The sequence below is a fragment of the Shewanella sp. K8 genome (assembly GCF_028823715.1).
Classification (GTDB): domain Bacteria; phylum Pseudomonadota; class Gammaproteobacteria; order Enterobacterales; family Shewanellaceae; genus Shewanella; species Shewanella algae.
Map to the genome: position 1 here is coordinate 1 of NZ_JAPEHY010000031.1, position 57,671 is coordinate 57,671.

A 57,671-nucleotide genomic window follows, 5' to 3' on the forward strand; every position below is an offset into this window, starting at 1 on the left:
TGCGAACCACGCCTTGCATCCAAGCCCGTAAGCCGACGCAGAGCACACATGGGACCTGCTCGCACCTTCCCTAACTTAGGTTGGTATTTTATTTGCATAGCTTTACCCCAGTGAAAGGAACTTGGCGCTAATCGAGTTAGCCGTGGTGCTTATGACAACCTCGGAGAAAGCGCGGCATAAGTCAGGTAGGCCAAGGTTCATGCCAGGTCCCAAGAGTCGCCAGGTTCCTCAATAAAGCAAGTGCCCGCCAGGGTACCAGTGGGATGGATATTATGTATAAAGCCCTGTGTATATTGCCTTTACTCTTGCTGCCTGCTTGCAGTATGACTTCGCCGCAACAGCAGACCGAGGTTAAGTCGCAAGCGGCGCCAGTCAATCTATTGGCGCAGCAATTGGTTGATGAGTTGGTAACTCATAATGACGCTCTCAAGCCGACCCAGCCGCTATTGGTGATGACACCTGTGATGGTGGAAGACATGCAGAGCAGCAATGCGCTCGCTTCACAACTGCAGCAGGGGCTGATGACGGCCTTTCATCAGCGCGGTTTCAACCTGGTGGATTTGAACCTGGCCGATGCGGTGCGGGTAACGCCCCAGGGGGATTTCATCCTTACCCGTGATTGGCTGCAACTGCCGACCGATATTGCGGTGGAGCATGTACTGGTCACCAGCATGAGTCAGGCGAAAGGTGAAATGCTGTTCAACAGCCGAATTGTCAACGTCAACAACAACCGGGTGCTTTCGGCAGCCGGTGTGCGGGTACAGGAGCAAGAGCTGCCCGGCTACCTGGCGCCTTCCAATAAGGTGGTGTCAAAAGAAGGGCTGCTTTATCGCTACGAAAGCCGTGGTGAGGATAAGGGCCGGATAGTGGGAGACAAGTAATGAAGCATTGGAACAAAACACTGTCATTGGCCACGCTGGCGCTGGCGTTAATTCTGGGTGGCTGCGCCGATAAGGACAGATATGTACAGTGGGAGACTGAGGCGCCGAGCAGTTTTCCCAAGCTGACGGCAATAGGCTATGCCCCGCTGGCCAGCCAACCGGCCAAGGAACAGTCGCAAAAGGTGCTGATGGCGATGCAGGCATCCAAGATTGCCGCTTATCGTGAATTGGCCGAACAAGTCTATGGTCAGCGGTTGTCGGCCGACAGCAAAGTCAGTGACTGGATGCTGAAAGGCGATAATGTCCAGGCCTCGGTTTCCGGGGTGATCCGCGGTGCCAAGGTGGTGCGCAGTTATCCGGCCGGAGATCATTATGTGACCGAACTGGAGCTGGATTTCGCCCGGGTGTGGGATCTGTATCAGCAGCAAAATCGCCCCCAGCGAGTCAAAGAGATCACTTATTTTTAGGAAGGTGAGAATAAGTCCCCGCGGCGTTCACTTTTGTAAATTTTGTAGAGAGTGGCTCGCACCTTCAATAGGTATAAGCAAAAAGCAGCCTTGTTTGGCTGCTTTTTTGTGGCCTTTTATGGCTTAAGATGCGTTGCTGAATTGAGGACTGAGTTTTGCGTTCTGGGCTGAGCTTTGCGTTCCGGGTCGCGTACCCTGAGTAACCACCTTGAGTTCAGACTAGGGCAGGGGGCACAGGCAGTGATTCTCACTAAAGAGTTGAGCTTACGCAATAAGCTATAAGCAACAGCAGCTAAGGTTTAATCAAGCCTTGAGATCGTTGCCCAGGGTGGCGATGGTTGAGGTTTTGCCCTTGCCGTCATAGGTCAGGCTGGAGGCGTTACGGCTGACCTGCAGCGCTTGCGCTAGGCGATTGATACTGGCCATGCTCAGCTCTATCAGGCCGGCATTTTCCTGATTGCGCAGTTGGCAAGCGGCCAATAGTTCGCGAGCTTCACTGACCTGTTCGGCCAATGGTGGCTGACTGAGTTTGGCTTGTTCAGGATGAGAGGAGAGCGCCTCATCCACCGCCTTGACCTCATTGAGCAGGTCGCCCTTGTCTTTGGCCAGTTGCAGCAGATTATCGGCATTGCGATCCAGCAGGGCGTTTTTTTCCTGCTCGATCAAGTTCAGCAGACGCTCGAGTTGAGTCGTCTGCTGTGCTATCAGGCTGGTGATATCCGGGGTATCAGGCATCAGGACCCTTTATTGAGTTCGTTCAGTTCTGATTCGAATTGAGATATGTTGGCTGCCAGTTTTTCCGGGTCAACCTTATATCTGCCTTCGGCGATCGCCAATTTAATTTCGGTGATCTTCTTTTGATCTATTTCCGGCAGGGAGGCCATTTTACTCTGTACTCCTTGCAGTTGCTGCGCCTGTTGTGACACCACAACAGAGTCAGCTTTCTGCGGAGCAGCACCTTGCTGAGCTGTTTGGCTGCTCTGAGCTGTGTTCTTGGGGACTGAACCTGTGTTCACCCTGGGTTGATTTTGCAGTTGTTTAATATCCATAGCCATCTCGGCTCCAGCCTTTTCTCTGATTACCTTGCTGTCTTATCGGCACCGCCAAGGGGAACTTTAGCATTTTTTACATTCGAACTTCCACTTCGCCCACATTGGTGACAGTAGCCTCCAACACTTTGTCTGAGCGAGTGTTTTTTACCCGAATCTGTTCCCCAAGGTTACCATCATGCAGGGCTTCACCAACAGTTTTTATTTGAAACTTCTCGTTACGGGCATAGATGGAGACTCTGTCACCTTTGCAGACAAAGCAGAGATTGGCGGCAAATACCGGATAGTCTTTGGCTATGCGCCGCTTGAGGCGGGTGCCTGTGACTGTGGCGATATCGTCAAATTGCGCGCCGCGCAAACTGGTTTCATCTATGTAACGCAGCGCCAGATTTTCCGGCCCAAGCACAGTGCCCGGGGCCAGTGTCTGGGTAGCCACTACTACGGGGTAACTGATATCCACCCGCACCGAGACATAGATTTGCCATGGGTAGCTGAGCTCCGGACTGTTACAACCTATGCGTACCGTATTGTTGCGGCTTATCTCTCTGTCGCTGGCAAGTTCGGCCGTCAAAGGCGAATTGCATCTGGGGGGCGTGAGCCTCGAATCCAGTCGTTGCGGCGTGATGGTAATTTGAGCATTCTCGGCCGCCAGCACTTTTTTGGCAACTGCCTCTTTAGCCAGGCTTTCTACGGCCGATATACTGGGAACAAAGCTATTCTCTGCCGCCACCGCTGGGATGGGCATTAAAATTGTAGCCAAAATGTACGCAAAATTTACTTTCATAATGAACGGGCTAGCTTGTCTCGCCAGATTACACCTATACTTTCAATGATTCGCGGATCCCAGTGCTGGCTTCACCACAGGTTTAGTCAGAAATTTGACTGAGACCCAGTGTCTTGGACAAAGCAAATAGTATGCCTGTCTGCGTGACAGCAGGTATTTATCAATACAAAGACAACAAGGCAGCCTTATGTCGAGCATTCTTGAATCAGTCAACAAGCGCACTCAACTGGTCGGACAAAACCGTCTCGAACTTCTGTTGTTTAAACTCAACGGCAGGCAAAGGTTCGGGATCAACGTGTTCAAGGTTAAAGAGGTTCTACAGTGCCCACCGCTGACGGCACTGCCCAAGTTGAACTCCTTCGTTAAGGGCGTGGCCCATATTCGCGGCACCACAGTGTCGGTTATCGACCTCAGTGCGGCGACCGGCGGCAAACCCATAGATGATGTCAAGGATTGCTTCATCATTATTTCCGAGTACAACCGCAGCGTGCAGGGCTTTCTGGTGAAGTCTGTCGAGCGGATCATCAATATGAACTGGGAGTCCATCATGCCGCCACCGGAAGGGGCAGGGCGATACTCCTACCTGACCGCGGTGACCGAAATCGAAGGTGAGTTGGTTGAAATTCTCGATGTTGAGAAAATTCTCGATGAAATTTCGCCGGTTAAGACAGACATCAGTCAGGAAATCGATGAATCTCTCACAATCGACAGAGAGCAGCACTATCATATTATGGTGATTGACGACTCTTCGGTGGCCCGTAAGCAGATCATTCGGGCGCTGTCTTCGTTGAACCTGCAGATAGATACCGCCAAAGATGGTCGGGAAGCGCTGGATAAGTTGAAAAGTATCGCGTCGGAGATGGACAATGTCGCCGATGAGATCCCGCTGATTATTTCAGATATTGAGATGCCGGAAATGGATGGCTACACCCTGACCGCCGAGATCCGTGATGATCCCAAGCTGAAACATATCAAGGTGGTGTTGCATACCTCGTTGAGTGGGGTGTTCAACCAGGCCATGGTGCAAAAAGTGGGCGCCAACGATTTTATTGCCAAGTTCAACCCCGATGAATTGGCATCGGCAGTTAACAAGCATCTGAGTTTATAGTCGCTGTCTGCTGTGGATTTTTATGACTATAGTGAGTTTGATGTCTTGTGTTGCAAATGGGGCTGGGGTATAACGCTGACCCAGTTTTTAAATGGCGCTGCATTGAGTTGCAGCGACGTTTTCACGGATAGTTAGGACACTAAGGTGCCAGATAAATCTCTCGCAGAAACTGAGTACAATCAATTCAGGCTGTTTCTTGAACAGCACAGTGGCATTGTATTGGGTGAGAACAAACAGTATTTGGTTCGCAGCCGTTTGGCGCCTTTGATGGGGAAATATGGCTTGCCATCCCTGTCGGACGTAGTTAAGCAGTCGATGCGGCCCACCGAGCGTCAGTTACGCGCTGAAGTCGTCGATGCCATGACCACCAACGAAACCCTCTGGTTTCGGGACAAGTATCCTTTTGACCTGCTCGGCAATACATTGTTGCCCGGTTATGCCAAGCTGGGGCGGCCGTTGAAGATTTGGTCGGCAGCCTGTTCATCCGGCCAGGAACCCTATTCACTGGCGATGACAGTGCTTGAATATCAGCAGCGTAAGCCGGGGGCTTTGCCGGGTGGCGCCATGATTCAGGCCACAGATTTGTCGCCGTCCATGCTGGAGCGTTGTAAAAACGCCGAGTACGATAAGCTGGCGTTGGCCCGCGGCCTGTCTGAAGAGCGCAAGCGTCAGTTTTTTGAAGCCCTGCCCAACGGCAATATGCGGGTTAAAGACAATGTGCGCCGTTTGGTGAGTTTTCGGGCCCACAACCTGCTTGAAAGCTACACCTTACTTGGCAAGTTCGACATCATCTTTTGCCGCAACGTGCTTATCTATTTTGCGCCGGAGGCAAAGGCAAAAATACTGCGGCAATTTGCTGCCGCCCTTAATCCCAAGGGGATACTGTTTTTGGGCGCCAGTGAATCGATTGCCGGGTTGACCGATGAATTCGACATGGTGCGCTGTAACCCAGGCATCTATTATCAAAAGAAAAATTAACCACCTAATCATTTGATTTTTAATTAAATAGTTTGAAAGGCTCGTCAACTTGGACGGGCCTTTTCTGTTTTACCTTTCACCCTAACGGCCATCATCTTCGTATCTGTTATCCTCCACTCTACATCTGGCACAAAGCTTGCTTTGTTTTTGTCGAGTCATTGGAGGAGGCGGTTTTATGGCGATCAGTTTCGATAAGGCCCTTGGCATACATCAATACACTCTGGGCATTCGCGCCCAGCGTGCCGAAGTGCTTGCCAGCAATATAGCCAATGCCGATACCCCACATTATAAGGCTCGGGATGTTGATTTTTCCTCGGCGTTGCAGGCGGCAAAAGGGCGGCAACAGGGGATGAGCATGGCGGCAACTTCTGAAAAGCATTTCGACCTCAAGGCGCTGACAGCCCAGCATGTGCAGTATCGGGTACCGGATCAACCGGACACGGGTGACGGCAATACTGTCGATATGCAAAAAGAGCAGCAGGCCTTTATGCAAAATGCGCTTGAATATCAGATGTCGCTTGGGTTCCTCGACGGTAAGTTCGCCGGGATGAAAAAGGCATTGAAAGGAGATTAATCATGAGCTTGTACAATATCTTCAATGTTGCGGGGTCGGGAATGTCGGCGCAGTCTGTGCGCTTGAACACCACAGCCAGTAACATAGCCAACGCAGATTCCGTCTCTTCCAGTATCGATAAGACCTACAAGGCGCGGCATCCCATTTTTGAGGCCGAGCTGGCCAAGGCCAATGGTCAACAGCAGCAAGGCGCTGCGGTAAAGGTTAAGGGCATAGTGGAAAGCGATAAACCCTTGTTGAAAGAGTATTCGCCGGATCATCCCATGGCCGATGCCGATGGTTTTATCTACAAACCCAATGTCAATGTAGTGGAAGAGATGGCCGATATGATTTCCGCCTCCCGCTCCTATCAGATGAACGTCCAGGTGGCCGATGCAGCCAAGTCCATGCTGCAGCAGACCCTGAGAATGGGCAAATAAAGGGAGACATAGCCCATGAGTGTAAGTTCAGTTAACCCCTTCCTCGACAGCATAAGTGTCAAAGGGGATTCGGAGACCAAGAAGAGCAATAACCAGCAGCTGACCCAGGAAGATTTCTTCTCGCTGCTGAGTAGGCAGTTGTCGATGCAGGATCCTTTCAAGCCTGTGGACAACGACCAGATGATTGCCCAGATGGCTTCGTTTTCTACCGTGGATGGTATCTCCAAGCTCAACGAGGAGATAGTTAACCTCAACACGGTAATGACCTCGAGTCAGGCTTTGCAGGCATCTGGCCTGGTGGGGCAGAAAGTGTTGATCCCGGCGGGCACCGGCTATGTTTCCGAGGAAGACCCGACCCTCAAAGGGGTGATCACATCGCCAGAGAAAATGCCTTCCATCAAGGTGACTGTTGAGGATGAAGCCGGCCAGGTAATAAAGACCTTTGATGTGGATGGCAGTGCCGGCGGCAACATAGACGTGGAATGGGACGGCTTGGATAAGGACGGTAAACCCGTTGAGGCCGGTATCTACACCATGAAGGCCAGCGGGGTTGTCGATGGCAAGTCCCAGGATCTTATTGTCAGTGCCTATGCCCACGTGACCAGTGTATCGCTCAACTCGGCCAGTGGCGCTGTGTTGAACTTAAGAGGTATTGGCGGGATCAGACTGGCCGACGTGCTGGCTGTTTCCGAAGTTTAATTCTGTTTCTGCCCCGGCTGCGCCGGACAGTATCTGAAAATCATGAGGTGAATTATGTCTTTTAACATTGCTCTGAGTGGGATTGCTGCGGCGCAGAAAGATCTCAATACCACAGCCAACAATATTGCCAACGTCAATACCGTCGGCTTTAAAGAATCCCGGGCCGAGTTTGCCGATGTTTACGCCAGCTCGATTTTCTCCAACGGCAGAACCACAGTGGGCGGCGGTGTGACCACCACTCAGGTGGCGCAGCAGTTCCACCAGGGTAACCTGAACTCCACCAACAATGCGTTGGATTTGGCGATCAACGGTGGCGGTTTCTTCGTGACCTCTCCCAATGTGGGCAGTCAGGATTACTCTTTCACCCGCGCCGGTGCCTTCAAGCGTGATGAAAACGGTTTCCTGGTCGATGCCGCAGGTAACTTCCTGCAGAGCTTCCCTGTTGATAAAGACGGCAACTCCACCTCTGTGAGTTTGACCACTACCAAGCCGGTGCAGATCCCGGATACTGCCGGTAGCCCGCAGAAGACCAATAATGTCGGCATCAGCATGAACCTGGATTCCACCCAGGCCACCAAAGATCCGGCGCTGTTTGACCCATCCAAGTCAGACACTTTCAACAACTCAACCGCAGTGACCATTTATGACTCCCTGGGTAACTCCCACACCTTGACCACCTATTTTGTGCGTCCGGACAATGGTGCCTACACGGGCGAGAGTAACTGGGTAGCTTATTATGCTATCGACGACAAGCCGGTCAATCTGGGCGGCGGCGCTGGCAGCTACCAGACAGATACTGACGGTGACGGTAACCCGGATGGTACAGGCACAGCGCAAACTGCTGGTGGCTGGACTGGCGCCGTGCTCAAGTTCAACGATGTCGGCGGTTACATAGGTTCAGATCCTGCGGTGATCACCACAGAGCAGTTGGGTGTTGGCGGTGCCAATGTTCTCGGCCCTGCGGCGGACGGAACCCAGACAATAACCATAGACTTCAACAACCCGACCCAGTTCTCGGAAAAGTTCAACGCCACTGAATTGACGCAGGATGGGGTGACTGTGGGTCGTCTGACCAATGTGGAAGTGGGTACAGACGGGTTGATCTCAGCCAAGTACAGCAATGGCTCGACCGTGCCTTTGGCGCGGGTGGCACTGGCGCGTTTCTCCAATGAACAGGGTCTGAGCCAGGTAGGTAACACCTCCTGGAAAGCGAGCCTGGACTCAGGTGCAGCGCTGGCCGGTGAGGCCAACAGTGGCGTGTTCGGCAGTATCCGTTCCTCAACGCTGGAACAGGCCAACGTCGACCTGACCACTGAGCTGGTGGACCTGATTTCGGCTCAGCGTAACTTCCAGGCCAACTCCCGTACTCTGGAAGTGAACAATACACTGCAGCAGACAGTACTGCAGATCCGCTAATGCTTCCTGCGCAAGACATTGCCGCTACGGCAATGTCTTGCCGCTTCTCCCTGTACATACTCCCAAGTTACTGAAGTTCTTCTGTTGTCACTGCGCTCGATTGCTCATTTTATTGGCACGATGTTTGCTTTTACCTGAATAGGTAAAAAGATTGACGGAGCAGCAGGTGGACAAACTTCTCTATGTCGCCATGACTGGCGCCAAACAAAACATGAATGCGCTGGCGGTTCGGGGTAACAACCTGGCCAATGCCAACACAGATGGTTTCAAGTCAGACATGGCTCAGGCCCGTGCTATGCAAGCCTTCGGTGAAGGATTGCCGACCCGGGTGTTTGCCATGACAGAGTCGCCCTCGGCCAACTTTCAGTCCGGTCCTATCAAATCGACCGGGCGGGATCTGGACATAGCCATCAAAGATCAAGGCTGGATTGCGGTGCAGGCAGCCGATGGCAGCGAGGCCTACACCCGCTCCGGCAGTCTGAGTTTTGACACCACAGGTTTACTGCGTAACGACAGGGGCAACCCGGTAATGGGCGATAACGGCCCGATAGTGCTGCCGTTGCCGATAGACAAAATCCAGATTGCCACCGACGGCACCATCTCCATTCGTCCCCAGGGCGCAACCGCCGAGGTGATTGAAGAGGTGGGCCGCATCAAGCTGGTCAACCCGGGCAATCAGAACCTGATGCGCGGTGAAGATGGTTTGTTCCGCACTCTGGACGGCAATCCGGCTGCCGCCGATCCCTTTGTGAATGTGGAAAGCGGCGCTGTGGAAGGCAGCAATGTCAATGCCGTGGATGAAATGGTCAACCTGATTGAGCTGCAACGTCAGTTTGAGCTGCAGGTAAAAATGATGAAAACCGCAGAAGAGAACGACAAGTCGTCCGCTTCATTGATGCGCATTAGCTAGGAGTAATTGATATGCATCCCGCGTTATGGATAAGTAAGACTGGGCTAGATGCCCAGCAAACAGACATCTCGGTGATTTCAAATAACGTCGCTAATGCCAGCACCATAGGCTACAAAAAGGGCCGGGCGATATTTGAAGACTTGCTGTACCAGACGGTCAATCAGGCCGGTGGTATCAGTGCTTCCAACACCAAGCTGCCCAATGGCCTTAACCTGGGCGCAGGTACCAAGGTGGTAGCCACCCAGAAGATTTTCTCCCAGGGTAATCTGCAAACCACAGACAACGCGCTGGATATGATGATTGAAGGCCCGGGATTCTTTGAAATCCAACTGCCCGATGGCACCACAGCCTACACTCGCAACGGCCAGTTTACTCTGGATGATACCGGCCAGATAGTGACTTCCGGCGCCGGCTATGTGCTGCAGCCTGCCATTACCATTCCGGACGATGCCACCAGTATTACCGTTTCCGCCGAAGGTGAAGTGTCGGTTAAAACCCCGGGCGCCGCCGAAAACCAGGTGGTGGGCCAGCTGACCATCTCTGATTTCATCAATCCGTCCGGCCTGGATCCCATAGGGCAAAACCTCTATCTGGAGACGGGCGCCAGCGGTACCCCGATTCAGGGCACGGCTTCGCTCGACGGTTTGGGCTCCATTCGTCAGGGCTCGCTGGAAACCTCCAACGTTAACGTGACCGAAGAGCTGGTTAACCTGATTGAGAGTCAGCGGATCTACGAAATGAACTCCAAAGTCATTTCGGCCGTAGACCAGATGCTGGCCTACGTGAACCAGAATCTGTGATGAGGTGATGTGATGAAACCCTTGTTCCTTATCATTCCGGCTTTGTTTCTGGGGGCTTGCACTGCTACCCAGAATAAACCCATAGCCGATGATCCCTATTATGCGCCTGTGTATCCCGAAGCACCGCCAACCCGGATAGCGCCGACCGGCTCTATTTATCAGGATAGCCAGGCGTCTTCGCTTTACTCGGATCTGAGGGCGCACAGGGTAGGGGACATCATCACTGTGGTGCTGGTGGAGTCAACCCAGGCGAAGAAAAGCGTCGGTAACAAGATCAAGAAAGGCTCGGACATGTCGGTGAACCCGCTCTATATGGGCGGCAGCAATGTCACCATCAAGGGCAATCCGCTGGATTTCCGTTACGGCGACAGCATGGATACCAATCGCGAGGCCGATGCCGATCAGAGCAACAGTCTCTCCGGGCAGATCTCGGCCAATGTGATGCAGGTGCTGGGCAATGGCAACCTGGTTATTCGCGGTGAAAAGTGGATCACCATCAACAATGGCGACGAGTTTATCCGGGTCACCGGCATTATTCGGCCGCAGGATATTACTCCCGAGAACACCATAGATTCGCCCAAAGTCGCCAATGCCCGTATTCAATACAGCGGAACCGGCACCTTTGCCGATTCGCAAAAGGTGGGCTGGCTGAGCCAGTTCTTCCTCTCTGACTGGTGGCCTTTCTGAGGATAAGCTCATGAAAATCAAATTAATCATGGCACTTGCCTGTTTGCTGGTTTCCCTGCCGGGACAGGCCGAGCGCATCAAGGATATCGCCGATATCCAAGGGGTCAGGGATAACCAGTTGATAGGCTACGGTCTGGTGGTCGGTTTGCCGGGCACCGGGGAGAAGACCCGTTACACGGAGCAGACCTTCAAGACCATGTTGAAGAATTTCGGCATCAATTTGCCGGATAACTTCAGGCCCAAGATCAAGAATATTGCCGTGGTGGCAGTGCATGCCGATATGCCACCCTTTATCAAGCCGGGACAAACCCTGGATGTGACGGTATCGAGCCTGGGTGAAGCCAAGAGCCTGCGCGGCGGCACTTTGCTGCAGACTTTCCTGAAAGGGGTGGATGGCAATGTATACGCCATCGCCCAGGGCAGTCTGGTGGTTAGCGGTTTCAGCGCCGAAGGGCTTGATGGCTCCAAAGTGATCCAGAACACGCCAACCGTGGGCCGCATTCCCAACGGCGGCATAGTCGAGCGTGAAGTGGCCAGCCCCTTCGGCAATGGCGATCACCTAACTTTTAACCTGCACAGAGCCGATTTCTCCACCGCCAAGCGCACCGCCGATGCCATTAATGGCTTACTCGGCCCGGGTATGGCACGGGCGCTCGATGCTTCTTCCATTCAGGTCAGTGCCCCCAGAGATGTGTCGCAGCGGGTATCTTTCCTGGCCACCCTGGAAAATATTCAGGTTGAGCCTGCCGATGAATCGGCCAAGGTGATAGTCAACTCCCGCACCGGCACCATAGTGGTCGGCAAGGACGTAAAACTCCTGCCGGCGGCAGTGACCCATGGCGGCCTTACCGTCACCATTGCCGAAGCGACTCAGGTTTCTCAGCCCAACGCCCTGGCCGGTGGCCAGACTGCGGTGACCAGCAACAGCACCATAGATGTGGCTCAGGACAATAGACGTATGTTTATGTTCAACCCGGGCACTTCCCTCGATGAGTTGGTGCGGGCGGTGAATATGGTCGGCGCGGCGCCATCGGATGTGTTGGCCATCCTCGAAGCCTTAAAGATGGCAGGGGCTTTGCATGGTGAACTCATCATCATCTGATTAATGGCACATTGGTTTATCGACTATGAACAAAATGGCTGATGCTTCGCAATTTCTGGATCTCGGTGGGCTGGACAAGCTCAGAGCCCAGGCGCAGCAGGATCAAAAGGCGGCGCTCAAGGAAGTCGCGCAGCAGTTTGAAGGCATCTTTGTGCAGATGTTGATGAAAAGCATGCGTGATGCCAATGCGATATTTGAATCCGACAGCCCGATGAACAGCCAGTACACCAAGTTCTACGAGCAGATGCACGATCAGCAGATGTCGGTGGAGCTGTCGTCCAAAGGCATGTTGGGGCTGGCGGATCTCATGGTGCAGCAGTTGTCACCAGAAAACTCCGGTATTACCCCGGCCTCAGTGCTCCGCGGTGATGTCGATAACCGCAGTGTCGCGGCCTTAAACGGCGGCCAGACGGAGAAGATATCCGGTGTTGAAGCTGCTGCGGCCAAAGCATCCGTGCTGCCAAGCAATGACAGCCTGCAGCAGGTATTGAGCGGCAAAGTATTGCCGTCATGGCGGCAGGCGAGGCCGGCAATCGGCAGCCAGGAAGAGTTTGTCAGACAGCTTTATCCCCATGCCAAGGCCGCTGCCGATGCTTTGGGGACTCAACCCGAAGTGCTGCTGGCGCAATCGGCTCTGGAAACCGGTTGGGGCCAGAAAATGGTCCGTGGCCATAAAGGCGAGTCCAGCAACAACCTGTTCAACATCAAGGCCGACAGGCGTTGGCAGGGCGAGAAAGCGGCAGTGTCGACCCTGGAATATGAGCAGGGCACAGCTGTGCGGCAAAAGGCGGACTTCCGGGTGTATGACAGTTTTGAGCAGAGCTTTAACGACTTTGTCAGCTTTATCTCCGACAACGATCGTTATAGCCAGGCGCGCAAGATGGCCGCCAATCCCGGCGAATTTATCAAGGCACTGGCCGAGGCGGGATACGCCACGGATCCTCAATATGCCAACAAGGTGATGAAAGTGCTGGATACCATCAAGGCTGATTTTGGCCAATTGTTGCAGGAGTTCGGCTCAAAGCCGGGCCAGTAAAGGTGCAGGAGCGATAACCCATGTCTATGGATCTGTTCAGTATAGCCCGCAGCGGGATCCTGGCCGCCCAATCACAATTGGGGGTGACCAGTAACAATATTGCCAACGTCAATACCGAAGGCTATCACCGTCAGGTGGCAATTCAGGGCACCTCCACCTCAATGCGTCTTGGCAATAACTTCTATGGCACAGGTACCTATGTGCAGGAAGTTAAGCGTATTTACAACGATTATGCCGCCAGAGAGCTGCGTATCGGCCAAACAGGGCTCAGTGCCGCCGAGGCCAGTTACACCAAGCTCAGCGAGCTGGATCAGCTGTTTTCCCAGATAGGCAAGGCGGTGCCAGCCTCATTGAATGACTTTTTCTCCGGCCTCAACAGCTTGGCTGACTTGCCCTCTGATCTGGGGATCCGTGGCTCTGTGCTCAACTCGGCCTCGCAACTGGCGCAGAATCTCAATCAGATGCAGAGCCATCTGAGTGGTCAGGTGCAGCAAACCAATGATCAGATTGAAAGCATTACCACCAGGATCAATGAGATCAGTAAAGAGATGGCGCAGATCAATCTTGAACTGATGAAGACGCCGGGTAACGATGCGCAGCTGTTGGATAAGCAAGATGCCCTGATCCAGGAATTGAGCCAATATGCCGAAGTCAATGTGATCCCGCTGGAAAACGGTGCTCGCTCCATCATGCTGGGCAGCTCCTTTATGCTGGTATCCGGTGAAGTGGCCATGACCATGGGCGTGACCACAGGCGACCCCTTCCCTAATGAGCCTGAGCTGACCTATAGCCTTGGTGGCAGTGAATTGAAGGCAGACCCCGCCAAGCTTGGTGGTCAACTGGGCGCCTTATTTGATTTTCGTGACAACACCCTGATGCCCGCCAGCCATGAGCTGGGGCAGTTGGCGCTGGGGATTGCCGATGCCTTTAACGAGATGCAGTCCCAGGGCTTCGATCTCAATGGCGAGCTGGGACAACCTATTTTTACCGATATCAATGACCCTGTGATTGCCGCCGGCCGTGTCGGCGCCTATTCGGGTAATCCGGGCACAGCTTCCTTGAGCGTTAATATCGATGATGTCGGCGCCCTGTCCGGCAGCAGTTATGAGCTGAACTATACCAGCGCCGGTACTTATGAACTCAAGGATATGAAGACGGGAGCCGTGACCAACTTGACGCTCAACGGCAACACTTTGGAAGGCGCCAACGGTTTCAGTATCAATATCGACGCCGGTGCCATGGCCGCCGGTGACAGGTTTGAAATACGGCCAACGGCGAATGCGGCAGCCAACATAGGTGTAGTGATGTCAGATCCCAAGGGGATTGCCGCTGCGGCGCCGAAAATCACCGCAGGGACAGGTAATTCAGGCAGCACTTCAGTGAAGTTGGTCAGCATAGATGACAGAAGCGCGGCTAACTTCCCCGTGACTGACAGTGAGCTGACATTCACCCTGGATACCAGTGTCAATCCGCCTACCTATGAAGTTTTTGATGTCAACGGCGCTTCTTTGGCAACCGGGACGGCTGCAGGCACTCCGCCGCAGATCAGCGCCTTTGGCTTTACCTTCGAAGTCGATGGCAGCAGTGGCGGCAGTGAGAGTTTCACTTTTGATCTCAGCTTTGCGCCGGGTGACAACACCAATGCCGTGGCCATGGCCAAGCTCAGTGACAGCAAGATAATGAACAATGGCAAGTCGACCCTGGGAGATGTGTTTGAAAAGACCAAGCTGGATATTGGGAGTCAAACCAAATCCGCCCAGGTGAGGGCCGGTTCGGCGGAGGCCATTTACAACCAGGCCTATGCCAGGGTGCAGTCGGAATCCGGGGTTAATCTGGACGAAGAGGCGGCCAACTTGATGCAGTTCCAGCAGGCCTACCAGGCATCGGCACGGATCATGACCACGGCCAATACCCTGTTCGACACTTTGTTCAGTTCGGTTCGATAGGAGCTTGAGAGATGCGTATTTCAACTTCACAGATGTACCAGCAGAACTTAAACAGCATTCTGCAGAAGCAAACGGATACCAACAGGATCCTCGAGCAGCTCTCCAGCGGTAAAAAGGTTAACACTGCCGGTGACGATCCTGTGGCGGCTATCGGCATAGACAATCTCTATCAGCAAAACGCGCTGGTGCAGCAGTATCTCAAGAATGTGGACTACAGCAAGAATCATTTGTCGATGGCGGAAAGCAAGCTCGGCAGTGCCGAAACTCTGGTTACCAGCATTCGAGAGCAGATGTTGCGTGCAGTAAATGGCACCCTGGCACCGTCAGAGCGGCAAATGATTGCCGACGAGCTGCGCGGCAGTTTGGATGAACTCCTGAGTATTGCCAATACCCAGGATGAGTCAGGCAACTATCTGTTCTCCGGATACAGCACAGACAATCAGCCGTTTGCCTTTGATGGCAGCGGCAACATAGTTTACAGCGGTGACAGCGGCGTTCGTGACGCCTTGGTGGCTCAAGGGGTTGCCATGGGCACCAACATCCCGGGGGACTCGGCCTTTATGAAGGTGCCCAATGGTTTGGGTGACTATGGCGTCAATTATTTGGCCTCTCAAACCGGGGACTTCAGGGTACTCAGCGCCAAGATAGATAACCCCGCAGCTCATGTGGCCGATACCTACACCTTTAACTTTACCGACAATGGTGCCGGTGGGGTTGATTTGGAAGTGTTGGACTCGGGTGGCACTGCGGTGGCTAATGTGGCCAACTTCGATGCCAGTAATCCCGTGAGTTTCAATGGCATTGAGGTGAAGCTGGATGGCACGCCGGCTGGCGGGGATTCCTTCACCATGGAGCCCGATGCCGAGGTACCTATTTTCGATACCATTCAGCAGGCAATCGATCTGCTGGAGGATCCCAACCGGGTCAATACCCCGGAAGGAAAAGCTGAGTTGGCACAGTTATTGAATAACGTTGATAGCGGCTTGAATCAGCTCAGTGTGGCCAGAGGGGTGGCCGGGAATAATCTCAAAAGCCTCGAAAGCTACAGCTCCAATCATACAGAGGAAGAGCTGGTGAATAAGTCGGCATTGTCACTGCTGGAAGATCTCGATTACGCCTCGGCGATAACCGAGTTTCAAAAACAGCAGCTGGCGTTGAACGCCGTTTCAAATGTGTTCAGCAGAGTGGGTTCTGTTTCCCTGTTTGACTTTATTTAACAGAAAGCAAAGACCTACCCGTCTGTCAGATAAATTGTTAACAAATTTAGCCAAGCTCCGAGTCTTGGCGCTAAAACTAGGAAGAGGAACTCAACATGGCTATTACCGTTAATACTAACGTGACCTCGATGAAGGCACAGAAGAACCTGAACATATCCAGTGGTAACCTGGCGACCTCTATGGAACGCCTGTCCAGTGGTCTTAGGATCAACAGCGCCAAGGATGATGCCGCGGGTCTGGCTATCTCCAACCGTTTGAACTCTCAGGTTCGCGGCTTGGAAGTGGGCATGCGTAACGCCAACGACGCGATTTCCATCGCCCAGATTGCCGAAGGCGCGATGCAAGAGCAGACCAATATGTTGCAACGTATGCGTGACCTGGCCATCCAGTCTGAAAACGGTGCCAACAGCACCGCCGATCTGCAGGCGCTGAAAGATGAAATGGATCAGCTGCGTGATGAGATCACCGCTATCGGTAACAGCACAGCCTTTGGTAACACCAAGCTGATGACTGGTGAGTTCTCCGGTGGCAAGCTGTTCCAGGTCGGTCACCAAGACGGTGAAGACGTGACAGTGACGGTCAAAACCAATAATGCCGCATCAATGTCGGTAAATGCGCTGACGGTACTGACTTCTGCCGGTCGTGACTCTGCCATTGGCAAGATTGACGCCGCCATCAAGAACATAGATACCCAGCGCGCTGAATTGGGTGCGGTGCAAAACCGTCTGGCCCACAATATCAGCAACAGTGCCAACACTCAGGCCAACGTTGCCGATGCCAAGAGCCGTATCGTGGATGTGGACTTTGCCAAGGAAACTTCGGCCATGACCAAGAACCAGGTACTGCAGCAAACGGGTTCCGCCATGCTGGCTCAGGCCAACCAATTGCCACAGGTCGCGCTTTCTCTGCTTGGCTAAGCGAGAGGAAAGGGTAATATCGTCAGTGGTTTCATCACCACTGGCGATATTATTTTTCTCAAACAATCATTGAGTTAAGAAGAATTGATGATTTTTTGAAAAAAATGACTAAAGATCAAAACAGGGGTGCCGTTAAAGATACTGTAACCAGTAAGACCCGCCTGGCTCAAACGAAGACAGGCTAGTTTTCCAAGCCAGGTAAAGAGGAAATCATTATGGCTATTACAGTAAACACCAACGTAACATCACTGAAAGCTCAGAAAAACCTGAACATCTCCAACGGTAGCCTGGCTACTTCAATGGAGCGTCTGTCAAGTGGTCTGCGTATCAACAGTGCTAAAGATGATGCTGCAGGTCTGGCGATTTCTAACCGCCTGAATAGCCAGGTGCAAGGTCTTGAAGTCGGCATGCGTAACGCCAACGACGCTATCTCCATCGCCCAGATTTCTGAAGGTGCGATGCAGGAGCAGACCAACATGCTGCAACGTATGCGTGACCTGGCCATCCAGTCTGAAAACGGTGCCAACAGTACTGCTGACTTGCAGGCGCTGAAAGACGAAATGGATGCGCTGGCAACTGAAATCACAGCTATCGGTAACACTACCGCCTTTGGTAACACCAAGCTGATGACAGGTAGCTTCTCTGCCGGTAAAAAGTTCCAGGTAGGTCACCAGGATGGCGAAGATGTAACAGTTAAAGTGAAGACCACCAACGCTGGTACTCTCTCTGTTAACTCTCTGACTGTACTGACTTCTGCTGGTCGTGACTCAGCTATCGGTAAGATCGATGCCGCTATCAAGAACATCGACTCACAACGCGCCGAGTTGGGTGCCATCCAGAACCGTCTGGCACACAACATCAGCAACAGCGCCAACACTCAGGCCAACGTTGCCGACGCCAAGAGCCGTATCGTGGACGTGGATTTCGCCAAAGAAACCTCTGCCATGACCAAGAGCCAGGTGCTGCAACAGACAGGTTCGGCCATGCTGGCCCAAGCTAACCAGTTGCCACAGATTGCACTGTCACTGCTGTAATCTTTCAGGTTAGCTATCGCGTCAGTAAAAGGGAGGTTCGGCAACGGATCTCCCTTTGCTGCATTCATGGAAGGAAGATATTGAAGGCAGTTAGGTCAACTGAGTGGAGAATAGGCGATGGAAGTTACTACCTTATCCAATGCTGTCCCAGTGAGGACAGAAGTGAAGCCGGGACAGTTGAAAGAAGCTGCCCCCAAGAACGCGGAAACCGAGGCGACAGCCTTGCTCAAGCCGGTCGATGAGGCGGAGCAGAACAAGGAGGCGCAGCAAGATCCCGAGCAGCTGCAGCAGGTGGCGGAAGAACTCTCCAATACCATGTCTATGATGCGCAAGGGACTGGCATTCAAAGTGGACGAAACATCCGGTACTCACGTTGTCAGCGTGATGGATGTAGACTCAGGGGATGTGATAAGACAGATCCCCAGCGAGGAAGCTTTGGAGCTGGCTGCTAAACTTTCAGAAGTAGCAGGACTGCTGATGAAGACGGAAGCCTAAAAGGCTTAACGTGAGATAGAGGTTGATATGGCATTAACAGCAACAGGTTTGGGGTCGGGGCTCAATATTACCGAGATCGTCAAGGTCTTGGTTGACGCCGAGAAAGTGCCTAAAGAGGCGATTTTCAATAAGACCGAAGATACGATAGATGCCAAGGTTTCTGCCATAGGAACCCTCAAGAGCCAGCTGTCCAAGTTCCAGGATGCGCTGAAAAAGCTCCAGGATGGCGGCGCCTTGAATCAACGTACTGTCACCTTGGGCAACGAAGATTTCTTTACTGCCACTGCAGGTAAAAACTCTTTGCCCGGCTCCTACAACATCAAGATTGAGGCCTTGGCACAGCAACACAAGGTTGCCGGTGCTGCCACCGCCGATGCCAGTGCCGCGGTCGGTGAAGGAAGCCTACAATTTGCGGTCAATGGCGAGAATTTCAGCGTCGATGTGGAAGCCACAGATTCGCTTGAAGATATTGCCAAAAAAGTGAATGCCAATGCCGATAATTCGGGGGTTACCGCCACTGTCATTACCAGTGATGCCGGCAGCCGTTTGGTATTCAGCTCCGACAAAGAAGGCACGGATAACCAGATAAGCGTAACCGCAACTGATACTTCAGGTACCGGGCTTTCAGATATGTTTGGTGCCGGTAATCTTGAAGAGATCCAGGCTGCCAGCAACGCCGTACTCTATATTGACGGCCAGAAGCTGACCTCCCAATCCAATGAAGTGAAAGACGCCATCCCCGGCGTGACGCTCAACCTCACTGATGCTGATGTCAACAAGACCACCAAGCTGACCATAGCTCAGGATACCGATGCGGTTAAAGAAAACGTCAAAGGTTTTGTTGATGCCTACAATAGCCTGATCACCTCGATAGAAAAGCTCTCGGCCTATGATGTAGACAAAAAAGAGGCTGCAGCGCTGCAGGGGGACTCCATGATCCGCTCACTGGAATCTCAGTTACGCTCCGGGATCAGTGACAGGGTGGCGACGGCCGACGGTACTATTGCACTCTATGATATTGGCATTAAAACCGACAGATATGGCAAACTCTCGATTGATGATGCCAAGCTTGATGAGGCCATCAAGACCAATATGGACGGGGTCGAAGCGCTGTTTTCCACCAAGGATACCGGCCTAGCCAACGCCATGGATGAATTGGCCACGACCTACGTCAAGGCCGGTGGTGTAATAGACACCCGCAATCAGGCCTATACCGGCGATAAGCAACGTCTTGCGGATCAGCGTGAGGCCTTTGCCCTTAAAATGGAGTTGCTGGAAGCCAGATTGACCAAGCAGTTCAACGCCATGGATCTGGTGGTTGGCCAGTTGTCAGCACAGGGACAGAACGTTATCGGTGCCCTGAACTCCTTGCCGGGTGTCGTCAAGAAGAGTAGCTGATTGGGATAAAAGATGCAGGTAACTGAAGAACTGAATCAGATCAACGAATTGTTGCGCCGGGCTCTGGATTGTTTACTGACAATTCCCGCCGAGGATGAAAAAACTGACGAGTTGGTCTCTAATTTGCAAGAGCTGGTAAGCAGGCGTCAAACTTTGCTCCAGACCCTGATAGAGGAAGTGCAGAGTCCTGAGTTGCTAGAGGAGCAATTGGAGCTGACTGCCACTTTTGAGCAGCATGCCAAAGCGATACGCCAACAAAGGCAGGAGCTATTGGCGCTCAGGAGTCAGAACAAACGTCAGGTCAATGTTTACAAGTCTATAGATGCAAATAGGTAGGTATTTATGAGAGGGTCGCTACAGTCTTATCGTAAGGTGTCATTGGAGAGTGAAATCTCAGTTGCATCACCGCACAGGATCATTCAGTTGATGTTCAACGGCGCATTGGAGCGTATTGCCCAGAGTCGTTACGCCATAGAGCAAGGCGACCAGTCGTCCAAGGGAATTTTCATCAACAAGGCGATTGGTATTATCACAGGTCTCAGCAACAGCCTGAATATGGAAGCCGGTGGTGAGATAGCCAAGAATCTCAGCAACCTTTACGACTTTATGCTGCGGCGTATCTCTGAGGCCAATCTGAATAATGATGTTCAGGCGCTGGATGATGTTGCGGCCGTGCTGCGGGACATCAAAGAAGCCTGGGATGCCATTCCCGCTGATAAACATCACCTTACGGCTCACGAAGAAAACCGTTGAGTTATTAACCATTCGAGATAAAGGCGCCTTTGGCGCCTTTTTGACTTGCGCCATTTAATTGACGATATTAGCTCTTAAGTGCTGAATTTGGACTAAAATCAGGAAGGGTTAGGCAGAAAAGCCATCCTAGGCTTGCTTATATCGTGCCGATAATACAATATTCAGCATTGCTACAAATTTAGCTGAGTATGTGAAGAAAGCATTGCCAGACTTTCCAGAGCAACTAACACTAATAATTAATGCGAATCCATAATTGCCAAAGCTTAGCGGCCCACTGAATGATGCATACAGATCAACGAATTTTACTTGTCGGAAACCCCTCTGAGCGCACCAGTCGCTTATCTTGTGTTTTAGAGTTTATTGGTGAGCAAGTGGAAGTTGTGGCTCCCGAGGCTATCGACGCGCAATCTCCGGAAACTCGATGTCGGGCCATGATATTGGTCAGTGACGGCATAGAGGACGAGGCGCTGCAGTCACTGATGCTTAAACTGCCATGGCAGCCTATGTTGCTGTTGGGGCACAGCAATGCCAATCCTTCCAATCTACTCGGCAAGATTGAAGAACCTCTCAGCTATTCCCAACTGACCGAACTGTTGCATTTTTGCCAGGTCTTTGGTCAGGTCAAGCGGCCACAGGTACCAACCAGTGCCAACCAGACCAAGCTGTTCCGCAGCCTGGTAGGGCGCAGCGACGGCATTGCCAATGTGCGCCATCTGATTAACCAGGTTTCGGGATCTGATGCCACTGTGCTGGTGCTCGGGCCCTCTGGTACCGGCAAGGAAGTGGTCGCCCGTAATATTCATTATCTTTCAGAGCGTCGCGATGGCCCTTTTATTCCGGTCAACTGCGGCGCCATTCCACCTGAGCTGTTGGAAAGTGAACTGTTTGGCCATGAGAAAGGCTCCTTTACCGGTGCTATCAGTGCCCGTAAGGGACGTTTTGAGCTGGCCGAAGGCGGCACCCTGTTCCTCGATGAGATAGGTGATATGCCGCTGCAGATGCAGGTCAAGCTGCTGCGGGTGTTGCAGGAAAGAGTATTTGAACGTGTGGGTGGCAATAAGGCGATTACCGCCGATGTGCGAGTGGTAGCTGCGACCCACAGAGATCTGGAAACCATGATTGAAGGCGGTGAATTCCGCGAAGATCTCTTCTATCGCCTCAATGTGTTCCCCATCGAAATGCCACCTCTGTGTGAGCGTCGGGATGATATTCCGCTGCTGCTGCAGGAGTTGGTCAGTCGGGTATTCAACGAAGGCAAGGGACGGGTGCGCTTTACCCAACGCGCCATCGACTCTCTCAAGGAACACGCCTGGTCGGGCAATGTCCGCGAGCTGTCCAATCTGGTAGAAAGGTTGACTATCCTCTATCCGGGCGGCCTGGTCGATGTTAACGACCTGCCGGTCAAGTATCGCCATATCGATGTGCCCGAGTATTCGGTCGAGGTCAGTGAAGAGCAACTGGAACGTGATGCCTTGGCATCCATCTTCAATGACGAAGAGCCGGTCGATCTGCCAGAGACCCGTTTCCCCAGTGAGTTGCCTCCGGAAGGGGTCAATCTCAAGGATCTCTTGGCCGAATTGGAAATCGACATGATACGTCAGGCGCTGGATCAGCAGGACAACGTCGTTGCCCGCGCCGCTGAAATGCTGGGTATTCGCCGCACCACCTTGGTGGAGAAAATGCGCAAATACGGCATGAGTAAAGACTAAGCTACTGATAATTTAGATTTTTAAATTGGCATAAACTCTGCATTAACCCTGTCAGCATCGTATTTTTGACGGGGTTAATATGTCTGCAAGCCCACTGGCTCAGCTCGAAACCATCTCTCATCATGGCCGCGAATGGATCCCGATAAGGGAAGCCGCCAATATGTCCAATCGTATGGAGCATATTTTGCAGGCCATGCCTTCGGGCGTCGTTATCCTCAACGGTGACGGCTTGGTCAGTGAAGCCAACCCGGTTGCCGAATCTTTGTTGGGTGTTCCTCTGGTTGGTCAGCGCTGGCTGACTATCATCAATCGCGCCTTCGCGCCGCAAAAAGACGATGGTCATGAAGTTTCCCTGCGTAATGGCCGCCGGGTGAAGCTGGCGATTACGCCTCTGACCCCGGAGCAGGGGCAGCTGATTATGCTGACCGATCTCACCGAAACCCGACTGTTGCAGCAAAACCTTTCCCACCTTGAACGCTTGTCTGCGCTCGGGAAAATGGTCGCCACTCTGGCGCATCAAATACGCACCCCTTTGTCTGCCGCCTTACTCTATGCCGCCAACTTGGGCAGTCCAAGGCTGGATGCCGGCTCCAGAGAGCGTTTTCAGGGCAAATTACTCGACAGGCTTTCCGAGCTGGAGCAGCAGGTCAATGATATGTTGTTGATTGCCAAAGGTAAGCAAGAGGAAGCCTGCGATAGAGTGCCGTTCTCGACGGTGCTGGAAAAAGTCATGGCCAACTGTGAGCCCATCGCTGCCAGGCAAAACGTTGCATTGAGTCTGCAAATTGAAGGCGATAGCGAGATGCTGGTCAATCTTCATGGCTTGAGTTCTGCCATCAATAATCTGGTGATCAATAGCCTGGAAGCCGGTGCCACAAGAGTCATTTTGCGCCTGAGCTGCGAACAGGCACTGCGCCTCGATGTGATAGATAACGGCAAGGGCCTGGACAGCAAGATGCAAAAGCAGGTGCTGGAGCCTTTCTTCACCACCAAGCGTCAGGGTACAGGGCTTGGGCTGGCGGTGGTGCAGTCAGTGGTGCGCAGCCACGGCGGCAAATTGGACCTCAGCTGTAAGCTGGGTGCAGGTTGTACCGTCACGCTGACATTCCCGTTAACGACAGACTCTCAAGGAGGCGTGGCATGAGCGAAGCAAAAATTTTGTTGGTGGAAGACGATGCCGCGCTTCGGGAAGCACTGCTCGATACCTTGCTGCTCGCCAGTTATGAGTGCGTCGATGTCGCCAGCGCCGAAGAAGCGATAACCGCTTTGAAAGGTAATCGTTTTGATATGGTGATAAGCGATGTGCAGATGGAAGGTATCGGCGGTATGGGGCTGCTGGATTATCTGCGTCAGCAACATCCGCAGCTGCCGATCCTGTTGATGACAGCCTATGCCACCATCGACAATGCCGTCAGCGCAATCAAGCTGGGGGCCGTGGATTATCTCGCCAAGCCGTTTGCCCCTCAGGTATTGCTCAATCAGGTGAGTCGCTATTTACGTCCCAAGGTGGTTAGCGGCGGCCCAGTGGTGGCCGATGAAAAGAGCCTGGCCTTGCTGGCACTGGCGCAGCGGGTGGCCGCCTCAGAAGCCTCTGTGATGATAAGTGGCCCCAGCGGTTCGGGTAAAGAAGTGCTGGCTCGCTACATTCATCAGCACAGCCAAAGGCCTGACGGGCCTTTTGTGGCGATTAATTGCGCCGCCATCCCGGAAAATATGCTGGAAGCCACCTTGTTTGGCTACGAGAAAGGCGCCTTTACCGGGGCTTATCAGGCTTGCCCCGGTAAGTTTGAACAGGCTCATGGCGGCACTCTGTTGCTCGATGAAATTTCCGAGATGGAGCTGGCATTGCAGGCCAAGCTGCTGCGGGTGCTGCAGGAGCGCGAGGTTGAACGTTTGGGAGGCCGCAAGACCATCAAGCTCGATGTCCGGGTGCTGGCAACCTCCAACCGGGATCTGAAAGAGATGGTGGCCAAGGGCGAGTTTCGCGAAGACCTTTATTACAGGATCAATGTGTTTCCGCTTGCCTGGCCGGCACTGAACCAAAGACCGGCGGATATCATCCCGTTGGCCAAACATCTGTTGGCGCGTCACGCTGAAAACGCGGCGATTAACCCGGTGCCAGTTCTCAGCGATGCTGCGGTGCGACGTTTGTTGGCCCACCGCTGGCCGGGGAATGTCCGTGAGCTGGATAATGTGATCCAGCGGGCGTTGATCTTGAGTCAAGGGCAGATAGAAGCGGGCGATATTATTATCGATTTGCAGGATGTTGCTCTGGGAGAGACCACGGCCCCGGAAACGCCTGAAGCGCTCGGTGATGAGCTCAAGGCTCAGGAGCATGTGATTATTCTCGAGACTCTGGCCCAGTGTCAGGGCAGTCGCAAACTGGTGGCAGAGAAATTGGGGATCAGCGCCCGCACTCTCAGATACAAGATGGCGCGCATGCGCGAGATGGGCATAGAGGTGCCCGCCTGAGTCATCTCCAAAGCGGCCGTTAGGCCGCTTTCCAATTCCATTGTTTTTCTTCAGGCCCTGGGTGAATTCAGGGCGTTTACTTAGCTTAACTTTGACTATTCCATTTTTGGCAAACTAATTGCATAGAGTCTGGTAACCCAGATTTTTCGTCAATTCGCTGACGACAGGAGTGAGAAGATGCAAATAGGTGCCAATTCTTTATTGCAAGAAATGCAATCACTTAAAGGTGAAATTGCCCCAACGGGATTTCAGTCTTCGCCTGTACGCCAGGTGGGCAATACCACAGGAACTGATTTCGGCCAATTACTGGCCCAGGCCGTAGGCAATGTCAGTGAGTTGCAAAGCACATCATCCAATCTGGCCACCCGGCTGGAGATGGGCGACACCACAGTGTCTCTGTCTGACACTGTCATTGCCCGCGAGAAAGCCAGCGTCGCATTCGAGGCCACAGTGCAGGTGCGCAACAAGCTGGTCGAAGCCTACAAAGAGATTATGAGCATGCCTGTTTAAGGCATGCTTGCATCACAGATCCCGGATAACAGGAACGCACCGTGAGCACAGAATTAGTAGCAGGATCCAATGTTTCCGCCGGTGGAACAACGCTGGAAGGGGTCCAACAGGAAAACAAGTCGGGTGTATTGGGCTCCCTCGGGGGAGTGGATATGCTGCGGCAGATCACCATGATCCTGGCATTGGCTATCTGTCTGGCTCTGGCGGTATTTGTGATGATCTGGGCCCAGGAGCCAGAATATCGGCCACTGGGCAAGATGGATACCCAGGAGATGGTGCAGGTACTCGATGTGCTGGATAAGAACCGGGTACCGTACAAGATTGAAGTCGATGTGATCACTGTGCCTGAAGACAAGTATCAGGACGTGAAGATGATGCTGAGCCGCGCCGGCATAGATTCCAGTGCCGAGGCCAAGGATTATCTGAGCCAGGATTCCGGCTTTGGTGTCAGTCAGCGGATGGAACAGGCCAGGCTGAAGCAGAGTCAGGAGATGAACCTGGCGCGGGCGATTGAAGAGCTCAATAGTGTCAGCCGTGCCAAGGTGATCCTGGCGCTGCCGAAGGAAAATGTGTTCGCCCGCAATCGCGCCAAACCCAGTGCCACAGTGGTGGTCAATACCCGTAGGGGCGGTTTGGGACAGGAAGAGGTTGATGCGATAGTCGATATCGTTGCCTCAGCGGTTCATGGCATGGAACCCAGCCGGGTTACAGTGACAGACTCCAACGGCCGCTTGCTGAACTCAGGCAGTCAGGATGGGGTATCTGCCCGCGCCAGACGCGAGCTTGAGCTGGTGCAGCAAAAAGAAAACGAATACCGCACCAAGATTGACTCGATTCTGATGCCGATCCTCGGTCCGGAAAACTTCACATCCCAGGTGGATGTCAGCATGGACTTCACCGCGGTCGAGCAAACTGCCAAGCGTTTCAATCCGGATCTGCCATCACTTCGCAGTGAAATGACAGTGGAAAATAACAGCGTTGGTGGCAGCAGTGGCGGCATCCCCGGAGCCCTTTCCAATCAGCCGCCGATGGAGTCCAATATTCCTGAAAACGCTGCCGATGCTACAGAAAGCAGCAGTGTTACGTCAGGCAACAGCCATAGGGAAGCGACCCGTAACTTTGAGCTGGATACCACCATCAGCCATACCCGTCAGCAGATAGGTGTAGTACGCCGGGTCAGTGTCTCAGTGGCGGTCGACTACAAGGCAGGTGCTGCCGGTGAAAATGGTCAGGTCGCCAGAGTGCCTCGCACAGGTGAAGAGATGGCCAATATCCGTCGCTTGCTGGAAGGCGCCGTTGGCTTCAACAGCCAAAGGGGCGACATGATAGAAGTGGTGACTGTGCCCTTTATGGATCAGCTGGTTGAAGACCTGCCTGAGCCACCTCTGTGGGAGCAGCCCTGGTTCTGGCGGGCGATGAAACTCGGCATAGGTGCCTTGGTGATTTTGGTGCTTATCCTGTTCGTGGTGCGTCCCATGCTCAAACGCCTCATCTATCCCGATGGCCAGAATATGCCGGATGAACCTGCGCTGGGGCACGAGCTGGCAGATATTGAAGATCAGTACGCTGCCGACACCCTGGGTATGCTCAACCGCCCTGAAAGTGAATACAGCTATGCCGATGACGGTTCGATTCTGATACCGGATCTGCACAAAGATGATGATATGATTAAGGCCATACGTGCTCTGGTGGCCAATGAGCCTGAACTGTCCACCCAAGTGGTGAAGAACTGGTTGCAAGAAGATGCCTGAAAAAAAAGCGGATAAACCAGCCGAGAGCGGCTTCGATGTCAAGAATCTCAACGGGATTGAGAAGACCGCCATTTTGTTGCTGAGTCTCAGTGAAGCCGATGCGGCCTCTATTCTCAAACACTTGGAACCCAAACAGGTTCAAAAGGTGGGTATGGCCATGGCGGCCATGCAGGAGTTCGGCCAGGAGAAGGTGGTTGCGGTTCACAAGCTGTTTCTGGATGATATCCAGAAATACTCCTCCATAGGCTTTAACAGCGAAGAGTTTGTGCGTAAGGCACTGACTACCGCATTGGGTGAAGACAAGGCCGGTAATCTTATCGAGCAGATTGTCATGGGCAGTGGCGCCAAAGGCCTCGACTCGCTCAAGTGGATGGACGCCAGACAGGTGGCGACTATTATCCAGAACGAACACCCGCAGATCCAAACCATTGTACTGTCCTATCTTGAACCGGATCAGGCGGCGGAAATCTTTGCCCAGTTCCCGGAAAACACCCGTCTCGATTTGATGATGCGTATCGCCAACCTCGAAGAGGTGCAACCTGCAGCACTGCAGGAGCTTAACGACATCATGGAGAAACAGTTTGCCGGTCAGGGTGGCGCCCAGGCCGCCAAGATGGGTGGCTTGAAGGCTGCTGCCAACATTATGAACTACCTGGATACCGGGGTGGAGAGCCAACTGATGGAAACTCTGCGCGAGTCCGACGAAGAGATGGCGCAGCAGATCCAGGACTTGATGTTCGTGTTCGAAAACCTGATCGATGTCGACGACCGTGGCATTCAGACGCTGCTGCGGGAAGTGCAGCAGGATGTACTGATGAAGGCGCTCAAGGGCGCTGACGAGCCATTGAAGGAGAAGATCCTCGGCAATATGTCCAAACGTGCCGCCGAATTGCTGCGTGACGATCTCGAGGCCATGGGGCCAATTCGTATCAGCGAAGTGGAAGTGGCCCAGAAAGAGATATTGTCCATCGCCCGTCGCTTGTCCGATGCCGGAGAGATTATGCTCGGTGGCGGCGGCAGTGAAGAATTCCTCTGACAGGCGAGTTTGAATGACAGACAAAAAGGTGTCCCACAACATTTTACCGCCGGATGAAGCGGACGAGTTTGTTAATTGGCAGTTGCCCGATGTGGGTGACGCCATGCCGCTTAAGCCGAGTAATCTGTTTGGCTATAAGCCTGGACGCATAGAGCCCAAGGCCGCCGAAGAGGCTGTATCACCACCGACTTTGGCTGAAATCGAATCTATCCGCGAGCAAGCCGAGCAGGAAGGTTTTGCCGAAGGCAAGGAACAAGGGCTGGCCAAAGGCCTGGAGGAAGGCCGTCTTCAGGGCTTGGAACAGGGGCACAGTGAAGGTTTTGCCCAGGGGCTTGAGCAAGGCCGGGAAGAAGGCTTGCAACAGGCCGCCGCCATGATAGAGCGTTTCGATGCCTTGCTTGCTCAGTTCGAGGCGCCGCTGGCGCTGCTGGATACCCAGATAGAAGAATCGCTACTGACCTTGGTCGGCACTTTGGCGCGCAACCTCATAGCCCATGAGCTGAAGACCCACCCGGAACATATACTGGCGGCGCTCAGGCAAGGGATAGATGCCCTGCCACTCAAAGAGCAGAAAGTGAATCTGCGTTTGCACCCGGAAGATATGGCTTTGGTCAGCGAGCTCTACGGTGAAGAGCAACTGACACGTAACCGCTGGACACTGGAAGCCGATCCCGGCCTCAATCGTGGCGATTGTGTGGTGGACAGCCAACGCTCGCAAGTGGATATGCGCTTGGAAACCCGTTTGGAAGGGGTGTTTGCCAATCTTGAAGCCGAACAATCCATGTTGGCGAAAAAGGCCGCCCAGCAGCAGGCCGCAATAGACGATAGGCCAAGCCCGCCGCCACAGGACAGCGAGCAGGAGCAAACGCTTGCCGATGAACAAACAGCCGCTATGAGCGACAAGGCCGAGACCGCAAGCCAAGAGGGCGAACAGCCCAGCGAAGGAGACACTCATGATGCAGCAGCGCCGAAGCCAACTGCTGAGTGAACTCAAACACTTGGCCGAAAAGCAGGCGCCGTTTCAAGCGGTTGCCAGCGGCCAGTTGGTGCGGGTGGTTGGTCTGACGCTGGAAGCCAGTGGTTGCCGGGCGCCGGTCGGCAGTCTCTGCGCCATAGATACCATGGCGGGTAAGCTTATTGCCGAGGTGATAGGTTTTGACGATGAGCTATTGTATCTGATGCCGGTGGAAGAACTCAGGGGCGTGCTCCCCGGAGCCAAAGTGATGCCGCTCGGTGAGCAAACCGGGCTCAGTGTCGGTTTGAGTCTTCTTGGTCGGGTGCTGGACGGTAACGGCCAGCCGCTCGATGGTATGGGCGCCATGCACACAGACGAACAAGCCTCGCGCCATAGCCCGGCAATCAATCCCTTGGCCAGACGGGCGATTACCGAACCGCTCGATGTAGGCGTCAGAGCCATCAACGCCATGCTTACCGTGGGCAAGGGCCAACGTATGGGGCTCTTTGCCGGCTCCGGCGTGGGTAAGAGTGTGCTCCTTGGCATGATGACCCGCGGCACCACGGCCGACATTATTGTGGTTGGCCTGGTGGGGGAGCGTGGCCGGGAGGTGAAAGAGTTTATCGAAGAGATCCTGGGCGCAGAGGGGCGGGCCCGCTCTGTGGTCATAGCCGCCCCGGCCGATACCTCCCCCTTGATGCGCCTTCGTGCCTGCGAAACCTCGACTCGGATAGCCGAGTATTTTCGCGATCTCGGCTATGACGTCCTGCTGTTGATGGATAGCCTGACCCGTTACGCCCAGGCGCAGCGGGAAATCGCCCTGGCGGTCGGTGAGCCGCCGGCAACCAAAGGGTATCCGCCTTCAGTATTTGCCAAGTTGCCCCGTTTGGTGGAGCGCGCCGGTAATGGTGGTGAAGGTCAGGGCTCGATCACTGCCTTCTATACTGTGCTTACCGAAGGGGACGATCAGCAAGATCCCATTGCCGATGCCTCGCGGGCCATTTTGGACGGTCACATAGTGTTGTCACGGGCCTTGGCCGACTCAGGGCATTATCCGGCGATAGACATTGAAGCTTCCATCAGTCGGGTGGCACCCATGGTGATCAGCGAGGCGCACCTGGAAGCGATGCGGCGCGTCAAGCAGGTTTATTCGCTCTACCAGCAAAACCGGGATCTGATCTCCATTGGTGCCTATTCCCAAGGCTCGGATCCGCGTATCGACAACGCCATACGCCTGCAACCCGCCATGAACGCCTTTTTGCGGCAGGGGATGCGCGATGCCATCAGTTTCAGCGATTGCCAGCAGATGTTGGGGCAGCTTGCTGCCCAATGTAAGGTGTAATGCAATTCAGTGCAGGAGTTTGCGTGCTCGATAAAAAATTCAGTGACAATAGGGGGGTAGCCTGATCTCAATAGAGCGCCGGGTTAAGGCCCGCAAGGCAGGCAATTTTAAGGAATAATACTACAGATGGCGAAACCCGATCCTTTGCACACAGTGTTGAAACTGGCGGTCGAAGCCGAAGAGCAGGCAGCACTGCAGCTTAAAGCCGCGCAAATGGAATGCCAGAGGCGTAAGTCTCAGCTGCAGGCGCTGCAGGAATACCGTCTCGACTATATGAAGCAACTCGATGCCCAGCAGGGGCAGAGCATTGGCGCCTCCTATTACCAGCAGTTTCATCGATTTGTGCGTCAGGTAGATGATGCCATAGGGCAACAACTTGCCGTGGTCGCCGAGGCCGATAAGCAGCGGGGCTATAGACAGCAACATTGGCTGGAGAAGCAGCAAAAGCGTAAGGCGGTGGAGATGTTGTTGGAGAAAAAAGCCCTGCAGGCCGAAGCCAAAGCCGCCAAACAAGAGCAGAAACTCATTGATGAGTTTGCTTCCCAGCAGTTTTTCCGTCGTAAGCTCAACCATTGAGCCCATTCCTACATCCATTCCCGGACAATTCCTTAATATTCATTCTAAATTTTTTATTGGCGTGAATTTTGCTTTGTTTGAGACAGAGACATTAATTCTGACTCGGCCTATCTTTATCTATTGAGGGCCTAGGTGCTGGAGGAAGGCATGCAGCAGTTATCCAATATCCTGATCGGCAATGCGGGCGGCAAGGGAGTCTCCGCCACAGATGCACTACAATCTACTGATAACGAAGCTTTTTTCGCCGCTTATCAACAGGCGCAGGCCAAGTTCTCGTTCGACTCGCAAGGCGCCAAGCCGGGATTTACCGCTGGCAGTCTTAACAGAGAAGGTGCTCAAGCTGAGCAGGCCGTCGATGTCTCGCTTATTCTGGGGCAAATAGCCATGGGCAAGAAATTGCCGTCTGAAGACGGCACCATAGTCACCGAAGTGGATGAGGTGAGCCTGCTGAAACAGATTGCCGCTCTCACCGGGCTCAAAGAAGATGAGATCAAGGCCATGTCTCCCGAAGAGCAGATGAAGCTCTTGGAAAACCTCAAGCAGGGGAGTGCCGAGCTTGGCATGGTAGTGACAGATAGTCTGGAAGGCGCAGAGGTGATTGCCGCTGACGAAGGCGACGAGAGTGAAGAAGACAGTGCCAAACTGGCCGATACTGATGAGAAAGCGGCAAGCAAAGGCGATAGCAAAGCAGAGGATGAAACTATAGATGCTCCTTTGCTGGCTCTCGACAAGGCGGCTGCAACAGCGGAAAAGGCCAAGTCTCAGGAAGGCGAGCAACAAATGGGTTGGCCGGATGCTGATAAGTCAGCGCGTAAGGCGGCGACTCAGGATGGTATGGCTGCTGTGGTTCGTGAAGCTGTGCTCAATGCCGCTGAGGAAAAGAGTGACAAGATCTTGGCGCAAAGCGCAATTGCCGAGAAGGCCAAGACAGATACTACCGGCAAGTTGGGTGCTGCGGTGGCCGCGGCGGCAACGTCTGTCGGCGCTGACGGCAAGAGTGACAAAGCTACGGCCAAGGATGTTCTCGCCAGCTTACTTAAGGCTGAGGTGAAAGGTACTCAGACTGCTGCCGAGGTACGAAGCCCTGTGAGTGACGCCATACATCAGGCGCTCAAGGGCGATGCGGCATCAACCCAGACAGATATCAGCCCGTTTCAGCAACAGCTGCATCAACAAGGGTTGCAGCCTCCACAGAGGGGAGAGATGGCCCAATATCAACTGTCATTGAGGCAGGGGATGGAGCAATCACTGCAAACCGCCGATATGGTGCAGCGTTTTGCCCCCGTGATGCGGCAGCAGTTGATTACCATGGTCAGTAATGGTGTGCAGCAGGCTGAGATTCGTCTCGACCCACCAGAGCTTGGAGCCATGATGGTCAGGGTTCAGGTGCATGGTGATCAGACTCAGGTGCAGTTCCATGTCACCCAACCACAAACCCGGGATATGCTGGAACAGGCCATGCCCAGATTGAGAGAAATGCTGCAGGAGCAGGGAATGAACCTGGCCGATAGCCACATCTCTCAAGGTGGTCGGGAGCAAGGCGAGCAGCATGGTGGCAATGGCGGTGGTTTTGCCCAAGAGGGTGCCAATGGTGAAATTTCCGCCGAAGAAACGGCACAAAGCACAAATCACACAACAAGTTATGGCTCGGGTATAGATTATTACGCCTGAGCAGGTAACCTATAGGGATGGTATTTTTCCGCGGGCATTGCGGTTGATTAAGGGAAAGGGTAGAGAATGGCAGAGCAAGAAGAGCTTGAGCTGCAAGAGGCGCCGGCGCCCAAAAGCAAAAAGAAACTCTTTATCTTCGGCGGCATTGGTTTGGTGGTGTTGCTGCTGGTCGGTGCTGGCTTGTGGTTTTTCCTGGGCGGTTCAGATGACACTGCGGTCGATGCGGCCGAAGGTGAGCAGGTAACCGAAGAAGCTCAGGCCAATAACAGCAGGGAAGCCTTCTATGTGGCCATGCCCAGACCATTTCTGTTCAATCTGCCGGGGGCTAACCGTTCCAGGCTGGTGGAGATAAAGGTACAGCTCATGGTGCGTGGCAGTGATGACGATGTCACTCTCAAGAAGCATATTCCCTTGATTGAAGATGCACTGCTGACCACTTTCAGCGGTGCCGATGTTGAAAAGCTCAGCAGCCAGGCAGGTAAGGATGAGCTCAGACAGTTGGCGCTGCTCAATGTACAAAACACACTGCAACCGGTTACCGGCCGTAAAGTCGTTGAGAAAGTGCTGTTCACCGGCTTTGTGATGCAGTAACAGGGACAAGAGGCGAAGGCAATATCGTGAGTGATTTATTAAGCCAAGACGAAATTGATGCGCTGCTTCATGGCGTGGACGACGTCGAAGAAGAGGATGCCCAGGAGTCGGGACACGACGCCCAATCCTATGACTTTTCTTCACAGGATCGTATCGTCCGTGGCCGGATGCCGACCCTGGAAATTGTCAACGAGCGCTTTGCCCGTCACCTGCGGATCAGTATGTTCAACATGATGCGCCGGGCAGCCGAAGTCTCCATTAACGGCGTGCAAATGCTCAAGTTTGGTGAGTATGTGCACACTCTGTTTGTGCCAACCAGTTTGAATATGGTGCGCTTCAGTCCACTCAAGGGGACGGCGCTGATTACCATGGAAGCCAGATTGGTGTTTATTCTGGTGGATAACTTCTTTGGTGGCGATGGCCGCTTCCATGCCAAGATCGAAGGGCGGGAATTTACCCCGACAGAGCGGCGCATAGTACAGCTGTTGCTGAAGATTATCTTTGAAGATTACAAAGATGCCTGGGCGCCTGTGATGGATGTCGAATTCGACTATCTGGACTCAGAAGTTAACCCGGCGATGGCCAACATTGTCAGCCCAACCGAAGTGGTTGTGGTCAACTCTTTCCATATTGAAGTGGACGGCGGCGGTGGCGATTTTCACATTACCATGCCCTATTCTATGATTGAACCCATCCGGGAACTGCTGGATGCCGGGGTTCAAAGCGACAAGCAAGATACCGATATGCGCTGGTCTCAGGCGCTGAAAGACGAGATCATGGATGTCGAAGTGGGGCTGGATGCACGTCTGCTTGAAAAAGAGATGACTCTCAGGGAAGTAATGGAGTTCAAGGCCGGTGATGTGATCCCGGTTGAGTTGCCTGAGCATATAGTGATGAAGATTGAGGACTTGCCTACCTACAGATGTAAGCTGGGGCGGGTAAGGGAAAACCTGGCGCTGAAGATCTGCGACAAGATCCCGCGTCCGGAAACGGTCAAGACCGAACTGCAGCTGGTAACCCGCAAGGGTAAATCCAAGGATATCTCGGATATATAAGGTGATAGAGAATGAGTACTGAAGAGATGGACGATTGGGCTGCCGCCATGGCCGAGCAGGCTGAAGAGGAGGCCAAGGCGGTTGATTTGGATGAGCTCAAGAGCGATGCCAAACCCTTGTCTGAAGAGGAAGCCGCCAAACTGGATACCATTTTGGATATCCCCGTGACTATCTCCATGGAGGTGGGGCGCAGTTTTATCAGTATCCGCAATCTGTTGCAGCTCAACCAGGGCTCGGTAGTGGAGCTGGATAGAGTCGCCGGTGAACCTCTGGATGTGATGGTCAATGGCACCTTGATTGCCCACGGCGAAGTGGTAGTGGTCAACGACAAGTTCGGTATTCGTCTGACGGATGTGATAAGCCAGACCGAACGTATCAAGAAACTCAAATAAGCCGGTGGCCATGACTCAAACGACGACCCAGGCGGCAACCGCCTTGACTCACGACGGTGGCAGCAGCCTGGCGACCATGGCCAGCATGATGGGCGGGCTTATTCTGGTGCTGGCGTTGATTTTTGTGCTGGCCTATCTGGTGAAACGCCTCAATTTGGTGCCGGGCAGCCAATCGGCTATCAAGACGCTGGCAGTTACCCCGCTCGGGCAGAAAGAGAAGCTGGTATTGGTGGAACTGGATGGGCAGCAATACCTGCTGGGAGTCACCGCGGCGCAAGTCTCTTTGGTAGATAAGCTGGAGCGGCCGGTGACCATAGACAATGAGAGCTTCGCCGCCAAGCTCAGGCAGGCCAGGGTGAAACCATCATGAAATATTGGCCACTGCTGCTATTACCTCTGATGCTGCTGCCGGGCTTTGCCCAGGCTCAGGATGCATTGTTTCCGGCGGTAACCGTGACTACCGGGCCGGATGGCTCGACTCAGTATTCGGTGACCATGCAGATCCTGCTGCTGATGACCGCCATGAGTTTCCTGCCGGCCATGGTGATCATGCTGACCTCTTTCACCCGTATCATAGTGGTCTTGTCTATCCTGCGGCAGGCTATAGGCCTGCAACAAACCCCTTCCAATCAGGTTCTTATCGGTATGAGCCTGTTTATGACCTTCTTTATCATGGCGCCTGTGTTTGACCGCATCTATGATGACGCGGTGCAGCCGTACATGAATGACAGCATGACCTTGCAGCAAGCATTCGATGCCGGACAATCGCCGCTGAAAAAGTTTATGTTGTCACAAACCCGCACCACGGATCTCAACTCCTTTATTGAGATCTCCGGCTACCAGAACATCAACAACCCTGAAGATGCTCCTATGACAGTGGTGATCCCGGCCTTTATCACCAGTGAGCTCAAGACCGCATTCCAGATAGGTTTTATGCTGTTTGTGCCTTTCCTTGTGCTGGATTTGGTGGTGGCCAGTATTCTGATGGCCATGGGTATGATGATGCTATCCCCCATGATTGTTTCCTTGCCGTTCAAGATCATGTTGTTTGTGCTGGTTGATGGCTGGACCCTGGTGATGGGCACTCTCGCCGGCAGCTTCGGTTTATAGGAGGCGCAGATGACCCCCGAGTCACTGATCGACATTTTCCGCGAAGCCCTGGCGGTGATCGTGATGATGGTTTCGGCCATAGTGGTGCCCGGGTTGATCATAGGCTTGATTGTGGCAGTGTTTCAGGCTGCTACCTCCATTAACGAACAGACTCTGAGTTTTCTGCCCAGGCTCTTGATGACCCTGTTTGCACTGATGTTTATCGGTCATTGGCTGGTGCGCACCATGATGGATTTCTTTATCGAGATGGTTCACAGGATCCCGCAAGTGGTGGGCTGAGCCATGGAGATACTGTTCGACAGCATCCAACAGACTCTGGCCGCCTACCTCTGGCCATTGTTTCGGGTGGCCAGCATGTTGATGGTGATGGCGGTTTTTGGCGCCAATACCACGCCAGCCAGAGTCCGTTTGTTGCTGGCGCTGGCCTTGACTGTGGCAATAGCGCCTGTCTTGCCGCCCATGCCCGGAGTGGATCTTTTCTCTCTCGCAGCAGTATTTATTACTACTCAACAGATTCTTATCGGTACCGCCATGGGGTTTGTTACCTTGCTCATCATGCAAACCTTTGTGCTGACCGGGCAGATAATCGGCATGCAAACCAGTTTGGGCTTTGCTTCCATGGTGGATCCCAGCTCAGGGCAGCAGACGCCTGTGATAGGTAACTTCTTTTTGCTGCTGACCACCATGATCTTCCTGGCGGTAGATGGCCACCTGGTGATGATACGTATGCTGGTGGCAAGCTTTGAAACCTTGCCGGTATCCAGCGAAGGGATCAAAATTGCCAACTATCGCACCCTGGCTGAGTGGGGCAGCTATATGTTCGGCGCCGCGTTGACCATGTCTATCTCGGCCATTATCGCACTGCTTACCGTTAACCTCTCTTTCGGGGTGATGACCCGGGCGGCACCCCAGCTGAACATTTTTGCCATAGGTTTTCCCGTTACCATGATAGGTGGCCTGATTATTCTTTGGTTGACACTGGGGCCTGTGATGGCTCACTTCGATGAGGTTTGGCATGCGGCGCAGCTGTTGCTGTGTGACATGCTGGAGCTGACCTGTAATCTGGATGGAGTCCCCTGATGGCAGAGAACGAAGACGGGCAGGAAAAAAGCGAGGAGGCAACCTCCAGGCGCTTGCAACAGGCCAGAGAGAAAGGGCAGGTTGCAAGGTCAAAAGAGTTGGGCACCTCGGCGGTATTGTTGGCCGCAGCCGTGGGTTTTGCCATGCTGGGGCCAAGTCTGGCCGCCAGTCTGGCCTCTGTCATGAGCCGTATCTTCTCCATGGAACGGGATCAGATATTCGATACCAACAGCATGTTCAATGTCTGGGGTATAGTTGCCGCCGAGCTGGGTTGGCCTATGGCCGGTTTTATTCTGTTTCTCGGTTTCGTGGCCTTTGTCGGTAATATTGTTCTAGGCGGTATCAGTTTTTCGACCCAGGCATTTATGCCCAAGGGCAGTAAGATGAACCCTATGACCGGCTTTAAAAGGATGTTCGGGGTACAGGCGCTGGTGGAGCTGGCCAAGGGGATCGCCAAGTTTTCCGTGGTGGCACTGTCAGCCTATCTGCTGCTGAGCTTCTACTTTGAAGATATTCTCAGGTTGTCGCAGGATCACCTGCCGGGCAACATACGCCATGCATTGGATCTCTTGGTATGGATGTTTATTCTACTGAGTGCGTCCACCCTGGTGATAGTGGTCATTGACGTGCCGTTTCAAATTTGGAACCACGCCAAGCAATTGCGGATGACCAAGCAGGAAGTCAAAGACGAGTACAAGGACACCGAAGGAAAGCCCGAGGTCAAAGGCCGTATTCGCCAGTTGCAAAGGGAGATGGCCCAGCGGCGGATGATGAGTGAAGTGCCCAAGGCCGATGTAATAGTGGTTAACCCCGAGCACTTCGCGGTAGCGATAAAGTACGATGTAGACAAGTCACCTGCGCCCTTTGTGCTTGCCAAGGGCGTTGACGATGTGGCCTTTAAAATTCGTGAAATTGCCAGAGAGCACCAGGTTGCCATAGTGTCGGCGCCGCCTCTGGCGCGGGCGATTTACCATACTACCAAGCTCAATCAGCAGATCCCCGAAGGCCTGTTCACCGCTGTAGCCCAAGTGCTCGCCTATGTGTTCCAGCTCAGGCAATACCAAAAAGGCAAGGGCACTCGGCCCAAACCTATCCCTCTCAATCAACCCATCCCGGATGAATACAAGCAGTATTGAAGCTAACTTGGCGCGAAACTTGCTGAACTTGGTCTAAGTGTCAAACTTCAGGCTGATAGTGAATGGATGTTAAAGCGACGCTCGGGCAACTGAGGCAAGTAAAACCGGCAAACTTCAAGGGCGTAGGCACGCCGCTTCTGGTCCTGGCGACGCTGGCCATGATAGTTTTGCCTATGCCGGCCTTTCTGCTGGATATCCTGTTTTCCTTCAATATCGCCCTGGCACTGGTGGTGCTGCTGGTGGCTGTTTACACTCAAAGGCCACTGGATTTTGCTGCTTTCCCGACCGTTTTGCTGGTAGCCACTCTGCTCAGACTGGCGCTTAACGTCGCTTCTACCCGGGTGGTATTGCTCGAAGGTCACAACGGCGGTGATGCTGCCGGTAAAGTGATTGAGGCCTTCGGCTCTGTGGTGATCGGCGGTAACTATGCCGTAGGTCTGGTGGTGTTCCTCATTCTGATTATCATCAACTTTGCCGTGGTAACCAAGGGTGCCGGGCGTATTTCGGAAGTGAGTGCCCGCTTTACCTTGGACGCCATGCCGGGTAAACAGATGGCGATTGATGCCGACCTCAATGCCGGGATCCTCAATCAGGAGCAGGCCAGGGTACGCCGGGAAGAAGTCACTCGTGAGGCCGACTTCTACGGCTCTATGGACGGTGCCTCCAAGTTTGTGAAAGGGGATGCGATTGCCGGTATTTTGATCTTGGTGATCAACATTTTGGGTGGCTTCATCATAGGGATAGTTCAGCACGGACTGAGCTTTTCCCAAGCGGTAGAGATTTACACCCTGCTGACCATAGGTGATGGCCTGGTAGCGCAGATACCCGGGCTGTTGTTGTCCATCGCTGCCGCGCTGATGGTGACCCGTCAGAATGAGTCCGGCGATATGGGGCAGCAGGTCGTGCAGCAGATGTTCGACAACCCCAAATCATTGCTCATCGCTTCTGCGGTACTCTTTGTGATGGGGATAGTGCCCGGCATGCCTCATCTGGCGTTTTTAACCTTTGCCTTGCTGGCCTCAGTGGGCGCCTTCTTTATCTACAAACGTAATGAAAAGAACAAACAACAGGCGCTGGAGCTCGCCAAGAAAGGGCCCACAGAGAAGAGCCTCAACGAACCCAAAGAACTCAGTTGGGACGATGTTCGTCATGTGGACACCATTGGCTTGGAGGTGGGTTATCGCCTTATTCCTTTGGTGGATAAAGGTCAGGGTGGCGAGCTTCTCGGCCGTATCAAAGGGGTGCGCAAGAAGCTGTCTCAGGAACTGGGTTTCCTGGTGCCGGCAGTACATATCCGCGACAACCTGGACCTTTCTCCCAATGCCTATCGCATCTCTTTGATGGGGGTGGCAAGTGGTGAAGCCGAAGTACGTCACGATTGTGAACTGGCGATTAACCCGGGACAGGTATTCGGTAAGCTGGATGGCATAGAAACCAAAGATCCCGCCTTTGGTCTGGATGCGGTATGGATTGCCCCCGAGCTCAGAGAGCACGCCCAGACTCTGGGCTACACGGTTGTGGATGCCGCCACTGTGGTGGCCACTCATCTCAGCCAACTTCTGACCAACAACGCCTCCAAACTGCTGGGTTACGAAGAAGTGCAACAGTTGCTGGATATGCTGGCCAAGCATTCGCCCAAATTGGTCGATGGCTTCATTCCCGATGTGATGACCCTGGGCAATGTGGTTAAGGTGATGCAGAACCTGCTTAACGAGGGGGTATCGATTCGGGATCTGCGCACCATAGTCCAAACCCTGCTGGAGTACGGTCCCAAGAGCAATGACACCGAGGTGTTGACCGCCGCGGTACGTATTGCCCTTAAACGCATGATAGTGCAGGAGATAGCCGGTCCTGAGCCGGAAATCCCCGTCATAACTTTGGCGCCAGAGTTGGAACAGATGTTGCATCAGTCAATGCAGGCGACAGGGGGCGAAGGTCCGAATATCGAGCCGGGACTGGCAGAGCGTATGCAGCAGTCACTGGCCGGAGCGGCCCAGAAGCAGGAAATGGTAGGTCAGCCCGCCATATTGCTGACATCCGGCATGCTGCGTTCTACTCTGTCACGTTTTGTTAAGCACACTATTCCCAATCTGCGGGTGATCTCCTATCAGGAGGTGCCCGATGAGAAACAGATACGCATAGTGTCAGCCGTTGGCCAACAGGGGTAACCGAAAGTGAAGATTAAACGTTTTTTTGCCAAAGATATGCGTGCTGCGCTGGCTCAGGTGAAAGAGACTCTGGGGGCAGATGCCGTAATCATGTCCAACAAGAAGGTTACCGGCGGCATAGAGATAGTGGCGGCGGTTGATTACGACTCTCCCAAGCCTGCTGCGGCGCCAACCGCATCGCCTTTTATGGAGTTGGGTGAGGACAAAGTCTCCCTCGGCAGTGGTCATGTGCGCAGCAATAGTAAGACCAACCCGGAGCCTGTTGCCGATTCTCTGCAAGCTTTGCTTGAGCGGCAACAGAGCCGTTTGAATGAACAGCTGGGGCAGCAAAACAGCGCCAAAGATTTGGATATGCCTGCTTGGGCCAAAGGGCTTGGCGAAGAGCACAAGCCAGCGCCACAGCTGCGTGAAAAAACGCCTGAGCGGGCAAGCAAGGGCAACAGCGTCAAGCAACAGCAAGAGATGGAAGCCATGCGTGAAGAGCTGGCTTCCCTGCGTGGTTTGTTGACCCATCAGCTTTCCAGTTTGATGTCGGATCAGCGCAGCCGTACAGATCCTGTTGGTGCCATGTTGAAGCGTAAATTACTGGAAGCCGAGTTCTCCCCTGATGTTGCCGAGCGCCTGGCATCTTTAAGCCAGCACTATCAAAGCGCTGAACTTGGCCGTGCCTTGCCCCAAAGTCTGGCAAACCTGCTTGATAATCAAGGTGATGATTTAATGCGCCAGGGCGGCATTGTCGCGTTGGTCGGTCCTACCGGTGTTGGTAAAACCACCACATTGGCCAAACTTGCGGCCCGTTTCATTGCCCATCATGGCCCGGATTCTGTATTGTTGGTCACCATGGACCATTATCGCATCGGAGCCTTTGAGCAATTGGCAACTTATGGCAAAATAATGGGATGTCCGGTGAAGCAAGCTCATGATCTCAATGAGTTGGAGCAGATACTTTATCAGTTCCGTAGCCGGAAACTGGTTTTGATAGATACCGCAGGTATGGGACAAAGGGATATGCGCTTGTACCAACAACTGGATAACCTTGCCGCCAATACCCGTTTGCCTATTCGTAGCTATCTGGTGCTCTCGGCAACCGGTCAACGCCGGGTGCTTGAAGAGGCGGTAAGTCATTTCCAGCGAATTGATCTCGCAGGGGCGGTTTTAACTAAACTTGATGAGTCCGTCTCTTTGGGCGCCGCGCTGAGCGTGTTGATCCAAAGTGGGTTATCATTAAGTTATATTACTGACGGTCAAAGGGTTCCTGAGGATATGCAGGTAGCCGATACCCTGACCTTGGCCAAGCAGGCATTGGCCGTATTGAACAAGACAGAAGCAAGCCATTTTAATAATAAAGCCAGGTCAGAAGAGATGACCTATGCATTTGAGTAAAGCTATGACCCGGGACCAAGCGAGCGGTTTACGAATGATGAATCAACCAAATAACGAAAAAGTAAAAGTGATTGCCGTGACCGGAGGCAAGGGTGGGGTGGGTAAAACCAGCGTCTCCATCAATACTGCGGTTGCTCTGGCAGAGAAAGGCAAACGCGTCCTGGTATTGGATGCTGACCTTGGGTTGGCCAACGTGGATGTGATGCTTGGGCTGCGCGCCGAACGTAACTTATCCCATGTGCTCTCGGGTGAGTCTGAACTCGATGATATTATTGTTCGTGGCCCAAAAGGAATTGGCATTATTCCCGCCACCTCTGGCACCCAGGCCATGGTCGAGTTGACTGCGGCCCAACACGCCGGTCTTATCCGCGCCTTCAGCGAAATGAAAACCCAGTTTGATATTTTGGTAGTCGATACGGCTGCCGGGATCTCAGATATGGTACTCAGCTTCTCTCGTGCATCACAGGATGTACTCGTGGTTGTCTGTGATGAACCCACCTCAATTACCGATGCTTATGCACTGATTAAGATACTCAGTCGTGAGCATGGTGTGTTCCGCTTCAAAATTGTCGCAAATATGGTACGTAGTTTGCGGGAAGGTATGGAGTTATTTGCTAAGCTCAGTAAAGTAACCGACAGATTTTTGGATGTGGCACTGGAACTTGTAGCAACTATTCCGTTCGATGAGAACCTGCGCAAGTCGGTGCGAAAGCAGAAACTGATAGTGGAAGCTTATCCCAAATCTCCGGCCAGCATCGCCTACCATGGGCTGGCCAACAAGATTATGAGCTGGCCTATACCTCAGCAACCGGGAGGCCACCTCGAGTTCTTTGTCGAACGTTTGGTACAAAGAACTGAATACCAGGAGGAAGGTGCGAGTGAATAAAGCGGCTGCATACTCAGGTTTAAACGATAAGACACAGATCGTTGAGCAATATGCACCGTTGGTAAAACGAATAGCCCATCACCTGCTCGCGCGTCTGCCTGCATCGGTTCAGCTCGATGACCTGCTGCAGGCCGGCATGATGGGACTGCTGGAAGCTTCATCCAAATTTGATGGCAGCAAAGGTGCCAAGTTTGAAACCTTTGCCGGGATCCGCATACGTGGCGCCATGATAGATGAAATACGCCGTGGCGACTGGGTGCCACGCTCGGTTCATCGCAACAACCGGCGTGTAGCTCAGGTGATGGATGAGCTCGAACAGGAGCTGGGCCGGGATGCCCGTGATAGTGAAATTGCCGAGCGACTGGATATGTCGCTGGATGAATACCATCATATTCTCAATGATGTTTCTACCGGCAAAATCATAGGGATAGAAGACCTGGGGGTAGCGCCAGATGTACTGGTGTCGGAAGATATGCCGGCCGACGACACTTTTGAGGATCTGGCCCAAAGCCAATTCCAATCAGCCTTGACCGATGCAATTAAGCGCTTGCCAGAGCGCGATGCCTTGGTTTTGTCGCTATATTATGATGAAGCACTGAATTTAAAAGAGATTGGTGCCATTCTTGAGGTAAGTGAGTCCCGGGTGAGCCAGATCCATAGTCAGGCCATGCTGAGGCTGAAAGCCAAACTCAAGCACTGGACACAAGCGTAATTAATGATTGAGCAACTTTTAAGTATGTCAGCTCACCGGAGGAAACCTTGGACAAGAATATGAAGATTCTTATCGTTGATGACTTTTCAACGATGAGACGGATCATTAAGAACTTGTTGCGAGACCTGGGGTTCAACAACACCCAGGAAGCAGACGACGGTTCAACAGCCCTGCCTATGTTGCAAAAGGGCGATTTTGATTTCGTCGTAACCGACTGGAACATGCCAGGTATGCAGGGGATTGACCTGCTCAAGGCGATTCGCGCCGATGAGCACCTCAAGCATATCCCTGTATTGATGGTGACAGCCGAAGCAAAACGCGAACAGATCATCGCGGCTGCTCAGGCCGGTGTGAATGGTTATGTCGTTAAACCTTTTACTGCCGCTACGCTGAAAGAGAAGTTGGATAAGATCTTCGAACGGCTCGGTTGAGTGGGGTGATGCGATGAAAGCAGAGACATCCGGGCTGGTGACACTGGAGCAGGCGCAGGAATTAGTGGCCTTGCTCAGTCAGGGCGAGCAGGAAAAGGCCGATGAATTACTTCGGGAACTGGCGGCTCCCCTGCAACGGGATCTGTTTGATGAAGTTGGCAAGTTGACCCGCCAGTTGCATAGCGCCTTGGTGGATTTTCAAGTGGATAGCCGGCTTATTGAGCTTGCCAATACTGATATTCCCGATGCCAAAGAACGACTGACTTATGTCATAGATATGACAGAGCAAGCCGCCAACAAGACCATGGACGCGGTTGAGGAATGTCTGCCGCTGTCGGATGCTCTGAGTACCAACCTGCAAAATGTTAAGCCCGCCTGGGACAAGTTGATGCGCCGCGATCTGGCCTTGCATGAATTCAAGAGCTTGTGTCATGACGTACAGCACTTTATGCAGCAGAGCGAAGCCGATGCCTGTCGCCTGCGGGAATTGCTGAATCAGATTTTGATGGCCCAGGATTTTCAGGACTTGACCGGACAGATGATTCGCCGGGTCATAGAACTGGTTCGGGAAGTCGAAAACAGCTTGGTTTCTATGCTGACAGTATTCGGTGAGCAGCCGCTGGATGAAATTCGCGGCAAGGAAGAGAAGAGCATAGAGGCAGAAGGGCCTATCCTGAACGCAGAGCAACGCGAAGACGTGGTGAACGGTCAGGATGAAGTAGATGATCTGCTTTCGAGTCTGGGTTTCTAATAGGAGTCAATTTAATGGCCTTTGATGTTGATGAAGAGATACTCCAGGATTTTTTAATTGAAGCAGGCGAGATCCTAGAGCTGTTGCAGGAACAGTTGGTGTCTCTGGAAAACAATCCGGAAGATACGGATCTGCTCAACGCCATCTTCAGGGGATTTCACACGGTCAAAGGCGGTGCCGGATTCCTGGGATTGGCCCCCATGGTGGATGTATGCCACGAGGCAGAAAACACCTTCGACTTGTTGCGTACCGGTAAGCGTAGCGTCAGCTCTGAATTGATGGACATCATTCTGCAGGCGCTCGACAGTATAAATACCATGTTCGGCCAAACTCAGTCCGGTCAGGAGCAAGAGCCCGCGGATGAAGTCTTGCTGGACAAACTCAAGTTGCTCAGTTCAGGGGCGCCTTTGCCCTCCGAGCAGGCTCAGGAGGAAACTCCTGTTGCAGTAGAACCCAGTGATGAGAGTGTTGATGAGCTGTTTGACGGCATGCTCGACAGCGCCGCCGGGGTGGAACTGTTTGATGAACCGGCCGCGCCAATTCCTGAAGCACCCAAGGCTCCGGCCCAAGGGGCTGAAGGCAGCATAGATGAAATCGATGAAGCCGAGTTTGAAGCCCTGCTGGATGCCCTGCATGGTTCAGGCAAGGGACCTTCTGCCAATAGTACACCGGCCCCGAGTGGTGATGCTCCCAAGCCCAGCGATAGTGCACCTGCCAACACCTCTTCCGATGACATTACAGACGATGAGTTTGAAAAACTGCTCGATGAGCTGCACGGCAAAGGCCAGTTTGCTGCCGCACCTGCGGCCAACAGTGCCGTAGAGGAAGCGCCTGCTACCAGTGTCGATGCCGATGAAATTTCCGATGATGAGTTTGAAAAACTGCTCGATGAGTTGCACGGCAAAGGCGCCGGCCCTGGCGCTAACACCAGTGGTTCAGAGCCTGCTGCGGGTAATGCAAGTGCTAAAGCGCCTGCTGCATCTCAAGCCTCTGCATCTCAAGCCTCTGCATCTCAAGTCGCTGCACCCAAAGCACCGGCAGCGAATGCTGCCGCTACGCCGAAGGCGGCTCCAGCTGCTGCCAAAGTCGAGGCACCTAAAGCAGCTGCCAAACCTCAGGCCAAGGCTCCTGCTGTTGCCAAAGACACTGCTCCGGCCAAGGCTGCGACCAGTGTGCCTCAGGGGGAAACCACTGTTAGGGTAGATACGGCTCGCCTGGATGAGATCATGAATATGGTCGGTGAGCTGGTATTGGTACGTAACCGCTTGGTCAGCCTCGGGATATCCCGCGAAGATGAAGAGATGTCCAAGGCGCTGGCCAACCTGGATCTGGTGACCTCCGATCTGCAGGGTGCCGTGATGAAGACCCGGATGCAGCCGATTAAGAAAGTATTCGGTCGTTTCCCTCGGGTGGTTCGCGACTTGGCCCGCAGTCTCAATAAAGAGATAGATCTGCGGATGATAGGTGAAGACACGGATCTGGATAAGAACCTGGTTGAAGCCCTTGCCGACCCTCTGGTGCACCTGGTGCGTAACTCAGTGGATCACGGTATTGAAATGCCTGATGTACGCGAGGCCAATGGTAAGCCCAGAACCGGGGTTATTACCTTGGCGGCCAGTCAGGAAGGTGACCATATCCTGCTTAAAATTGAGGATGACGGCGCCGGTATGGACGCTGCCAAACTCAAAGAGATTGCCATAAGTCGTGGTGTGCTGGATGAAGACAGCGCCGCCCGAATGTCCGATCAGGAAGCCTATAACCTGATCTTCGCTCCCGGCTTCTCAACCAAGGTGGAGATTTCTGATATCTCCGGCCGAGGTGTTGGGATGGATGTAGTCAAGACCCGTATTACTCAGCTTAACGGCTCTGTGCATATCGACTCGGTCAAGGGTAAAGGCACTCGTCTGGAGATCAAGGTACCTTTAACCTTGGCGATTATGCCCACTCTGATGGTGGAAGTTGCCAAGCAGGTGTTTGCCTTGCCGCTTTCCAGCGTGAATGAGATTTTCCATCTGGATCTGACCAAGACCAATATTGTAGATGGGCAATTGACAGTGATCGTTCGGGACAAAGCTGTGCCACTCTTCTATCTTGAGCGTTGGCTCAGCCGTAAGCCGATGAGTTTCCAGCATGGTGACAAGAAACATGGCCATGTGGTCATAGTTCAGCTTGGCACCATGCAGATAGGCTTTGTGGTAGATGCCCTGATAGGTCAGGAAGAGGTGGTAATTAAACCTCTGGGCTCCATGTTGCATGGCACACCGGGTATGGCCGGGGCCACAATTACGTCGGACGGCGGAATCGCGCTGATCCTCGATGTACCAGGATTATTGAAGCACTACGCCAAATCCAAGCGTTGAAGTGCCGTATAAGGATTTAAATGACCATTAAAGTTTTGGTTGTCGATGATTCGAGCTTCTTTCGACGACGTGTCAGCGAGATAGTCAATCAGGATCCTGAGCTTGAGGTGATAGGTATGGCCAATAACGGTGCCGAAGCCGTTAAACTGGCCGCCGAGCTCAAGCCTCAGGTGATTACCATGGATATTGAAATGCCTGTCATGGACGGGATTACCGCCGTGCGGCAGATAATGGCTTCTCATCCGACACCTATCCTGATGTTTTCCTCCTTGACCCATGATGGAGCCAAGGCGACCTTGGATGCGCTGGACGCCGGGGCTCTCGATTTTCTGCCCAAACGCTTTGAGGACATTGCTACCAACAAGGACGAAGCGATTCGACTGCTTCAGCAAAGAGTCAAGGCGTTGGGACGCAGGCGTATATTCCGCCCTATAGTCCGTCCGAGTGTGGCGCCTACGCCGGCAACCACCCCAAGCCGACCCACGGCGCCAAGCAGTCTGCAGCGTCAAGCTGCTACAGCTGAAAGTGCTGCCGCCAGTCGCCAGCCGGTGAGGCGCAGCGGCGGAGCGGCCCCTGCCAGAGCCAGTGGTAAACAATACAAGCTGTTGGCTATAGGCACATCCACTGGTGGCCCTGTGGCATTGCAGCGAATTTTGACCCAGTTTCCGGCGGATTATCCGCATCCTATCTTATTGGTACAGCACATGCCTGCAGCCTTTACTCCGGCCTTTGCCAGCAGGCTCAATGGCTTGTGCAAGATAGAAGTCAAAGAAGCGGTCAATGGCGATATGCTCAGACCAGGCTGTGCCTATCTCGCGCCCGGTGGTATGCAGATGATGCTCGAGCGCTCCGGCGCTGGAGGCAGGATTAAAATTCTCGCCGGCAATGAAGAGATGAACTATAAGCCCTGTGTCGATATCACTTTTGCTTCAGCCTCCAAGGCCTTTGGCGGAGATGTACTGGCGGTTATTTTGACGGGGATGGGTGCCGATGGCCGAGAAGGTGCGCGCATGCTCAAAGGTGTTGGTGCCACCATCTGGGCCCAGGATGAAGCCTCTTGCGTCGTTTATGGCATGCCACAGGCAGTGACGGCGGCCGGTATCTCCAGCCAGTCTATCTCACTGGATAATATGGCAGAGGCGATATTGAGAGAATCGGCTCGTGGCTGACAAAGAGACGCGCCTGCTGGGATACCGGTTGGCGCTGTTTTTGTTTTTGGTCGCCTTGGTGGTAGTGGCGGCGCTTTACTGGGACTTGCGACAAAAAAATCGGCAACTGAGTGAGAAAGTCGCCCAGCTTGAATCGTCCCAGGTCCTCTTGATGGTGCCGGATGAACAGGCCGCGATTATTGCCGATTGGATGAGTCGTCACCCACAACAGACAGCATCCTTATTGGATGTGATTCGACCTAAGGTGACATCCGGGACGGGGCCAGAGGCTCCGACTTCAGCCAACTTGTCAGTCCCGTCGGGTGATATTTCGCCAGAGAGAACCCCGGGCGAGGCTGGGGCCGCAGTGCCACTGCCTGCTCAGACTGAAGATACCAGGGTGACAGAGCTGGAAAATGGCGTAAAAGTAATACGTTTACCTCACGGTGGGATCCGTGTCACTACCCGTGAAGAGGGTAATGAGTAGCCGTACAAGACAAGAACGACAATAATAGTGGCTCGTTACACTAGTTGGCCGATAAGGCGAGAATAAGGGGCGGAAAGTGAAAGTCTGGACCATTGCAAACCAAAAAGGCGGAGTGGGCAAAACCACAACAGTTGCCAGTTTGGCGGGCACACTGGCCAAGCGTGGTCAGCGGGTTCTGATGATAGACACAGATCCCCATGCTTCGCTGGGTTATTACCTGGGCATAGATTCGGAAGAGGTGCCCGGCTCACTGTATGATCTCTTTCTGGCTCATAAGAATCTTGATACCTCTTTGGTAAAGCAACACGCGGTTCCCACATCTGTTGAGGGAGTCGATCTTTTGGCGGCAACCATGGCGTTGGCCACTTTGGATCGTGCCCTTGGTCATCAAGAGGGGATGGGGCTGGTGCTGCGTAATATTCTCAAATCGGTTGAGGATGACTACGATGTTGCCTTGGTCGACTGTCCCCCGGTGCTGGGGGTATTGATGGTCAATGCTCTGGCGGCCAGTCAACACATAGTTATCCCGGTTCAGACCGAATTTTTGGCGATTAAAGGCCTGGATAGAATGATTAAAACCATGGAACTGATGGGGCGCTCGAAAAAGACCCGCTACAGTTATTCCATAGTGCCAACCATGTATGACAGACGTACCAAGGCTTCACCTGCGGCGCTGCAACATCTTGGTGAGGTTTACGGCGACACGCTTTGGCCGGATGTGATCCCTGTGGATACCAAGTTTCGCGACGCCAGTTTGGCCCATCTGCCGGCATCCCACTATGCCCCAAGTTCGCGCGGAGTGAAGGCCTACGAGCGTTTGCTGGATTATCTGCTGGCGGGGGAGTTTGACCATGTCAAAATCGGTTGATGAAACTGTTTTTGATTATTTCAGCATTCTGCTGACTGAGCCGGCACCCGAGGTTAAATCCGAGGCGCAATCTGCGATTAAGCCTGAACAAGAAGCGCAAGCTGGAGTTGAGGCAAGAGCTGAGCAGACTCAGCCGGCAACGTCTAGATTGCGGGACGATATCGCTGTACCTGTTGATGCGGCACCCAAGAAAGCTCCGCTTTCTCGACTGGACGGTACTGCCAAGCAATACCCGGCAGAGCCAGATAAGCCGAGACTCGACCGTAATGCGCTGGAACAGCTACTGGCGCCGGTGTTTAAAGAGCAGGTTGCCGAGGTAACGCAGACAGAGGTGCCGACAGAAACTCAGTCGGAAACCATCACAGCTGCCTCGCTGCAAAGCGAGCCCATAACCGGGCAACTGGATACTCAGGCCGATGCTGCTCACGAGCAGATTCAAGTCCAAGAGGTGACTGAGCCTGAGGTTCTGGAACAGGTTCAGCTCGAGACACAAGTCGGCGCGCCGGCGGCACCTATAGAACCGCTCAAGGAACAACTGGAAGATGAATTTCAAGTATTGTTCTTCAAGGTGGCGGGACTCACGCTGGCCGTGCCTCTGATAAGCCTGGGCGGCATAGTTAGAATAGAGCGCATCAATCATATCTTTGGGCGGCCAGGATGGTTTATGGGGGTTCAGGGTTATCGGGACTCTCAGCTGAATATCGTTGATACCTGCGCCTGGGTTATGCCGGAAAAATATGATGATAAACTGGCGCAATCCGTAAATTATCAATATCTTGTAGTATTAGAGAACAGTAATTGGGGTTTGGCTTGTGAGTCTTTGGTCAATGCGGTCAAGATTGACAAGTCACAGGTCAACTGGCGTGGCAGTGAAGGTAAGCGCCCCTGGTTGGCCGGAGTAGTGAAAGAACAAATGTGTGGCATTTTGCACGTGCAGGCATTGATTGAAATGCTCAATGCCGGGTTAGGTTGTCAGGATCCGATAGACTGAGGTAAATATGACTGATTCAAGAAATGTAGCAGCGGTATCCGGAGGCAAGGACGATGCCGTTCTCCAGTGGGTAACCTTCAGGCTGGATAACGAGACCTATGGCATCAATGTGATGCAGGTTCAGGAAGTATTACGTTATACCGAAATAGCCCCGGTTCCGGGAGCTCCTCATTATGTGTTGGGGATCATCAATCTGCGCGGTAATGTGGTTACCGTTATTGATACCCGCTCACGTTTTGGTTTGCCCTCCTCTGAAGTGGACGATTCTACCCGAATCGTGATTATCGAAGCGGAAAAGCAGGTGATAGGTATTCTGGTCGACAGTGTGGCCGAAGTGGTTTATCTGCGCCGCTCTGAAATCGATAACGCCCCGAATGTGGGAACCGAAGAGAGTGCCAAGTTTATTCAGGGTGTCAGCAACCGTGGCGACGAACTGCTGATCCTGGTGGACTTGGATAAGCTGCTGTCAGATGATGAATGGGCCGAGTTGGCGCAAATCTGATAGGCTTTTGCGGGAAAAGGAGTTTTAACCGATGATGGGCGATGTTTTTTTTATCGCTGCGCTGGTATATGTCATTGCCTGTCTCGGACTGGTGCTGTACCTGCAAAAACAAAGCAACAAGCTTAGAAGCAAGGTTGAGGCGTTAACTGTTCTGGTCAAGGAAAGCGACAGGCAAAGAGATGCCTTCAAGCGGGAGTTGCAAGAACTGCGTAGTGGCACCATAGGCGTTGGCCGGCGGGTGTTGGAGCTTGAGAAACGCCTCGTGCAGCAAAATGCCCGTCTCGATGAATCGATGCAGCAGGACCCTCAGGCCAAGCTTTACAGCAGGGCCATGAAGATGGTGCAGTTGGGAGCCGGTGTCGATGAACTGATCCGCGAGTGCGAGTTGCCCAAGGCGGAAGCTGAACTCTTGATCCGTCTGCACGGTAAAACGGCCCGGGCTTGATATTTTGCCTGAGTAAAGAAAGAGCGCATTGAGATGCGCTCTTTCTGTTTCTATTTGAAAGGAATGCGAGAAACCTCAAGCCGTTTTGGCTCTCAGGGTAACGGCTTGTCTGTGTTATCCGTTACTTAAGGAAGGTGCAAATAAGTCCTCGTGGCGTTCTCTTGTTTAGAGAGTTGCTTGCACAGCAATTGGCGTTCAGGGCATCGGACTGAAGGCATGCTGGGGCCTGCCGAAGTCGGATTTCCTAAGGAAGGTGCGAATAAGTCCTCGTGGCACTCTGGCTTGCACAGCAATTGGCGTTCAAGGCATCTGACTGAAGGCATGCCGGGGCCTGTCAAAGTCGGATAACGCAGAGAGCCTGTTGCTGTGAAAGCCCCGAAGGGCGTGGCTTATAGGCCTGCCTGCTGTGTTATGCTTCTTGCAAAGGACTAGGGCCATTTGCTGCGAACCACGCCTTGCATCCAAGCCTGTAAGCCGACGCAGAGCACGCATGGGACTTGTTCGCACCTTCCCTAAACCTTGTCGACAATTCTCTGATGCAGGTTATTCCACTGCTCGGGAAATTTCCCGTCCAACATATAGACAAAGGCTATCAGTTCGGCGATTAGTTGATAGAGCTCCTTGGGGATCTCTTCCCCCAGTTCCAACATCTGCAGAAAGTCACTCAGGTAAGGGTCTTGATGTATATGAACCCCGGCCTCCTGTGCTAACGCAATGATCTCTTCCGCAAGCAGATCCTGGCCCTTGGCCGTTATCTTGGGCGCAGTTTTGCCATCATAACTCAGGGCCACTGCCTGACGAGGTTTGGCTTGCTTGTCGTTTGAATCCATGGACATAGTCTTTCCTCAGGCTTTCAGTTGCACCAGATAGTGATCGCCGGGCAACAGGGTGGCCGGCACAGGGGCAACGTGGGCGTTCAATTCATTGGGAGTGAGTCCTAACTGAACCAGCTTCTGTGACAAGGGGGGCAGGAAATTACTGACCCTGCTGATCAGCGCCTGGGTGCTGCCGATAAACTGCAGGTCGACCTTGGAATCCTTCACCTGCGCCTTGACGAGCAAGGAGCCCATGCCCAGATTAAACTTGAGTTGCAACTGCCAGGTCTTGTCTTTGTCTGCGTCCTTATCCTGATTGTTGTGTTCGAATTTGCCTTCCAACTGTTCGTTTCTTTGGTTGAGATAGTAGGGCAGCATGAAATACCAGCATTGACCACTATTGTCTGTATTGGCTTGCTGGTATAGGGCGACAGCCTGGGACATCTGCTGCAGCGCGTCCAGAGTGCCGCTCTTCTCCAGTGAAGCTAACTGATGAGTTTGCAGGCCGGATCGGCTCTGAAGTCCTTCCAGGTATTGCTTCAGGCGTTGCGGCACACTCAGGTTTTGGTTACCGGCCCTAACGCCAAGCAACAGCTGAAACAAGGTGGTAATGGCACTGGCTTGAGTTGAAGGCTGGGATTGCGTTTGCTGACTGGTCAGTTGCAACCCTGTGAGCCCAAGCAGTTCACTTCGAAGTTGGGACGGCTCTGTCAGCTCGCTCAGGGGCACAGGCGACAGTGCCGGTAATTGCTTGAGCAGTTCAGCGGCCAGGTTATGTTTGACCTCCAGTGTCATAGCCTCGGCCCTTGGCATGGCGCCGGCCTTATTGAAGGCGCGCTGGAGAAAGTTCAGCTCGGGCGCTTTGGCTGTTTCGCCGGCAACTTTATTGGATGCACTTGTGCCAACAGGCTTATCCGTATTGGCTTGAGTCGCCTGCTGAAGTGCTTGGTTACTGAATTTATCTGTCCCCGGCAGCGGGGCATTTTTCGGTTGCTGCAACTGGGCATTATCAAATGTTTGTGTTGACTGAGATAAGACAGAAGCTGGCAACTTGCTGCCGCTGGCAACTGTTTGAGACAAGCCTGCTTTGAGATCAACCGCCGTTTCCCTCAATGGTGCTGATTCCCCTTTACTTTGGGGTTGCTGCTCAAGGAGTTTTATCAACCTGGCATAGGTTTGGGCGACTTCCGGCTTGGTTATAAGTTGCTCACTTTCCTGTGTTGGGGCAGCGGGTTGCAGATTTGCTACTGGCGTCAGTTTTACTTCCAATCTGGCATTGATGGGGCTTAATTGCAGCTGTAGCCCATGATTGTTGCTGACAACTTTGGCAACGTATTCTCCGGCAGGTAGTTGTAACTGCGGTGGGAAGGCTATGCTTGTACCATTGGCAAAACGCATTTCACCCTGGGAAACAGTCAACATGGGTAAGGGATAACCTTGTGGCCTGGCTGCCAACTGCTGCAGTGCTGTTTGACTGATGCCATTTTTGGCCGCCAGCTGCATCAAAGCGTCCGGCAGTTTTATCTGGACTTCACTGGCCAGCAACAGCAATTGAGCTGTTTTGCCCTGAACGATTTCCGGTAAGGGGCGAGTCAGCTCCAGCAGTGTAGTATTGGCCTGATGCAACAGGGCTTTGGCTTGAGCGTTGGACTCTTGATTGGCAAGCTGCAATTGATACTGTGCATTTTGCAGTTGTAGTCTGAGCTCGCTACCCACATCGACTGTGGTTACCGGAAGCAGAGGGATGGATGCATTTGCTTGAGGAGTTGGGCTTGACCCTGAGGGGGGGATTGTACCATTCACTGGATCCATTGTTGCAAACCCCACTCCTCAAGTTGCTTTATCTGTAGGCAATCGTAAATTTAAATTTGATCTATTTCCACAGCGAAGTATCCTTATCCGTCCAAATCGACATTAGACAGAAATTTGACTGTCGCCATAGGTATACTCAGGTTATCGGCCTATGGTAATCAAAGCTTTAACTGTTTTTCGGTTGGATTACAGCGGTACTTTTACAAAGAGAGCAATATGAAGTTTAAATGGATTCTGATGGTTGTGGCTGCCCTGAGTGCGCATTCGGCAGTGGCTGCAGGGAGTGGCGAAAGCAACAATACACAGGGTGTGCGCATCAGTTATAACGACCCGCGGGATCCGATAGAAGGGTTCAACCGTGTCATGTGGGACTTCAACTATCTGTATCTGGATAGATTTCTCTATCGTCCGGTTGCTCATGGTTACAACGACTATGTGCCTATGCCGGTCAAGTCAGGTCTCAACAATTTTGTTCTCAACCTGGAAGAGCCCCACAGCTTGGTCAACAACACATTGCAGGGCAAGTGGGGTTGGGCCTTGAATGCCGGTGGCCGTTTTACCGTTAACTCGACCGTGGGTTTGCTTGGTTTGATTGACGTCGCCGATATGATGGGGATGCCCCGTAAACAGGATGACTTCAACGAAGTGCTCGGTTACTACGGAGTGCCCAATGGTCCTTACTTTATGGCGCCATTCTTCGGCCCCTACGTCACCCGTGAACTCGCTTCAGATTGGGTGGATGGTCTATACTTTCCATTGTCTGAATTAACTATGTGGCAGTCAGTTATCAAGTGGGGCCTGAAGAATCTCCACGCCCGTTCTGTTGCCATAGATCAAGAAAGATTAGTAGACAACGCGCTCGATCCATACACTTTTGTTAAAGACGCTTATATACAGCACATGGATTATAAGGTGTACGATGGCAATGTGCCTTCGAATGAGGACGAAGACGAGTTGCTTGATGAATATATGCAGGAACTGGAGTAACCCACCATCTGTTTGCTTACCCGCAGGTGGTTGATACGGTCACTCGTTACCGGCGATTGAAACCTGCGGGGAATTGACCATGGCGCTGAACAGTCTCAATGTACTGCTGGTTGAGGATGATCCCGTCTTTCGCAATATCGTTGCTGCCTTTCTTACCGGGAGAGGCGCTAATGTTGTTGAAGCCGAGGATGGTGAACAAGGACTGCAAAGCTTTAAAAGCCAAAAGTATGATGTGGTTGTAGCCGATCTCTCCATGCCCAGAATGGGGGGATTGGAAATGCTCAAAGCCATGTCGCGTATCAATCCTGCCATTCCTTCCATTGTGATTTCCGGAAACCAGGTTATGGCCGATGTTGTCGAGGCGCTGCGAATTGGTGCCAGTGACTATCTGGTTAAACCCGTATCGGATCTCTACAGCATAGAGCACGCCATTAATCAGTGTCTTACGGCTCCTGAGCAGGAACAAAATACTCTTAATCGAGATGTGGAAGAGCTCTCCTTTATGGAGTTGAACGAAAACCTGGCACTGCTGGAGCAAAACGCTGAAGCGGCCAGGTGTGTACAGCAACAGCTATTCCCCGCAAGCCGTATTGAATATCCCAAGGCCAGGTTGGACTATAGCTTGTTCAAACATGAGCAGGTAAGCCCTTACTTCATCGACTCGGCTATGGTTGGGAATAACCACCTCATCATGTACATGGCCCACTTTCACCCGGAAGACAACAGGGCCGCCTTTGCCAGCGTGTTGATGCGCAGTTTCGTCAATCAAAAGCTGAAACTGAATCGCAACGGTGTCAGTTCTGTGGTGATAGAACCTTTCAATATGCTCAGCTATTTGAATGATCGTTTGGTCAAGTCGGGGCTGGATCTCTATTGCGATATGATTTACATCGCGATTGAGCTTGATAGTTATCGGGCGGCTATTGCCCAGGCGGGCAGGGGGCTGAGATGCTACATTCGTAACCAGGATGGTCTTACACCTCTGGCGTTGGCAGATTCACTGCAGCTGGGGTTATTGGAGTGGGGCAAGCCGACGACTCAGTTCCGGAGTTTAATGCCAGGTGAAAGGCTCTGCATTGTTACCAGTGAGGCAGAGCACAGACAGCTGCTTCAGCAAGATAAATTCCTGGGGCTGACTTTTAACCCTAAAACACCTCAAGGTGGATTCCTGCAACTGGCCTTTTAATGGCCTTAATGCCTACTAGGTATTTCTCTGGCCTCCGTTTAAAGTCGTTTTTGAATGGAGAGCCGATGCTTGTCTCACTACTTTTAGTTTTGTCTCGACATTGTAAGAGTGCCATTTTTCATAGTGAGAGAAAGCACCTTCTGGTTTTCAAACTGAGGCTTAATTGGCTTGAACTTAAAACTGTGAAAAATTCCAATAAAAAAGGCTGCAGATTTTGCAGCCTTCTTTGTATATATCAGAATTAGCGTTTAATGGCTTCGTGCTCGCCGGTTACAGCCATTTCCTGTTCCAGAGCTTCTTCTTCAGAATGATCATGGATTTTGCTTTCAGCGCCGTGCATCCAGTCAACCAGCTTGTCAGCCATGAAATAAAGGATCACACCGGAAATAGCTGCGGTGATGGCAATGCCGGAGAAGATAGACATGGCGTTGGCCAGCTGTTCTTCTTTCTCGCCACCGTGGCCGATAAAAGAACCAACATAACCTGCTGTTAAGTTGGCGATAAAAATAAAGCAGAACCAAAAGCCCATTAATAGTGACATGATACGCAAAGGGGCCAGCTTGGTTACCATAGACAGGCCAATAGGGGATAGACAAAGCTCACCCATGGTGTGGAAGAAGTAGGCACCAACCAGCCACCACATGCTGGATTTGGCTGAGGCGTCGCCACCCATTTCCAGTACGGCACCAATCATAAACAGGAAGCCGATAGCCAACAGAACCAGACCAAGGGCAAATTTCACCGGTGAGTTAGGCTCCTTATTACCCAGACGGATCCAGATAGACGCAATAACCGGGGCAAAAACCACAATGAAAATGGCGTTCAGCGACTGGAAGTAGGTTGTCGGCACTTCCCAGGCACCGATAAAGCGGTCGGTAAACTCATTGGTGAATAGGTTCATCAAGCCACCGGCCTGTTCAAAACCCGCCCAGAAGATGATGGTAAACAGACCCATCACCATGATCACTTTAATGCGGTCACGTTCGACTTTAGTTAGTGGTTCTTTTCTTACTTCTCCACGCTCGGCAGCACGTTGTTTTTCAATCTTTGCCGCAGGTACTGTACCTATATCACCTAAAAGCTTCTGAGCAAAAAGGAACTGGATGAGCAGAGATATCAGCATACCAACACCGGCACAGAAGAAGCCGGCTTGCCAGTTATTGACAGTAATTTCAACACCATCGATGACTTCTTTATGGCCAAAGTTGGTATAGGCCCAGGCAACGACAAAACCAGAAAGCGCCGCGCCTAAGTTGATACCCATGTAGAAGATAGTAAAGGCGCCATCGCGACGATGATCACCTTCTTCATACAGATCGCCCACCATAGTTGAAATGTTAGGCTTAAACAGACCGTTACCTATGATGAGAGTGCCAAGACCAGCATAAAATACTATGGTTTCTATTCCCGGTACCCAGCTGTGCGGTGCCGCCAAGGTGAACTGGCCTACGGCCATCAAGGCACCACCGATATAAATCGCTTTACGTTGACCGAGAATGTTATCTGCTAACCATCCGCCTAAAAGTGGTGTCAGATAGACTAAACCTGTAAACCAAGCATAGAGTTTCAGAGCGTCGGCTTGACTCCAGCCCAAACCCCCGGCGCCTTGGGTCCTTACTTGATCAACCAGATACAGTACCAGAATGGCTCGCATCGCATAATAACTGAATCGTTCCCAAAGCT

The 57,671-nt window shown here is 52.9% G+C and carries 60 protein-coding genes (1 of these 60 running past the window's edge); 54 read left to right on the forward strand and 6 right to left on the reverse strand.

Annotated features, from left to right (window positions below; genetic code table 11):
• Nucleotides 1-263 precede the first annotated feature (263 nt).
• Both ON072_RS15850 and ON072_RS15855 read left to right on the forward strand, forming a co-directional pair.
• Complete coding sequence (locus tag ON072_RS15850) at nt 264-881, forward strand: FlgO family outer membrane protein (protein WP_274626094.1); 618 nt, start codon at nt 264-266, stop codon at nt 879-881.
• Nucleotides 881-1,348 (forward strand): LPP20 family lipoprotein, encoded by a 468-nt coding sequence (locus ON072_RS15855; protein ID WP_274626095.1) that lies wholly within the window; start codon nt 881-883, stop codon nt 1,346-1,348. Before ON072_RS15850 ends, ON072_RS15855 begins: the two co-directional genes overlap by 1 nt.
• 303 nt (nt 1,349-1,651) lie before the next feature.
• Here ON072_RS15855 and ON072_RS15860 read toward each other — a convergent pair whose 3' ends face one another.
• From ON072_RS15860 to flgA, 3 genes are all read right to left on the reverse strand, one after another.
• The gene (locus tag ON072_RS15860) at nt 1,652-2,083 is read right to left on the reverse strand and encodes a flagella synthesis protein FlgN (RefSeq protein WP_037473786.1); all 432 of its coding nucleotides are present in this window, start codon (nt 2,081-2,083) and stop codon (nt 1,652-1,654) included.
• Entirely contained in the window at nt 2,083-2,403 is a 321-nt protein-coding gene (gene flgM, locus ON072_RS15865; protein ID WP_025011043.1) for a flagellar biosynthesis anti-sigma factor FlgM, read from the reverse strand. The genes ON072_RS15860 and flgM overlap by 1 nt, the downstream gene beginning before the upstream one ends.
• Nucleotides 2,404-2,473: 70 nt before the next feature.
• Nucleotides 2,474-3,181: a flagellar basal body P-ring formation chaperone FlgA gene (gene flgA / locus ON072_RS15870; protein ID WP_025011044.1), complete on the reverse strand. Its 708-nt coding sequence runs from the start codon at nt 3,179-3,181 to the stop codon at nt 2,474-2,476.
• A gap of 187 nt (nt 3,182-3,368) precedes the next feature.
• Between flgA and ON072_RS15875 the strand changes: the two genes are divergently transcribed.
• From ON072_RS15875 to ON072_RS16120, 50 genes are all read left to right on the forward strand, one after another.
• Entirely contained in the window at nt 3,369-4,289 is a 921-nt protein-coding gene (locus ON072_RS15875; RefSeq protein WP_025011045.1) for a chemotaxis protein CheV, read from the forward strand.
• Nucleotides 4,290-4,433: 144 nt separating this feature from the next.
• A complete protein-coding gene (locus ON072_RS15880) occupies nt 4,434-5,267 on the forward strand; it encodes a CheR family methyltransferase (RefSeq protein WP_025889999.1) in 834 nt (277 codons plus the stop codon).
• 175 nt (nt 5,268-5,442) lie between these two features.
• Nucleotides 5,443-5,841: a flagellar basal body rod protein FlgB gene (gene flgB / locus ON072_RS15885; protein WP_025011046.1), complete on the forward strand. Its 399-nt coding sequence runs from the start codon at nt 5,443-5,445 to the stop codon at nt 5,839-5,841.
• A 2-nt stretch (nt 5,842-5,843) separates the two neighbouring features.
• Nucleotides 5,844-6,260, forward strand: a complete 417-nt coding sequence (gene flgC / locus ON072_RS15890; RefSeq protein WP_025011047.1) for a flagellar basal body rod protein FlgC — start codon at nt 5,844-5,846, stop codon at nt 6,258-6,260.
• Nucleotides 6,261-6,275: 15 nt separating this feature from the next.
• Nucleotides 6,276-6,959, forward strand: coding sequence for a flagellar hook assembly protein FlgD (flgD, locus tag ON072_RS15895; RefSeq protein WP_025011048.1), 684 nt, complete (start codon nt 6,276-6,278; stop codon nt 6,957-6,959).
• 54 nt (nt 6,960-7,013) lie between these two features.
• Nucleotides 7,014-8,375: a flagellar hook protein FlgE gene (gene flgE, locus ON072_RS15900; protein ID WP_025890000.1), complete on the forward strand. Its 1,362-nt coding sequence runs from the start codon at nt 7,014-7,016 to the stop codon at nt 8,373-8,375.
• 166 nt (nt 8,376-8,541) lie between these two features.
• Nucleotides 8,542-9,285, forward strand: a complete 744-nt coding sequence (gene flgF / locus ON072_RS15905) for a flagellar basal-body rod protein FlgF (protein WP_028779120.1) — start codon at nt 8,542-8,544, stop codon at nt 9,283-9,285.
• Between the two features lie 11 nt (nt 9,286-9,296).
• A complete protein-coding gene (flgG, locus tag ON072_RS15910; RefSeq protein WP_025011050.1) occupies nt 9,297-10,085 on the forward strand; it encodes a flagellar basal-body rod protein FlgG in 789 nt (262 codons plus the stop codon).
• Nucleotides 10,086-10,097: 12 nt separating this feature from the next.
• Entirely contained in the window at nt 10,098-10,772 is a 675-nt protein-coding gene (gene flgH / locus ON072_RS15915; RefSeq protein WP_025011051.1) for a flagellar basal body L-ring protein FlgH, read from the forward strand.
• Between the two features lie 10 nt (nt 10,773-10,782).
• Nucleotides 10,783-11,874, forward strand: a complete 1,092-nt coding sequence (locus ON072_RS15920; protein WP_025011052.1) for a flagellar basal body P-ring protein FlgI — start codon at nt 10,783-10,785, stop codon at nt 11,872-11,874.
• Nucleotides 11,875-11,899: 25 nt separating this feature from the next.
• Entirely contained in the window at nt 11,900-12,910 is a 1,011-nt protein-coding gene (flgJ, locus tag ON072_RS15925; protein WP_107006223.1) for a flagellar assembly peptidoglycan hydrolase FlgJ, read from the forward strand.
• Nucleotides 12,911-12,930: 20 nt separating this feature from the next.
• A complete protein-coding gene (gene flgK, locus ON072_RS15930) occupies nt 12,931-14,856 on the forward strand; it encodes a flagellar hook-associated protein FlgK (protein ID WP_044734076.1) in 1,926 nt (641 codons plus the stop codon).
• Between the two features lie 11 nt (nt 14,857-14,867).
• On the forward strand, nt 14,868-16,073 hold the full coding sequence (flgL, locus tag ON072_RS15935; protein WP_107006224.1) for a flagellar hook-associated protein FlgL: 1,206 nt from the start codon (nt 14,868-14,870) through the stop codon (nt 16,071-16,073).
• A 95-nt stretch (nt 16,074-16,168) separates the two neighbouring features.
• Complete coding sequence (locus ON072_RS15940) at nt 16,169-16,990, forward strand: flagellin N-terminal helical domain-containing protein (RefSeq protein ID WP_025011054.1); 822 nt, start codon at nt 16,169-16,171, stop codon at nt 16,988-16,990.
• A gap of 215 nt (nt 16,991-17,205) precedes the next feature.
• Nucleotides 17,206-18,024 (forward strand): flagellin N-terminal helical domain-containing protein, encoded by an 819-nt coding sequence (locus tag ON072_RS15945; RefSeq protein WP_025011055.1) that lies wholly within the window; start codon nt 17,206-17,208, stop codon nt 18,022-18,024.
• A 162-nt stretch (nt 18,025-18,186) separates the two neighbouring features.
• Nucleotides 18,187-18,519: a flagellar protein FlaG gene (locus tag ON072_RS15950; protein ID WP_371872775.1), complete on the forward strand. Its 333-nt coding sequence runs from the start codon at nt 18,187-18,189 to the stop codon at nt 18,517-18,519.
• Nucleotides 18,520-18,546: 27 nt separating this feature from the next.
• Nucleotides 18,547-19,917, forward strand: coding sequence for a flagellar filament capping protein FliD (gene fliD, locus ON072_RS15955; protein ID WP_044734078.1), 1,371 nt, complete (start codon nt 18,547-18,549; stop codon nt 19,915-19,917).
• Nucleotides 19,918-19,929: 12 nt separating this feature from the next.
• Nucleotides 19,930-20,253: a hypothetical protein gene (locus ON072_RS15960; RefSeq protein ID WP_025011057.1), complete on the forward strand. Its 324-nt coding sequence runs from the start codon at nt 19,930-19,932 to the stop codon at nt 20,251-20,253.
• A 6-nt stretch (nt 20,254-20,259) separates the two neighbouring features.
• Nucleotides 20,260-20,670 carry a flagellar export chaperone FliS gene (gene fliS, locus ON072_RS15965; RefSeq protein WP_025011058.1) on the forward strand — a complete coding sequence of 137 codons (411 nt, stop codon included), beginning with the start codon at nt 20,260-20,262 and terminating at the stop codon, nt 20,668-20,670.
• Between the two features lie 278 nt (nt 20,671-20,948).
• A complete protein-coding gene (locus tag ON072_RS15970) occupies nt 20,949-22,379 on the forward strand; it encodes a sigma-54 dependent transcriptional regulator (protein ID WP_028779126.1) in 1,431 nt (476 codons plus the stop codon).
• 79 nt (nt 22,380-22,458) lie between these two features.
• Complete coding sequence (locus tag ON072_RS15975) at nt 22,459-23,523, forward strand: sensor histidine kinase (protein ID WP_144225128.1); 1,065 nt, start codon at nt 22,459-22,461, stop codon at nt 23,521-23,523.
• Nucleotides 23,520-24,851: a sigma-54-dependent transcriptional regulator gene (locus ON072_RS15980; RefSeq protein ID WP_044734080.1), complete on the forward strand. Its 1,332-nt coding sequence runs from the start codon at nt 23,520-23,522 to the stop codon at nt 24,849-24,851. Before ON072_RS15975 ends, ON072_RS15980 begins: the two co-directional genes overlap by 4 nt.
• 177 nt (nt 24,852-25,028) lie before the next feature.
• The gene (gene fliE / locus ON072_RS15985; RefSeq protein WP_025011060.1) at nt 25,029-25,361 is read left to right on the forward strand and encodes a flagellar hook-basal body complex protein FliE; all 333 of its coding nucleotides are present in this window, start codon (nt 25,029-25,031) and stop codon (nt 25,359-25,361) included.
• Between the two features lie 41 nt (nt 25,362-25,402).
• Complete coding sequence (gene fliF, locus ON072_RS15990; protein WP_071237829.1) at nt 25,403-27,112, forward strand: flagellar basal-body MS-ring/collar protein FliF; 1,710 nt, start codon at nt 25,403-25,405, stop codon at nt 27,110-27,112.
• Nucleotides 27,105-28,148 carry a flagellar motor switch protein FliG gene (gene fliG, locus ON072_RS15995; RefSeq protein ID WP_025011061.1) on the forward strand — a complete coding sequence of 348 codons (1,044 nt, stop codon included), beginning with the start codon at nt 27,105-27,107 and terminating at the stop codon, nt 28,146-28,148. Before fliF ends, fliG begins: the two co-directional genes overlap by 8 nt.
• Nucleotides 28,149-28,161: 13 nt before the next feature.
• The gene (gene fliH, locus ON072_RS16000; RefSeq protein WP_167714951.1) at nt 28,162-29,136 is read left to right on the forward strand and encodes a flagellar assembly protein FliH; all 975 of its coding nucleotides are present in this window, start codon (nt 28,162-28,164) and stop codon (nt 29,134-29,136) included.
• Nucleotides 29,105-30,445, forward strand: a complete 1,341-nt coding sequence (gene fliI / locus ON072_RS16005) for a flagellar protein export ATPase FliI (RefSeq protein WP_167715156.1) — start codon at nt 29,105-29,107, stop codon at nt 30,443-30,445. Before fliH ends, fliI begins: the two co-directional genes overlap by 32 nt.
• Nucleotides 30,446-30,571: 126 nt before the next feature.
• On the forward strand, nt 30,572-31,021 hold the full coding sequence (fliJ, locus tag ON072_RS16010) for a flagellar export protein FliJ (RefSeq protein ID WP_039035641.1): 450 nt from the start codon (nt 30,572-30,574) through the stop codon (nt 31,019-31,021).
• 147 nt (nt 31,022-31,168) lie between these two features.
• Nucleotides 31,169-32,692 (forward strand): flagellar hook-length control protein FliK, encoded by a 1,524-nt coding sequence (locus ON072_RS16015; RefSeq protein WP_167714949.1) that lies wholly within the window; start codon nt 31,169-31,171, stop codon nt 32,690-32,692.
• A gap of 66 nt (nt 32,693-32,758) precedes the next feature.
• Entirely contained in the window at nt 32,759-33,283 is a 525-nt protein-coding gene (fliL, locus tag ON072_RS16020) for a flagellar basal body-associated protein FliL (protein ID WP_025011065.1), read from the forward strand.
• 26 nt (nt 33,284-33,309) lie between these two features.
• A complete protein-coding gene (fliM, locus tag ON072_RS16025; protein WP_025011066.1) occupies nt 33,310-34,338 on the forward strand; it encodes a flagellar motor switch protein FliM in 1,029 nt (342 codons plus the stop codon).
• Between the two features lie 11 nt (nt 34,339-34,349).
• Nucleotides 34,350-34,730, forward strand: a complete 381-nt coding sequence (gene fliN / locus ON072_RS16030; protein ID WP_025011067.1) for a flagellar motor switch protein FliN — start codon at nt 34,350-34,352, stop codon at nt 34,728-34,730.
• Nucleotides 34,731-34,740: 10 nt separating this feature from the next.
• Nucleotides 34,741-35,100: a flagellar biosynthetic protein FliO gene (gene fliO / locus ON072_RS16035; RefSeq protein ID WP_025011068.1), complete on the forward strand. Its 360-nt coding sequence runs from the start codon at nt 34,741-34,743 to the stop codon at nt 35,098-35,100.
• Between the two features lie 29 nt (nt 35,101-35,129).
• A complete protein-coding gene (gene fliP, locus ON072_RS16040; protein ID WP_234506375.1) occupies nt 35,130-35,840 on the forward strand; it encodes a flagellar type III secretion system pore protein FliP in 711 nt (236 codons plus the stop codon).
• A gap of 9 nt (nt 35,841-35,849) precedes the next feature.
• Nucleotides 35,850-36,119, forward strand: a complete 270-nt coding sequence (gene fliQ, locus ON072_RS16045) for a flagellar biosynthesis protein FliQ (protein WP_025887440.1) — start codon at nt 35,850-35,852, stop codon at nt 36,117-36,119.
• Between the two features lie 3 nt (nt 36,120-36,122).
• A complete protein-coding gene (gene fliR, locus ON072_RS16050; protein ID WP_025011070.1) occupies nt 36,123-36,920 on the forward strand; it encodes a flagellar biosynthetic protein FliR in 798 nt (265 codons plus the stop codon).
• Nucleotides 36,920-38,056: a flagellar biosynthesis protein FlhB gene (gene flhB / locus ON072_RS16055; protein WP_044734083.1), complete on the forward strand. Its 1,137-nt coding sequence runs from the start codon at nt 36,920-36,922 to the stop codon at nt 38,054-38,056. The genes fliR and flhB overlap by 1 nt, the downstream gene beginning before the upstream one ends.
• A gap of 62 nt (nt 38,057-38,118) precedes the next feature.
• Nucleotides 38,119-40,224, forward strand: a complete 2,106-nt coding sequence (flhA, locus tag ON072_RS16060) for a flagellar biosynthesis protein FlhA (RefSeq protein ID WP_028779136.1) — start codon at nt 38,119-38,121, stop codon at nt 40,222-40,224.
• A gap of 6 nt (nt 40,225-40,230) precedes the next feature.
• A complete protein-coding gene (gene flhF, locus ON072_RS16065; protein WP_045282484.1) occupies nt 40,231-41,607 on the forward strand; it encodes a flagellar biosynthesis protein FlhF in 1,377 nt (458 codons plus the stop codon).
• Nucleotides 41,608-41,611: 4 nt separating this feature from the next.
• Nucleotides 41,612-42,493, forward strand: coding sequence for a MinD/ParA family protein (locus ON072_RS16070; RefSeq protein WP_025011072.1), 882 nt, complete (start codon nt 41,612-41,614; stop codon nt 42,491-42,493).
• A complete protein-coding gene (locus tag ON072_RS16075; RefSeq protein ID WP_025011073.1) occupies nt 42,486-43,205 on the forward strand; it encodes an RNA polymerase sigma factor FliA in 720 nt (239 codons plus the stop codon). The genes ON072_RS16070 and ON072_RS16075 overlap by 8 nt, the downstream gene beginning before the upstream one ends.
• 47 nt (nt 43,206-43,252) lie before the next feature.
• A complete protein-coding gene (gene cheY / locus ON072_RS16080) occupies nt 43,253-43,636 on the forward strand; it encodes a chemotaxis response regulator CheY (protein ID WP_025011074.1) in 384 nt (127 codons plus the stop codon).
• Nucleotides 43,637-43,649: 13 nt separating this feature from the next.
• Nucleotides 43,650-44,387: a protein phosphatase CheZ gene (locus ON072_RS16085; protein ID WP_025011075.1), complete on the forward strand. Its 738-nt coding sequence runs from the start codon at nt 43,650-43,652 to the stop codon at nt 44,385-44,387.
• Between the two features lie 14 nt (nt 44,388-44,401).
• Entirely contained in the window at nt 44,402-46,747 is a 2,346-nt protein-coding gene (locus ON072_RS16090; protein WP_274626096.1) for a chemotaxis protein CheA, read from the forward strand.
• Between the two features lie 20 nt (nt 46,748-46,767).
• A complete protein-coding gene (locus tag ON072_RS16095; protein ID WP_028779141.1) occupies nt 46,768-47,916 on the forward strand; it encodes a protein-glutamate methylesterase/protein-glutamine glutaminase in 1,149 nt (382 codons plus the stop codon).
• The gene (locus ON072_RS16100) at nt 47,909-48,382 is read left to right on the forward strand and encodes a hypothetical protein (RefSeq protein ID WP_025887446.1); all 474 of its coding nucleotides are present in this window, start codon (nt 47,909-47,911) and stop codon (nt 48,380-48,382) included. Before ON072_RS16095 ends, ON072_RS16100 begins: the two co-directional genes overlap by 8 nt.
• Before the next feature lie 76 nt (nt 48,383-48,458).
• Nucleotides 48,459-49,250, forward strand: coding sequence for a ParA family protein (locus ON072_RS16105; RefSeq protein ID WP_044734086.1), 792 nt, complete (start codon nt 48,459-48,461; stop codon nt 49,248-49,250).
• A complete protein-coding gene (locus ON072_RS16110; RefSeq protein WP_208190168.1) occupies nt 49,234-50,241 on the forward strand; it encodes a chemotaxis protein CheW in 1,008 nt (335 codons plus the stop codon). Before ON072_RS16105 ends, ON072_RS16110 begins: the two co-directional genes overlap by 17 nt.
• A 7-nt stretch (nt 50,242-50,248) precedes the next feature.
• Nucleotides 50,249-50,743 carry a chemotaxis protein CheW gene (locus tag ON072_RS16115; protein ID WP_025011081.1) on the forward strand — a complete coding sequence of 165 codons (495 nt, stop codon included), beginning with the start codon at nt 50,249-50,251 and terminating at the stop codon, nt 50,741-50,743.
• A 34-nt stretch (nt 50,744-50,777) separates the two neighbouring features.
• On the forward strand, nt 50,778-51,188 hold the full coding sequence (locus tag ON072_RS16120; protein ID WP_082052618.1) for a DUF2802 domain-containing protein: 411 nt from the start codon (nt 50,778-50,780) through the stop codon (nt 51,186-51,188).
• 512 nt (nt 51,189-51,700) lie between these two features.
• On the opposite strand, the gene ON072_RS16125 is transcribed toward ON072_RS16120, so the two are convergent.
• Both ON072_RS16125 and ON072_RS16130 read right to left on the reverse strand, forming a co-directional pair.
• A complete protein-coding gene (locus ON072_RS16125) occupies nt 51,701-52,024 on the reverse strand; it encodes an EscU/YscU/HrcU family type III secretion system export apparatus switch protein (protein WP_231473474.1) in 324 nt (107 codons plus the stop codon).
• Nucleotides 52,025-52,033: 9 nt separating this feature from the next.
• The gene (locus ON072_RS16130; protein ID WP_274626097.1) at nt 52,034-53,815 is read right to left on the reverse strand and encodes a hypothetical protein; all 1,782 of its coding nucleotides are present in this window, start codon (nt 53,813-53,815) and stop codon (nt 52,034-52,036) included.
• Between the two features lie 216 nt (nt 53,816-54,031).
• Here ON072_RS16130 and ON072_RS16135 point away from each other — a divergent pair, with 216 nt between their 5' ends.
• Together ON072_RS16135 and ON072_RS16140 are read left to right on the forward strand one after the other, a co-directional pair.
• The gene (locus ON072_RS16135; RefSeq protein WP_044734088.1) at nt 54,032-54,802 is read left to right on the forward strand and encodes an MlaA family lipoprotein; all 771 of its coding nucleotides are present in this window, start codon (nt 54,032-54,034) and stop codon (nt 54,800-54,802) included.
• A 79-nt stretch (nt 54,803-54,881) separates the two neighbouring features.
• Nucleotides 54,882-55,988 (forward strand): response regulator, encoded by a 1,107-nt coding sequence (locus ON072_RS16140; RefSeq protein ID WP_273642026.1) that lies wholly within the window; start codon nt 54,882-54,884, stop codon nt 55,986-55,988.
• Between the two features lie 241 nt (nt 55,989-56,229).
• Here the strand turns inward: ON072_RS16140 and ON072_RS16145 are convergent, their stop codons facing one another.
• Nucleotides 56,230-57,671 carry the 3' portion of a peptide MFS transporter gene (locus ON072_RS16145; protein WP_107006234.1) on the reverse strand. It continues 70 nt past the right edge of the window, so 1,442 of the gene's 1,512 nt are visible here — the last part of the coding sequence; the start codon falls outside the window, past its right edge — the gene reads right to left on this strand; the stop codon is at nt 56,230-56,232.

Coding starts and splice junctions, on each gene's coding strand:
- ON072_RS15850 (WP_274626094.1), top strand. CDS start 264: ATGGATATTATGTATAAAGCCCTGTGTATATTGCCTTTACTCTTGCTG.
- ON072_RS15855 (WP_274626095.1), top strand. CDS start 881: ATGAAGCATTGGAACAAAACACTGTCATTGGCCACGCTGGCGCTGGCG.
- ON072_RS15860 (WP_037473786.1), bottom strand. CDS start 2,083: ATGCCTGATACCCCGGATATCACCAGCCTGATAGCACAGCAGACGACT.
- flgM (WP_025011043.1), bottom strand. CDS start 2,403: ATGGCTATGGATATTAAACAACTGCAAAATCAACCCAGGGTGAACACA.
- flgA (WP_025011044.1), bottom strand. CDS start 3,181: ATGAAAGTAAATTTTGCGTACATTTTGGCTACAATTTTAATGCCCATC.
- ON072_RS15875 (WP_025011045.1), top strand. CDS start 3,369: ATGTCGAGCATTCTTGAATCAGTCAACAAGCGCACTCAACTGGTCGGA.
- flgB (WP_025011046.1), top strand. CDS start 5,443: ATGGCGATCAGTTTCGATAAGGCCCTTGGCATACATCAATACACTCTG.
- flgC (WP_025011047.1), top strand. CDS start 5,844: ATGAGCTTGTACAATATCTTCAATGTTGCGGGGTCGGGAATGTCGGCG.
- flgD (WP_025011048.1), top strand. CDS start 6,276: ATGAGTGTAAGTTCAGTTAACCCCTTCCTCGACAGCATAAGTGTCAAA.
- flgE (WP_025890000.1), top strand. CDS start 7,014: ATGTCTTTTAACATTGCTCTGAGTGGGATTGCTGCGGCGCAGAAAGAT.
- flgG (WP_025011050.1), top strand. CDS start 9,297: ATGCATCCCGCGTTATGGATAAGTAAGACTGGGCTAGATGCCCAGCAA.
- flgH (WP_025011051.1), top strand. CDS start 10,098: ATGAAACCCTTGTTCCTTATCATTCCGGCTTTGTTTCTGGGGGCTTGC.
- ON072_RS15920 (WP_025011052.1), top strand. CDS start 10,783: ATGAAAATCAAATTAATCATGGCACTTGCCTGTTTGCTGGTTTCCCTG.
- flgJ (WP_107006223.1), top strand. CDS start 11,900: ATGAACAAAATGGCTGATGCTTCGCAATTTCTGGATCTCGGTGGGCTG.
- flgK (WP_044734076.1), top strand. CDS start 12,931: ATGTCTATGGATCTGTTCAGTATAGCCCGCAGCGGGATCCTGGCCGCC.
- flgL (WP_107006224.1), top strand. CDS start 14,868: ATGCGTATTTCAACTTCACAGATGTACCAGCAGAACTTAAACAGCATT.
- ON072_RS15940 (WP_025011054.1), top strand. CDS start 16,169: ATGGCTATTACCGTTAATACTAACGTGACCTCGATGAAGGCACAGAAG.
- ON072_RS15945 (WP_025011055.1), top strand. CDS start 17,206: ATGGCTATTACAGTAAACACCAACGTAACATCACTGAAAGCTCAGAAA.
- fliD (WP_044734078.1), top strand. CDS start 18,547: ATGGCATTAACAGCAACAGGTTTGGGGTCGGGGCTCAATATTACCGAG.
- ON072_RS15960 (WP_025011057.1), top strand. CDS start 19,930: ATGCAGGTAACTGAAGAACTGAATCAGATCAACGAATTGTTGCGCCGG.
- fliS (WP_025011058.1), top strand. CDS start 20,260: ATGAGAGGGTCGCTACAGTCTTATCGTAAGGTGTCATTGGAGAGTGAA.
- ON072_RS15970 (WP_028779126.1), top strand. CDS start 20,949: ATGATGCATACAGATCAACGAATTTTACTTGTCGGAAACCCCTCTGAG.
- ON072_RS15975 (WP_144225128.1), top strand. CDS start 22,459: ATGTCTGCAAGCCCACTGGCTCAGCTCGAAACCATCTCTCATCATGGC.
- ON072_RS15980 (WP_044734080.1), top strand. CDS start 23,520: ATGAGCGAAGCAAAAATTTTGTTGGTGGAAGACGATGCCGCGCTTCGG.
- fliE (WP_025011060.1), top strand. CDS start 25,029: ATGCAAATAGGTGCCAATTCTTTATTGCAAGAAATGCAATCACTTAAA.
- fliG (WP_025011061.1), top strand. CDS start 27,105: ATGCCTGAAAAAAAAGCGGATAAACCAGCCGAGAGCGGCTTCGATGTC.
- fliH (WP_167714951.1), top strand. CDS start 28,162: ATGACAGACAAAAAGGTGTCCCACAACATTTTACCGCCGGATGAAGCG.
- fliI (WP_167715156.1), top strand. CDS start 29,105: ATGCAGCAGCGCCGAAGCCAACTGCTGAGTGAACTCAAACACTTGGCC.
- fliJ (WP_039035641.1), top strand. CDS start 30,572: ATGGCGAAACCCGATCCTTTGCACACAGTGTTGAAACTGGCGGTCGAA.
- ON072_RS16015 (WP_167714949.1), top strand. CDS start 31,169: ATGCAGCAGTTATCCAATATCCTGATCGGCAATGCGGGCGGCAAGGGA.
- fliL (WP_025011065.1), top strand. CDS start 32,759: ATGGCAGAGCAAGAAGAGCTTGAGCTGCAAGAGGCGCCGGCGCCCAAA.
- fliN (WP_025011067.1), top strand. CDS start 34,350: ATGAGTACTGAAGAGATGGACGATTGGGCTGCCGCCATGGCCGAGCAG.
- fliO (WP_025011068.1), top strand. CDS start 34,741: ATGACTCAAACGACGACCCAGGCGGCAACCGCCTTGACTCACGACGGT.
- fliP (WP_234506375.1), top strand. CDS start 35,130: ATGCTGCTGCCGGGCTTTGCCCAGGCTCAGGATGCATTGTTTCCGGCG.
- fliQ (WP_025887440.1), top strand. CDS start 35,850: ATGACCCCCGAGTCACTGATCGACATTTTCCGCGAAGCCCTGGCGGTG.
- fliR (WP_025011070.1), top strand. CDS start 36,123: ATGGAGATACTGTTCGACAGCATCCAACAGACTCTGGCCGCCTACCTC.
- flhB (WP_044734083.1), top strand. CDS start 36,920: ATGGCAGAGAACGAAGACGGGCAGGAAAAAAGCGAGGAGGCAACCTCC.
- flhA (WP_028779136.1), top strand. CDS start 38,119: ATGGATGTTAAAGCGACGCTCGGGCAACTGAGGCAAGTAAAACCGGCA.
- ON072_RS16070 (WP_025011072.1), top strand. CDS start 41,612: ATGACCCGGGACCAAGCGAGCGGTTTACGAATGATGAATCAACCAAAT.
- ON072_RS16085 (WP_025011075.1), top strand. CDS start 43,650: ATGAAAGCAGAGACATCCGGGCTGGTGACACTGGAGCAGGCGCAGGAA.
- ON072_RS16090 (WP_274626096.1), top strand. CDS start 44,402: ATGGCCTTTGATGTTGATGAAGAGATACTCCAGGATTTTTTAATTGAA.
- ON072_RS16095 (WP_028779141.1), top strand. CDS start 46,768: ATGACCATTAAAGTTTTGGTTGTCGATGATTCGAGCTTCTTTCGACGA.
- ON072_RS16110 (WP_208190168.1), top strand. CDS start 49,234: ATGTCAAAATCGGTTGATGAAACTGTTTTTGATTATTTCAGCATTCTG.
- ON072_RS16115 (WP_025011081.1), top strand. CDS start 50,249: ATGACTGATTCAAGAAATGTAGCAGCGGTATCCGGAGGCAAGGACGAT.
- ON072_RS16120 (WP_082052618.1), top strand. CDS start 50,778: ATGGGCGATGTTTTTTTTATCGCTGCGCTGGTATATGTCATTGCCTGT.
- ON072_RS16125 (WP_231473474.1), bottom strand. CDS start 52,024: ATGTCCATGGATTCAAACGACAAGCAAGCCAAACCTCGTCAGGCAGTG.
- ON072_RS16130 (WP_274626097.1), bottom strand. CDS start 53,815: ATGGATCCAGTGAATGGTACAATCCCCCCCTCAGGGTCAAGCCCAACT.
- ON072_RS16135 (WP_044734088.1), top strand. CDS start 54,032: ATGAAGTTTAAATGGATTCTGATGGTTGTGGCTGCCCTGAGTGCGCAT.
- ON072_RS16140 (WP_273642026.1), top strand. CDS start 54,882: ATGGCGCTGAACAGTCTCAATGTACTGCTGGTTGAGGATGATCCCGTC.